The sequence below is a fragment of the Capnocytophaga genosp. AHN8471 genome (genome assembly GCF_016806945.1).
Classification (GTDB): domain Bacteria; phylum Bacteroidota; class Bacteroidia; order Flavobacteriales; family Flavobacteriaceae; genus Capnocytophaga; species Capnocytophaga periodontitidis.
The window spans coordinates 57672-99037 of sequence record NZ_JAESPJ010000020.1; the positions used below are offsets into that span (position 1 = coordinate 57672).

At 38.9% G+C, this 41366-nt stretch carries 48 protein-coding genes, 1 tRNA gene and 1 other RNA gene (1 of these 50 only partly in view); 17 read left to right on the top strand and 33 right to left on the bottom strand.

The features are described 5' to 3' along the window. Window positions 1-760, top strand: the 3' end of a protein-coding gene (locus tag JMN12_RS09285) for a RagB/SusD family nutrient uptake outer membrane protein (RefSeq protein WP_198475022.1). Its footprint begins 773 nt before the window's first position; 760 of the gene's 1533 nt are visible here — the last part of the coding sequence; its start codon lies off the left edge, out of view; the stop codon is at window positions 758-760. Window positions 761-881: 121 nt separating this feature from the next. On the opposite strand, the gene JMN12_RS09290 is transcribed toward JMN12_RS09285, so the two are convergent. From JMN12_RS09290 to JMN12_RS09320, 7 genes are all read right to left on the bottom strand, one after another. Next, window positions 882-2627, bottom strand: a complete 1746-nt coding sequence (locus JMN12_RS09290; RefSeq protein WP_203081590.1) for a thiamine pyrophosphate-dependent enzyme — start codon at window positions 2625-2627, stop codon at window positions 882-884. 542 nt (window positions 2628-3169) lie between these two features. Then, window positions 3170-4828: a DUF6909 family protein gene (locus JMN12_RS09295; protein WP_009412586.1), complete on the bottom strand. Its 1659-nt coding sequence runs from the start codon at window positions 4826-4828 to the stop codon at window positions 3170-3172. Window position 4829: 1 nt separating this feature from the next. After that, window positions 4830-5300 (bottom strand): regulatory protein RecX, encoded by a 471-nt coding sequence (locus JMN12_RS09300; protein ID WP_009412587.1) that lies wholly within the window; start codon window positions 5298-5300, stop codon window positions 4830-4832. 108 nt (window positions 5301-5408) lie between these two features. Continuing rightward, window positions 5409-5789 carry a hypothetical protein gene (locus tag JMN12_RS09305; RefSeq protein ID WP_009412588.1) on the bottom strand — a complete coding sequence of 127 codons (381 nt, stop codon included), beginning with the start codon at window positions 5787-5789 and terminating at the stop codon, window positions 5409-5411. A 54-nt stretch (window positions 5790-5843) separates the two neighbouring features. Beyond that, window positions 5844-5914: transfer RNA gene (locus JMN12_RS09310), tRNA-Cys, on the bottom strand. Between the two features lie 37 nt (window positions 5915-5951). After that, window positions 5952-6317 carry a dihydroneopterin aldolase gene (gene folB / locus JMN12_RS09315; RefSeq protein WP_009412589.1) on the bottom strand — a complete coding sequence of 122 codons (366 nt, stop codon included), beginning with the start codon at window positions 6315-6317 and terminating at the stop codon, window positions 5952-5954. A gap of 2 nt (window positions 6318-6319) precedes the next feature. Beyond that, window positions 6320-7276 (bottom strand): type IX secretion system membrane protein PorP/SprF, encoded by a 957-nt coding sequence (locus JMN12_RS09320; protein WP_203081592.1) that lies wholly within the window; start codon window positions 7274-7276, stop codon window positions 6320-6322. A gap of 655 nt (window positions 7277-7931) precedes the next feature. On the opposite strand from JMN12_RS09320, the gene JMN12_RS09325 reads away from it, so the two are divergent. After that, the gene (locus JMN12_RS09325; RefSeq protein ID WP_203138775.1) at window positions 7932-8753 is read left to right on the top strand and encodes a hypothetical protein; all 822 of its coding nucleotides are present in this window, start codon (window positions 7932-7934) and stop codon (window positions 8751-8753) included. A gap of 24 nt (window positions 8754-8777) precedes the next feature. On the opposite strand, the gene JMN12_RS09330 is transcribed toward JMN12_RS09325, so the two are convergent. Continuing rightward, window positions 8778-9290, bottom strand: coding sequence for a nitroreductase (locus JMN12_RS09330; protein WP_203138776.1), 513 nt, complete (start codon window positions 9288-9290; stop codon window positions 8778-8780). 144 nt (window positions 9291-9434) lie between these two features. Here JMN12_RS09330 and JMN12_RS09335 point away from each other — a divergent pair, with 144 nt between their 5' ends. From JMN12_RS09335 to JMN12_RS09375, 9 genes are all read left to right on the top strand, one after another. Continuing rightward, complete coding sequence (locus JMN12_RS09335; protein ID WP_203138778.1) at window positions 9435-11675, top strand: GH92 family glycosyl hydrolase; 2241 nt, start codon at window positions 9435-9437, stop codon at window positions 11673-11675. Between the two features lie 201 nt (window positions 11676-11876). Next, complete coding sequence (locus tag JMN12_RS09340) at window positions 11877-12656, top strand: hypothetical protein (RefSeq protein WP_178977424.1); 780 nt, start codon at window positions 11877-11879, stop codon at window positions 12654-12656. Window positions 12657-12723: 67 nt separating this feature from the next. Further along, entirely contained in the window at window positions 12724-14070 is a 1347-nt protein-coding gene (locus JMN12_RS09345) for a WG repeat-containing protein (protein ID WP_203138779.1), read from the top strand. Between the two features lie 65 nt (window positions 14071-14135). Next, window positions 14136-16292 (top strand): PepSY domain-containing protein, encoded by a 2157-nt coding sequence (locus tag JMN12_RS09350; RefSeq protein WP_203138780.1) that lies wholly within the window; start codon window positions 14136-14138, stop codon window positions 16290-16292. Window positions 16293-16311: 19 nt separating this feature from the next. Continuing rightward, on the top strand, window positions 16312-16959 hold the full coding sequence (locus JMN12_RS09355; RefSeq protein ID WP_203138784.1) for a CBS domain-containing protein: 648 nt from the start codon (window positions 16312-16314) through the stop codon (window positions 16957-16959). Window positions 16960-16992: 33 nt separating this feature from the next. Beyond that, window positions 16993-17775, top strand: coding sequence for a porin family protein (locus JMN12_RS09360; RefSeq protein WP_203138785.1), 783 nt, complete (start codon window positions 16993-16995; stop codon window positions 17773-17775). Window positions 17776-17793: 18 nt separating this feature from the next. Next, the gene (locus JMN12_RS09365; protein ID WP_203138786.1) at window positions 17794-18510 is read left to right on the top strand and encodes a porin family protein; all 717 of its coding nucleotides are present in this window, start codon (window positions 17794-17796) and stop codon (window positions 18508-18510) included. An 18-nt stretch (window positions 18511-18528) separates the two neighbouring features. After that, complete coding sequence (locus JMN12_RS09370) at window positions 18529-19317, top strand: porin family protein (RefSeq protein ID WP_203094070.1); 789 nt, start codon at window positions 18529-18531, stop codon at window positions 19315-19317. Between the two features lie 19 nt (window positions 19318-19336). Then, the gene (locus JMN12_RS09375) at window positions 19337-20110 is read left to right on the top strand and encodes a porin family protein (protein ID WP_203094069.1); all 774 of its coding nucleotides are present in this window, start codon (window positions 19337-19339) and stop codon (window positions 20108-20110) included. A gap of 6 nt (window positions 20111-20116) precedes the next feature. Here the strand turns inward: JMN12_RS09375 and JMN12_RS09380 are convergent, their stop codons facing one another. The 7 genes from JMN12_RS09380 to JMN12_RS09410 form a co-directional block, all read right to left on the bottom strand. Further along, window positions 20117-20836 (bottom strand): 3'-5' exonuclease, encoded by a 720-nt coding sequence (locus JMN12_RS09380; RefSeq protein ID WP_009412604.1) that lies wholly within the window; start codon window positions 20834-20836, stop codon window positions 20117-20119. Beyond that, entirely contained in the window at window positions 20836-21516 is a 681-nt protein-coding gene (gene trmB, locus JMN12_RS09385; protein WP_203138787.1) for a tRNA (guanosine(46)-N7)-methyltransferase TrmB, read from the bottom strand. The genes JMN12_RS09380 and trmB overlap by 1 nt, the downstream gene beginning before the upstream one ends. Before the next feature lie 58 nt (window positions 21517-21574). Further along, a complete protein-coding gene (locus JMN12_RS09390; RefSeq protein WP_203138788.1) occupies window positions 21575-22504 on the bottom strand; it encodes a cation diffusion facilitator family transporter in 930 nt (309 codons plus the stop codon). A gap of 185 nt (window positions 22505-22689) precedes the next feature. Further along, on the bottom strand, window positions 22690-23133 hold the full coding sequence (locus JMN12_RS09395) for a hypothetical protein (protein WP_203138789.1): 444 nt from the start codon (window positions 23131-23133) through the stop codon (window positions 22690-22692). Continuing rightward, window positions 23130-23663, bottom strand: coding sequence for a glycoside hydrolase family 73 protein (locus JMN12_RS09400; RefSeq protein WP_203094066.1), 534 nt, complete (start codon window positions 23661-23663; stop codon window positions 23130-23132). The genes JMN12_RS09395 and JMN12_RS09400 overlap by 4 nt, the downstream gene beginning before the upstream one ends. After that, the gene (locus JMN12_RS09405) at window positions 23660-23929 is read right to left on the bottom strand and encodes a hypothetical protein (protein WP_034555243.1); all 270 of its coding nucleotides are present in this window, start codon (window positions 23927-23929) and stop codon (window positions 23660-23662) included. Before JMN12_RS09405 ends, JMN12_RS09400 begins: the two co-directional genes overlap by 4 nt. A gap of 162 nt (window positions 23930-24091) precedes the next feature. Further along, window positions 24092-24661 carry a DUF502 domain-containing protein gene (locus tag JMN12_RS09410; protein WP_203084686.1) on the bottom strand — a complete coding sequence of 190 codons (570 nt, stop codon included), beginning with the start codon at window positions 24659-24661 and terminating at the stop codon, window positions 24092-24094. Between the two features lie 336 nt (window positions 24662-24997). Between JMN12_RS09410 and JMN12_RS09415 the strand changes: the two genes are divergently transcribed. From JMN12_RS09415 to JMN12_RS09440, 6 genes are all read left to right on the top strand, one after another. Then, window positions 24998-25291, top strand: a complete 294-nt coding sequence (locus JMN12_RS09415) for a hypothetical protein (protein WP_198474970.1) — start codon at window positions 24998-25000, stop codon at window positions 25289-25291. Window positions 25292-25293: 2 nt separating this feature from the next. Beyond that, entirely contained in the window at window positions 25294-25584 is a 291-nt protein-coding gene (locus JMN12_RS09420; RefSeq protein WP_198467190.1) for a cell division protein ZapA, read from the top strand. 57 nt (window positions 25585-25641) lie between these two features. Beyond that, a non-coding RNA gene (gene ssrS, locus JMN12_RS09425) (6S RNA) lies at window positions 25642-25754 on the top strand. Between the two features lie 68 nt (window positions 25755-25822). Beyond that, window positions 25823-27391 (top strand): ribonuclease Y, encoded by a 1569-nt coding sequence (gene rny / locus JMN12_RS09430; protein ID WP_088593567.1) that lies wholly within the window; start codon window positions 25823-25825, stop codon window positions 27389-27391. 3 nt (window positions 27392-27394) lie between these two features. Beyond that, entirely contained in the window at window positions 27395-27925 is a 531-nt protein-coding gene (locus tag JMN12_RS09435; RefSeq protein WP_203138790.1) for a mechanosensitive ion channel domain-containing protein, read from the top strand. A gap of 32 nt (window positions 27926-27957) precedes the next feature. After that, a complete protein-coding gene (locus tag JMN12_RS09440) occupies window positions 27958-29334 on the top strand; it encodes an SLC13 family permease (protein ID WP_088593569.1) in 1377 nt (458 codons plus the stop codon). 56 nt (window positions 29335-29390) lie between these two features. Here JMN12_RS09440 and JMN12_RS09445 read toward each other — a convergent pair whose 3' ends face one another. From JMN12_RS09445 to JMN12_RS09525, 18 genes are all read right to left on the bottom strand, one after another. Next, complete coding sequence (locus JMN12_RS09445; protein WP_203081608.1) at window positions 29391-30578, bottom strand: ABC transporter permease; 1188 nt, start codon at window positions 30576-30578, stop codon at window positions 29391-29393. Further along, entirely contained in the window at window positions 30565-31716 is a 1152-nt protein-coding gene (locus JMN12_RS09450; RefSeq protein ID WP_203138791.1) for an ABC transporter permease, read from the bottom strand. Before JMN12_RS09450 ends, JMN12_RS09445 begins: the two co-directional genes overlap by 14 nt. Before the next feature lie 15 nt (window positions 31717-31731). Next, window positions 31732-32343: a DJ-1/PfpI family protein gene (locus tag JMN12_RS09455; RefSeq protein WP_203138794.1), complete on the bottom strand. Its 612-nt coding sequence runs from the start codon at window positions 32341-32343 to the stop codon at window positions 31732-31734. Window positions 32344-32553: 210 nt separating this feature from the next. Further along, window positions 32554-33036 carry a hypothetical protein gene (locus JMN12_RS09460; protein ID WP_203138796.1) on the bottom strand — a complete coding sequence of 161 codons (483 nt, stop codon included), beginning with the start codon at window positions 33034-33036 and terminating at the stop codon, window positions 32554-32556. Next, window positions 33033-33443 (bottom strand): hypothetical protein, encoded by a 411-nt coding sequence (locus tag JMN12_RS09465; protein ID WP_203138798.1) that lies wholly within the window; start codon window positions 33441-33443, stop codon window positions 33033-33035. The genes JMN12_RS09460 and JMN12_RS09465 overlap by 4 nt, the downstream gene beginning before the upstream one ends. Before the next feature lie 116 nt (window positions 33444-33559). Beyond that, window positions 33560-33952, bottom strand: coding sequence for a DUF4279 domain-containing protein (locus tag JMN12_RS09470; RefSeq protein ID WP_203138807.1), 393 nt, complete (start codon window positions 33950-33952; stop codon window positions 33560-33562). Window position 33953: 1 nt separating this feature from the next. After that, on the bottom strand, window positions 33954-35021 hold the full coding sequence (locus JMN12_RS09475; RefSeq protein WP_203138810.1) for a YhcG family protein: 1068 nt from the start codon (window positions 35019-35021) through the stop codon (window positions 33954-33956). Between the two features lie 10 nt (window positions 35022-35031). After that, window positions 35032-35541, bottom strand: a complete 510-nt coding sequence (locus tag JMN12_RS09480) for a hypothetical protein (RefSeq protein ID WP_203138812.1) — start codon at window positions 35539-35541, stop codon at window positions 35032-35034. 69 nt (window positions 35542-35610) lie between these two features. After that, complete coding sequence (locus tag JMN12_RS09485; RefSeq protein ID WP_203138814.1) at window positions 35611-35964, bottom strand: MmcQ/YjbR family DNA-binding protein; 354 nt, start codon at window positions 35962-35964, stop codon at window positions 35611-35613. A 112-nt stretch (window positions 35965-36076) separates the two neighbouring features. Continuing rightward, on the bottom strand, window positions 36077-36481 hold the full coding sequence (locus tag JMN12_RS15270) for a hypothetical protein (RefSeq protein WP_238423867.1): 405 nt from the start codon (window positions 36479-36481) through the stop codon (window positions 36077-36079). Then, window positions 36478-36939 carry a hypothetical protein gene (locus tag JMN12_RS15275; protein WP_238423868.1) on the bottom strand — a complete coding sequence of 154 codons (462 nt, stop codon included), beginning with the start codon at window positions 36937-36939 and terminating at the stop codon, window positions 36478-36480. Before JMN12_RS15275 ends, JMN12_RS15270 begins: the two co-directional genes overlap by 4 nt. Window positions 36940-36953: 14 nt before the next feature. Further along, complete coding sequence (locus tag JMN12_RS09495; protein ID WP_203138816.1) at window positions 36954-37715, bottom strand: hypothetical protein; 762 nt, start codon at window positions 37713-37715, stop codon at window positions 36954-36956. Between the two features lie 25 nt (window positions 37716-37740). Beyond that, the gene (locus tag JMN12_RS09500; protein WP_203138817.1) at window positions 37741-37953 is read right to left on the bottom strand and encodes a hypothetical protein; all 213 of its coding nucleotides are present in this window, start codon (window positions 37951-37953) and stop codon (window positions 37741-37743) included. Between the two features lie 35 nt (window positions 37954-37988). Further along, window positions 37989-38705: an SMI1/KNR4 family protein gene (locus tag JMN12_RS09505; protein WP_203138818.1), complete on the bottom strand. Its 717-nt coding sequence runs from the start codon at window positions 38703-38705 to the stop codon at window positions 37989-37991. An 18-nt stretch (window positions 38706-38723) separates the two neighbouring features. Beyond that, window positions 38724-39746 carry a YhcG family protein gene (locus JMN12_RS09510; protein WP_203138820.1) on the bottom strand — a complete coding sequence of 341 codons (1023 nt, stop codon included), beginning with the start codon at window positions 39744-39746 and terminating at the stop codon, window positions 38724-38726. Between the two features lie 24 nt (window positions 39747-39770). Continuing rightward, window positions 39771-40265 carry a hypothetical protein gene (locus JMN12_RS09515; RefSeq protein WP_203138821.1) on the bottom strand — a complete coding sequence of 165 codons (495 nt, stop codon included), beginning with the start codon at window positions 40263-40265 and terminating at the stop codon, window positions 39771-39773. Between the two features lie 26 nt (window positions 40266-40291). Next, window positions 40292-41119 carry a hypothetical protein gene (locus JMN12_RS09520; RefSeq protein ID WP_203138822.1) on the bottom strand — a complete coding sequence of 276 codons (828 nt, stop codon included), beginning with the start codon at window positions 41117-41119 and terminating at the stop codon, window positions 40292-40294. Between the two features lie 10 nt (window positions 41120-41129). Beyond that, on the bottom strand, window positions 41130-41366 hold a 237-nt coding region (locus JMN12_RS09525; protein WP_410494245.1), incomplete at its 5' end, for a Fic family protein.

Below are 41366 nucleotides of genomic sequence, written 5' to 3' on the forward strand. Positions count from 1 at the left end.
TACTACTTCTCCTACTTTGCAAAATGCATGGGAGAAAGATGGTACTGCTGAAACAATAACACAGCTATACGCACGTTATGATAAAGGGAATACAGCCGAATTACCTAATGGTAACGATGTGTACTTAGGCGAAGAGAAAAGCTATTATACACAAAAAGTACTCTATTATTATCCTAAGCTAATCCCTACTCAATCATTTGTAGATTTATTTGATGATTCGGATTTTAGAAAAAGTATATACATCAAAAAATTATTTGCTAACTATGCAAGTACTAAATACGAAAATATCTATTTAGTATATAAATATCCTGATAACGACGTTCTAAAGAACAGCACTAGAGATGATCCTACCTATCTCCACCGTCCTAAAGTATTCCGGATTGCCGAAATATACCTTATTGCCGCCGAAGCTGCCTATAAAAACGGCGATCAAGCCAATGCTAAAATCTATTTAGATAGATTGCGTACCGCTCGCGGAATTGGTAGTGTAACCTATACCGACCTTTGGACTGAAATACAAAACGAACGCAACCGCGAACTTGCTTTCGAGGGCTTCCGTATGGCAGATATCAAGCGTTGGAATTTAGGCGTAGTACGTGGTACTCCTCAGAACCTCAGTGCTATTGTTTCAGATCCTGCTGACCAGTATTACCAACTTAATATCCCTGCGGGAAATTATAAAATGACTTGGCCAATCCCTCCTAGTGATATTCGCTATGAACAAGGTAGAGCCAATTGGCAACAAAATCCAGGTTGGTAATCTTTTGAAAATTATAATTAAATGAGGTTGTTCTATTTTTTAGGACAGAACAAATAACCTTATTAACAAAAAAGTCGCTAAGCATCTCGCTAAGCGACTTTTTTATTATCAAAATTAACATCTAAAAAACGTCCTTGATGTGTTTCATACTGTTGGCAATACTGCCTTTAGCTTCTGCAAAGTCACCTTGACCTATCTTCTTGATGATATTGGTTGCAAAACCTTTCATCTGTTCAAAAGTGATATGAGGAGGCATCGCTAAGGTATCGCGATTGGTGTAGATATTCACCAAAGTAGGTCCGTCGTGCTCGAAAGCTGCTTTTACGGTGGCTTCGAGATCTTCGGTTTTGCGCACTTCATAGCCTTTGATGTTCATCAGGTCGGCGAGTTTGTCGAAAGGTGGGTTTACCATATTGGTTTGCCAATCGAGGTAGCCCGATACTTCCATTTCGAGTTTCACCATTGCGAGCGAACGGTTGTTGAACACAAATATCTTCACAGGGTATTGGTATTGCATTAGGGTAGCCAAATCGCCCAAGAGCATTGATAGACCGCCATCGCCACACATTGCTACCACTTGTCTGCCTTTGGAGGAAGCTGCTGCCCCAATTGCCATTGGGAGGGCGTTTGCCATAGAACCGTGGTTGAACGAACCGGTGAGGTAACGTTTGCCCGTACCTTTGATGAAACGCGCTGCCCACACTACATTCATACCTGTATCGACAGTGAAAATAGCATCGTTGGCGGCGTATTTATCCAAAAGTTTAGCTGCATATTCAGGGTCTATTTGGTTCTCTTCGGTTTTCTTTTTGGTGTAATCGTCCAATGATTTTTCGAGATCCAAATACTCTTTGTGAATGTCTTTGAGGAAACTATCGTCGGTGCGAGGGGTGAGTTTAGGCAATAAGGCGGTAATGGTATCTTTCACATCGCCAGCAAAACCGTAATCTACTTTGGCACGACGCCCAATGATATCGGGGCGTTCATCTATTTGGATAATAGTGTTTTTCTTAGGTAAGAACTCCGCATAAGGGAAATCGGTGCCGAGCATTACGAGCACATCGGCTTTGGCGCAAGCATCATAACCTGAACGATGCCCGAGCAAGCCGTTCATTCCCGCTATATAAGGGCTATCGGCGCGGTCGAAGAATATTTTGCCACGGAAAGAAGCGACGATAGGCGCTTTAAGGGTTTCGGCAAGCTGTTCTACTTCTTTCACCGCATACTGGCAACCGTGACCGCAGTAAAGGGCTATTTTCTTGTTTTTAGCGTCGTTTAGTACGGCTGATAATTTGTCGAGTTCACTATCGGAAGGACGTACTACGGGTTTTGCTAAGAAGGTTTGTGTAGCAGTAGGTACCTCTTCGAGGTCGGCGCCTGCTACATCACCTGGGAGTCCCAACACCGCCACGCCTTTCTCGTTGATAGCCGTTTGTATGGCGCGTTGCATCATTGTGGTGAACTGTTTTGGGGTATTGGCTACATATACGTATTTACTGCAATCTTGAAACAGTAAGAAGGGGTTGGTTTCTTGGAACCAGTGGGTACCGAATTTATGGGTGGCGCAGGTACTGGCAATGGCAATCACAGGGTTGCCTGAGCGGTTGGCGTCGTAGAGTCCGTTGATAAGGTGCACGTGTCCAGGACCTGAACTTCCCATACAACAGCCTATGCCGTTTAGTTCGGCGTCCATAGAGGCTGCATAAGCTGCTGATTCCTCGTGGCGGACGTGTATCCACTCAAGGCGACCATCGCGACGGATGGCGTCGTTTACAGGGTTGAGGCTATCGCCGGTAATGGCATATACTCTTTTTACGCCTGCTTGTACTAACATTTCGACCAATTGGTCGGATACATTTTTGCTCATATATTTTATTATTAATGGTTTTTTATATGCAAAAATAATACCAATATATCATTTGTGAATAGAGATTAGAAGGTAGGAATTAGAATTTATGAGTCAAGAGTTGAAAAATGATTTTCTGAGCTAAAATTGGTATCTTTTTCTATAAAAGTACGTCAAGTGTTTTACAGTATCAGTGTAGATCCTAAAAATGCCAATCAATGGGGTAATTTTGAAGACTTAGGTGCGTATGAACCTTTATATGTCAGCAGTTTAGATGTACTTTAAAAGATAATCGTGAAGTAGAAGTACGCACTATGTATACTGACCAAGAATTTAGCTACAAATAATTTTTACTAATTGTTTTCATCTAAAAAAGAGGCTGTCCTAAAAGTTTTTCTTGAGAGGGCGTTTGCAGCACATACCCAGCTATCGCTGGCTTTCCTACATAACATACTCTAAAAGTAATTGATCAGGTTTATAGACTTTGTCAAAGTCCCAAAACTTTGACAAAGTTTATGATGTAAAAGCGATTTTTAGACTTTTCGGACAGCTCCTTTTTTTGGTTAATTAAAAATTTGTTCTAATATTTTAAAGGTGATGAGGTAGGTAGGTTTTACGCCTGTAGTACCTAAGCCACCAGAAGCGAGGGTACTCCCCGTTTCGAGGGGGTTATCGGAAGCGTAGTAAGCATAACGCACTTTTACATCTTCGCGTATACTCTTGCGTATTTTAGAAGCCGATTGTATCGCTTTTTGATAATGAACTCCTTCCATTTCCAAACCGACGGCATTCCACGTAGAGTGGAGGAAGAATTTTAGGATGTCCTTATTTTGGAGAGAAGTTCCGAGCACTGTAATCATCGAGCCTTCAAATACTTTGAGCCCGTTACCTTCAAAATCGGCTTTAGAAAATTCGTTGTGGAAAGGATAGTTATCGGCAGTACCTTCAAAGATATGCGCGGTAGGAATCATCAAGTCTCCTTTTTCGCCTTCCAAGATGCCCGCCTTGCCCATAATGGAAATGGAAAGTACATCGAGAAAATAAGTTTTGCCAGCTTTGTGATAAGGTTTTAGCAGTTCGTCGATAGTTTCATAGGCTTGTTCGCCAAAGGCGTAGTCCATCACAAAGATTATAGGTTTTTGGTTTTCATCAAGGTGATGCACTTTATAAGGAGTATCGGAAAAATCGATTTTAGCAGTATCGAAAAGTTGTACATCGATATTGGTACCTGAGGTATCGTCTACTGAAATCATTCCGTGTTTGTGTGCATAGGCTTTTACTTTTTTGCGCAGAGGTTCACTCTCGGGCAAGCTGAGGAGTTCAAAAAGTTCTATACGGGAACTCACTTTTACTTCGTTTGCAAGAGCTTTTTCGGCAAATAAGCTATTCATCACACTGTGCATATTGGCACTGATGATGTGGAGAGGGCGGTCTAAAAGTCCGTTTTTGAGGAGGATATGTTTGATGTGTTCAGCCCAGATTTCGCCGTGAAGGTGATGCCCGATGCGTTCGCGCAGTACGGTACTGAAGGTAATTACGCGTTTATCGTCGTTCACACGTTCGTTGAACGCTAATTTACCCAACCAGTAGATGATATGGATAAAGCGATCGGGGAAGGCGGGGGTAGCCAAAGCTTTGTAGGCAGTGAGAACTTCTTCAAAGGTGCGCCCTAATAAGTTACCGATGTGTATAAAAGTAGCTTCACGCTCAGCAAGAGTAAGTTTGTTCTTTTGGATATTAGCCTCGAGTTTAGCCCAATCGTGTGAGATTTTATTATCGTCTAAGAAAATGCGGTCGGCGATTTTGTGAGATTCTATAAATAGGAAAGTGAGGTGAGTGAGCACGTCGTAGATATCGGAACGGCCACGAGTAATTTCGATATTCATTTGCTCAGGGTCGATGCGATAGCAATTGCGGCGGCGTTTAGGGGGGATAATAGGTTTGAAGTGCGATTGGCGGTAGCCTTCATCGGCGATGAGGTTGATGTATTTACATTGCTCAATACCTTCGGGGAGGCGATCAAGCACATAGATGAGTCCGCTGAGTTCAGATTTACTTTCAGCGATAGTGCCGTAGATTTCGGGTCGGAGTACGAGTAGAGACTCGCGGAGTGCCTCGCCTGAGATGCCCATAGGTTTATAGAAGCCTCTTGAGAAGAGGTGTCGCATTGTTACGTACATACGCTCGATGGCGTTTGTGGATTCTTGTGCTCTGCTTTTCATATTATTCGTCGTATAATTCGTCTACTTTTTCGTAGACGAGGTCGGGTTCAAATCCTCGGTAGAGGAGGAAGTTGGCTAATTTAGCTTTGGCTTTATAAGGATTTTTTTCTTTGATAGTTGTTTGTTTTTTTTCGGCTAATAGGTCAAGAGTATCGGCATAATCATCATCGGTAATTTCGCTCAAGCCAGCTTCGATATTATAATCGGTAAGCCCTCGTGCTTTGAGTTCACGCTGGATGCGGAGTCGCCCCCATTTTTTGCCATAGAATTTACCGCGAGTGAAGCTTCGGGCATATCGTTCTTCGTTGAGGAATCCGTTGTGGATAAGGTGAACAAGGATATCGTCGATAGCCAAAGGGATCATCCCCATAGTGCGGAGTTTAGTAACCACCTCGCGATGGCAGCGTTCCTGATAGGCACAATAGGCTTCGAGGCGGGCTTTAGCTTCTTGGACGGTGTAAGTTTTCTTCAATTAATAATTAATTAAGAATTAGCAATTAACAGGTAATAATTTGCAAAAAAACCATCCTTTAGAGGATGGTTCTTAAGCATTATAATTTAAATCTTATCAGCTACTTTATTAGAAGATAGCTGCTAAGTCTTTTTTGTACTTAGCAAGTAAAGCTTTTGTCATACCATAGTTTGCTTTGGTTGAGTCTACTACTAAATAAATGAAATAACTACCATTTGCTGCCACATCAAGAATGTGATTTTGATCTGTTAGAACGATTATAATTTCATCTATTTTTTCCTTAGAAGCCAAACCGAGTACTTGAAGGGCATTTTGTTTAGCTTTTATTACCTCTAAGTTATAAGCAGAAGCTAAGTTAGGATCAAAACTAGGATCTACTGATTCTGCGCCGTAAGAAACCCCTGAACGTACTTCAGTTACTGAAACGGCAACGAATCCAGGAATGTTGTTTTTTACATCCTGAATAAATTTGTCTAAAACGTTTGTCATCTTGTAAGTTCTTTTAAAATTATTATTATTATTATTGAATAAAAAAATTAAGTGAGGCATCGAGCGGATTTGAACCGCTGTATAAGGTTTTGCAGACCTCCGCCTAACCCCTCGGCCACGATGCCTTTTACTGTTCAGGGTGCAAAAGTAGATTTATTTTTTTTAACTTCCAAATCTTTTTCGTTTTATTTTTACGATTACTTGTGCTACATCGCCTCCTATAGGAGGATTAATTTTGGCTATTTTAATCTTTAGTTTCTGAACCTGAGGGAGTTCTATAAAAATTTTATCGATGATGCGACCTGCTACATTTTCTAATAATTTAGCACGGATAGCCATTTCCTCTTTTACAATTTTATTTAGGTGCACATAATCCACAGTATCGATGAGTTCATCGGTTTGGATTGCTTTTTTTAAGTTGGCATAGATTTTTAAGTCGACACGATAATCACTACCGATAGCACCTTCTTCAGCAAGGCAACCATGATAGGCATAGACACGTATATTCTTTAGGATAATTTCTTCCATTTTTATCGTTGTGCACACTTACAGTTACTAACTCCTTGGAAGAGATCAAGGCCTAAGGTTAACATGTGGGTACCAGAGTTATAGCCTATGAGTTCGTTGAGGGTAATTTGATAAGAATAAGCGGCGTAGAACATACCGAGTTTAGCTCCTGCCATAGGGCCTATGTTGAGAGGGCGGAAGATTTGATCGTTGAGGGAGCGGTAGTTTAAACCTACCCAATAGTAATCTTCGATATCGAGCCAACGGAATTTGATATTGAAGTCGGTTGTGGAACGACCGTCGCTTTCGTAGTGTTGGAAGAGTACAGAGGGTTCGATTTCGAATTTACTATTTTTATCTCGTTTGTAGCGGTAGCCTCCATACACCATATAGTTGCGAAGCGCTTTAGGTTCTTCTTTATAGAAACGTTCGATATCTTTGTTGAGGATATTGAGGGCGGTGAGGTTTATCCACCATCTTTTATAACGATAAAGGACAGCGACATCGAAGTTGTGGTTCACGGTAAAGCGGTCGTTTGTAATTGCTTGGTCATTACCAGATATATTTTTATCGAATTTATCGATTTCTATTTTAAAGGTGTTCAAAGCGTAGGAGATACCGAAAGAGACGAAGTGGTTGTCATAACGGTCGAGAGTAAGGTGGTGGGCGAAAGTAGCTTTACCCCCCATTTGCCTAGTAAAACCATTGCGGTCGTTATAGAGCATCACCCCTGCCCCACTGCGTTCACCGAGACGCATATCACCTGCGAGTGATTGATAGTCGGGAGCGCCTTTTACACCTACCCACTGAGTAACCGCAGAGAGGCGGATGCGCACGAAGTCACCAATACCAGCGTAAGTAGGAGCGATAAGAAATTCGCTATCTGCTAAGTACTGATTTTGTTGTGGTAAATTTAGCTCTTGAGAGAAGGCTTTCGGAAAAGCACATACTGCTAAAACAAACAAAACTATTTTTTTCATTGTTGATAAAATTAAACTATTAGATTGCTATAATACTCAATTTTGATTTTGTGAAACATACCTATTAATATATAGGTACAACTCGCAAAATTTTCAGCAAAGATATTTATTTTTTTTGTGTTACACTACTATTTGAGTAAAAAAAAACGAATATTTAACGTATTTAGTTTTTTTTTAACATTTTTAAAGTGTGTTTTTCATTGTCTATTTTTCAATGAAAAATGTTTTTTATTGATGATATTTTAAATTTTATTGTATTTTATTGAATAATATTTATGTTTTAATTGATTTTATTGTATTTTTATTTTATTGAGAAAAGAATACCCTTTTCTGTGAGGTATGATGAATATTTTAACACTAAAGTAGACGGTGAAAAGTAAGAGATAAGAGATTTAAAATTTACTAATTTGCTAATTAGCTAATTTTCGCATACTTTTGTCGAAATTATTCATTGAAATAAAAAAATATGAGAAGATTCTCTTTTGTATAGGCGCTTTGGCTATTAAACCTATCAAACCTTGAGACCTATCGTATATAACAATTTTGTAGACTAACTACTTGGATAAAATTAGTATTCTGAAAAGATGTTGAAGTTCTCGAATTTTTCATACTACTCATCAATAAAGATTTTGATATTTTTACAAAACTATAAAAAATGGCAACAACGGCTTTTAAAAACAATTATCGCAATATTCGCATTGTAGTTCTCTGCTTTGTGGGGTATATTTTACTGAATTGGTTTTCTCCTTTTTTGATGCTACTCAACTATGATTTTGTGCGATTATTCATAACTTTTATCACTTCGGTTATCGTGATGATTCCTATTGTAATAGGATACAAATTATTGGATGATAAGGGAAATTACCTTCAAGTTTTTGGTGTAGAAGGTAATATTAAAGAAGGATTGATTGCAGGAGGTGTTCTATTTTTAGCCGCTTGGATATTTTCAATTTTTTCTTTGGATTTTTTACGCAATTTGGTTTATGTAAAAAGGCTTTTTTATATTTTTATAGAGGTTTTTGTCATTGATTTGTGTGTACAAGCATTCTTCTTTAGGAAAATCACCACCTACACTGGATGGAGCTTCTTTCGCATAATTTTGTTTTACGTGGCTATCTATTCGGCTGTAGCCCTTGTAACAGCATTCGTAAGTTTGTTATTTAACAGTGAAATCTTATCGAAAATAGGTGATGACCTGAAATTATTAAATATGATTCCTATGGACTTGTTATTAAAAGGAATTTTAAGCCTTCTGAGGTTTATTCTAACGGCTAGTTTTCTTTATTGGCTTTATGTAGAATGGAATTTCAATCTTTGGGTGGTAGTATTTGTGCATTTAGTATTGAACTTAGCCAATGGATTGACTTTTCTTAAAATTCCCATTTTTATACTGCTAATTGTCACAGGTGTGATAGGGACTATTCTATACAAGCGTGAGAAAGGCTTACCTTTAGCCATAAAGCGATTTTGGTCGTAGTACGACAAGTAATCGTAGCACGATTTACTTCTTCATTCCCATAAAAAAGAGTCCGTAGCAGCGTTCGTTTTCTTCTAATTGTAGAAAATCTTTCAGTTGAAACATAAAACCAGGGGTGCCCCAATAGCACCCTACAGCGTGGGCAGTGCAGGTGAGGTACATATTCTGTACTGCCATCGCTGTAGCAGCAATTTCTTCCCATTCGGCTACTTTACCACTAAAATGAACACTGATAGTTACAATGGCGTAAGATTTAGCCACTTTCCTTGCAATTTCATTCATTTTTATTTCGGAAAAACTCTCTGCTGGTACATTTTCTTTATATAAACGCACTAATTCTTCTCCCAAACGCACTTTTTCATCACCTTTATGCACTTTTAATCGCCAAGGTTCAGTGCGTTTGTGGTTAGGTGCCTCGTTAGCCGAGCTGATAATCTCTTGTAACACTTCTTCGGGTATAGGGGTATCGCTATATTCGGGTGGATACACACTTTTGCGAGAGGTAATGATATGCTTGAGTGTTTGGGCTTGTGTCATAATATTAAAAAAATAATGTTTAACGGGGCAAAGATAATAAATAAAGACGAATTATGAATTACGAAAAAAGGAGGTAACAAGGTTGTAACTTCAAAAAAAAATCGTACATTTGTAGCCTGATTAACCATTTAGAGTTCTGAACGAATGAAGAAACTTCTTTCTTTTGCCACTCTGTGGGTGGCTTTATCACTACACGCACAACAACAACCGGTGGATTATATCAATCCGTTGATTGGCACTTCTAATTTTGGCGCTACCCATCCTGGCGCAATTGCTCCCCGTGGTATGCTTAGCATTTCACCTTTCAACGTGGCATTCGATACTACTGGCGTAAAAGCTCCGCTTGAAAAAGACAGTCGCTGGCTTTCAAACCCTTATGTAAATGAAAATAAATTCTTCACGGGACTTACTCACGTGAACCTCAGTGGGGTGGGCTGTCCTGAATTAGGGGTGATTATCGCAATGCCTACCACTGGTAAATTGGAAATCAATCACCTAAAATACGGCTCTACTTACCAAAAAGAAGTCGCCAAAGCGGGTTATTACAGCAATTTCCTCACTAAATACAATATCAAAACCGAAGCTACTGCCACCACCCGCGCAGGTATCACTCGTTATCACTTCCCTAAAGGCGAAGCTAATTTGCTCATCAATCTCGGACTCGGACTCACCAACGAAAAGGGCGCGATGCTCAAATTCGTATCGCCTACCGAGGTGGAAGGAATGCGTATGGTAGGGACTTTCTGTTATAACAGTCCGGAGCTAGCTTATCCGGTGTATTTCGTAGCTAAAGTGAACAAAGTAGCCCCTTCTTATGGCGTTTGGCATCAGCCAGAAAAACACCAAGGTGTCGAAGCTCAATGGATGTGGTACAACGGCGAAACTCGCTTCAAAGAACAATTTGCCCGCGAGGTAGTAGGCGATACTATAGGGGCGTATTTCCGCTATAAATTTGATAAAGATGAAGTCGTGGAACTCAAAGTGGGTATTTCTTACGTGAGCATAGCCAACGCCCGTGAAAACCTTGAAAAAGAGATAGGCAACCGCACTTTCGACGAGGTGTATGCCGCTACCCGCCAAACGTGGAACGATGCCCTCCGTGCTACCGTAGAAGGCGGTACCGACGACCAAAAAACGATATTCTACACAGCGCTCTATCACGCGCTTATTCACCCGAATCTCCTAAACGATGTGAATGGCGATTACCCTGAGAGCAAAACTAACAAAATAGGCAAAAATCACGAGCGTTATACGGTGTTCTCATTGTGGGATACCTATCGCAATTACCACCAATTGCTTACCCTGCTCTACCCCGAACAGCAACTGCAAATGGTGCGCACGATGCTCGACATCTACAAAGAAAGTGGTTGGCTGCCCAAATGGGAACTCAATTCTACCGAAACCTTTACGATGGTGGGTGACCCTGCCAGCATAGTATTAGCGGACACTTATTTGCGCGGTCTTACCGATTTTGATATACAAACAGCTTATGAGGCGATGCTCAAAGGGGCGAATACCCTTGAAAACAACCCTATACGCCCAGGGGTGAAAGAGTATTGGAAATTGGGTTACCTAAGTGTAGATGGGGGTGTGAAAGGTCCTGTATCTACCACTCAAGAGTACAATGCTGCCGACTTTGCTATTGCGCAAATCGCTAAGAAGTTAGGCAAAAAAGCCGATTACGAGAAGTTTAACAAACAAGCCTATTCATATAGAAAACTATTCGACAAAGAAACCCATTTATTGCGTCCGCGTCACGCTGATGGCAAGTGGTATGCGCCTTTCAATCCCGAAAGTGGGGCTAACTTTGAAGAGAATGTGGGCTATATCGAGGGCAATGCGTGGCAGTACGTATATATGGTAACGCACGATGTAAACGGAATGATCAAACTAATGGGCGGTGAAAAACCTTTTGAAAAGCAACTCGACCATATTTTCGACAGTAAGCAGTACGATATGGCAAACGAACCCGATATTGCCTATCCGTATCTCTACAACTTCCTTAAAGGTAAAGAGTGGAAAACCCAACAGAAAGTAGACCAACTCATCAATGAGTATTTCCAAAACAAACCTGCGGGACTCCCAGGTAATGAAGATACAGGGGTAATGTCGGCTTGGCTCATTTATGGAATGGCAGGTTTTTATCCTATTACCCCTGCCGAACCTAACTATACTTTCACCTCGCCTAAGTTTACTAAAATCACCCTCAAACGCAATCCGCAGTATTATCCTGCTGGTGATTTGGTAATAGAAAGTAATGCTTCGCCTGAAAATATTTACATTAAGAATATTTACATCGACGACAAGCCTTACAAATCCTATTTTATCAGCCACGAGGCTTTGAAAAATGCAAAGAAAATACGATTTGAGTTAGGTAAGAGATAAGAGGTAAGAGGTAAGAAAAGCGTCACTACACTTTGCCAAAGTCTGAAACTTTGGCAAAGTTAAAAATGAAGAATTGTACAAAAATAGGTTTAAGATTGAACAAGCCAATGATTGGCTTGACGGATATAAAAGTTTGATAATGAGATGTAGGGTTTATCTCCAAGTTCCTCAAAAAAGTTTAAACACGTTTTGATAATAATAATGATCATACAAAAATTCCTTTATAGATATGTTATATACCTACTTTTGGTTTTTATTATATCTTGCAATAGCCAAAATAAGAATACTCACACAAATAATCAAAATAATTCTTTACAAAAGCTGAAAGATACTATCATATTAGATGGCTCAACAGAAGGAGAACAAATCTATTTATATGTCAATAAAATCACTCTTGATTCTATTATAGAGAGTGAAATTTTAGGTGAAACAGGAAAGGAGAGGTATTCATTTACCTTCAATGATCAACTAAAAAAAGCTAATCATATTCTTTATTCTTATGAAAAACCTATATACCTTTCAAAGAATGTAAAACTTAAGGTGAGTAAAGAAGAAGATTTATATTCTTCTAAAGAAGTAAAACAAAAATTAAATGAAAAATTTATGTTATATCATAACATCCTTTTCCGAAAAAAGATAGATTGTAAATGGTTTGGAAAATACACTTTAACACTCAATCAAAATAATGATGATTGGAGAGAAATTTATGATATTAAGATTGATATCTCAAAAGATTCTATAGTTTATGAAGCAAAAGGATACCAATTATATCAGAGATTTCTATTATCTGGAATCTCGAAAAAAGATACTTTATTTTTGTATATTAGCAATATAGAGGACAATATAGGAGGTGTTAATTTTGACGAAGAATCCAAAATTATAATGAAAGGAGAACAATTCTTTATAAAAAATGCGTATATTAATTCCTTATCAAAAAAAACTAATTCATCTTATAAATTAGAAAAAGAGAGACATAAGTAATTCACCGCTGACGCGAGCTTGTAGCTCGTGCCTAACAAATTAATAAATCAGTAAATTAAAAAACACAATGAAAAAAATCCATTTTTTATTAAAATTAACCTTGCTGTTATGCAGTTTTACGGGGTTGGCACAACCTAAATACTTTATCTTTGAAGAAAAGGGTAAGTTAGGATTAGTAGATTTGCAGGGAAAAACAGTGTTAGCCCTAGTAGACCGCTTAGGAGAATATAACGATTTTTTTATCACCTTTAATCAAGGGATTAGCACTATCTATAACCAAAATTTAAAGGTTGTATTTAGAGGAAAATACGATGATGTAGATTTCGGTCTTCAAGGAAACTATATCGTTAAGAAAAATCAGAAATACGGAGTGGTTACAGCAAATAACCAAATAGTTATTCCTTTCAAATATGATGAAATATATAACTTAGCAAACGGCTATAAAGTTACACTCAACGAAAAAAAAGGAGTAGTTAATAATAAAGGAAAACTAATTATACCTTTAAAATATGAGGATATCAGCCAACGACACAATTGTTATAAGGCAACTCTTGATGGAAAAGAAGGTATCCTTTCCCTTGATAACAAAACGCTTATCCCTTTTATGTATCAACAACTCCAGTTAGATAATTTCAACACTGAAACTTTGATTGTAGCTAAAAATGAAGAAGATAAAGTAGGCTTCATTAATACTAAAAATGAATGGGTAATTTCTCCTATCTATAGACTTGCCTCTCCTTTTCAAAACGGACTTGCTTTTGTACGTAATGAACAGAAAAAATCTATGCTTATCAACACAAAAGGTGAAGTAGTAATAAAAGGATTTGACGGGTTAGAATACTACAATTCAAATATAATTGTAGTACGAGATTATCAATGGAATTATAGTGTATATAATTATAAAGGAGAGCTTTTAGATGTTTACAATAGCTTTTATGAAAATCATTATGGCGAGCAAGTACATAGAGTCTCTAAACAAGATAAATATGGTTTTATTGATAGTAATGGCAAGGTGATAATTCCTTTAGAATACCAAGGAGCTAATGAACTTAGGGAAGGATTAATTCCTGTAATAAAAAATGATAAATGGGGCTGTATCAACCTTAAGAATGAAGTAGTCATCCCTTTCCAATTTATAGGAAGTTTAGGCGTTTTTGAGAATGGTGTTGCAGTTTATAGCAAAGGACCAGAATCAAAAATGGGGTATTCTTGGTCTCAATGTGGACTCATCAATAACAAAGGAGAAGTGATAGTTGAGCCTAAATACAAACGAATAGAATATCTTGCAGGAAATATCGCTATTATAACTATTGGAAATGACAAATATCTATACGATTTTGTAAAAGATAAGAAACTTAAGCGCCTCACACCTGATGACCTCATAAATTCTGTTGAAATAGGGGCTTCAGATTAAAGATAATAATTAACACATCAACAAATCGCCTTTGCGTAATTTGTCACTCGTAATTCGTAATTATTATGCGTAAACTTCATTTAATATTTTCCCTGATAGCAGGGGTATTCATACTGCTGGGGGCTCTCACGGGAGGTATCCTAGCTGGTGAATCGGTGTATAACCAGACGTTGCCTTACAAAAGTGCAGCGTTTGAAAGCACTACCCTTGCCCAAACAATTGCCGTTTTGAAGGAAAAGAATATAGATGCCCTTAAACTCACTATCGACCGCAATCATTTTGTGCAAATAGAGACGGCTGAGGGTGAAAAACTCTTTATCCATCCGCAATCGGGGGAGGTTATCAAAGGGGATTACAAACCCTCGAAGTTTATACAGTTCGTCAAAACGCTACACCGCTCGCTCTATATGGGCAAAACGGGACGGGTGATTATGGGGCTTACAGCCTTGTGTTTGTGTGTAGTAGCCTTGTCGGGTATATGGCTCATCGCCCGCAAACAGCAACGCTGGGGCAGGTTCTTCCACAAACTTCCTCAAGAAAAATTCTACAATCATTACCACAGTGCTCTGGGGCGCTGGGCGCTCGTGCCTATCTTTATCATTGCCCTCACGGGGGTGTATATGATGCTCGAAACAGTGGAAGTGTTTCCTAAGTTCAAAGCCGAACACAATTACGATGTTAGCACACTACAAGAAACACCCGCAAAACCCGCTAAAGACTTCCCCGTTTTCCAAGTGCCTCTCGCCGAAGTGCGTCAAGTAGAATTCCCTGCTTTTGAAGATGTAGAAGAGGTTTATAAAGTAGATTTTATCGATAAAAATATAGTAGTCAATCAGTTTACGGGCGAGGTGATTAGCACCTCCACTTCTCCTTACAAAGGCTTGGCGTATTTGGTGCGCACCCTGCACATCGGCAAAGGGCATTACCTCTGGGCGACCGTGTTGTTGCTCTCGTGTGTGGTGCTGTTATTCTTTCTCTACTCTGGCTTTGCGATGACCCTCAGAAAACGAAAGAAAGGCATCAACAATCCGTTTGATAAAAGCGAATGTGAATACATAGTGTTAGTAGGCACTGAAGGGGGCTCCACCCGCAAGTTTGCTATCCTTTTCCATAACGAACTCCTCCGTTTGGGCAAGCGTTCCTACCTCACCGATATGGATGCCTACACTCGTTTTGCTAAAGCAGAGCAACTCATTGTATTTACTTGCACTTATGGCGATGGTGAGGCGCCTATCAATGCGACTCACTTTGCGCACTTATGGGCGAAATATCCCCCCACACAACCTTTGGCGTATAGCGTACTCGGTTTTGGCTCTGACTCTTACCCCGATTTCTGCAAATATGCCAAAGAAGTAGATCAACTATTGTCGGCTACTGCACAAGCAGAGTGTGCACTGTCTTTGCATACCGTAAACGACCAAGACTTTGGTCAGTTTAAAGCGTGGGCAACGGCTTGGGCTATGGCGCAAAAGCTCTCTTTGGCTTTGCCTGATGATTTCAGTGTACAACCTCAGCGCAAACCGCTCTCTTTCACCGTAACAGAGAAAACGCCTGTAATGGACGACGATATTTTCCTAATAGCCCTCCACCCTTCCGAAAAAAGTAGTTTTACCTCTGGCGACCTTTTGGGCATTACCCCTGAAGACGGACGCGAACGACTTTATTCGGTTGCCAAATACCAAGGAGATGTGTGGTTGAGCGTGAAGCTACACTCACAAGGGGTGGTGTCTAACCTGCTGAACAATTTGCAAATAGGCGATACGTTGCAAGCTGCTTTGGTAGCCAACAAACATTTCCATTTCCCTAAAAAAGCGCCCCAAGTGGTCTGTATTGCCAATGGTTCGGGGATGGCGCCTTTTATGGGAATGATAGCCGAAAATACCCAAAAGAAACCTATCACCCTGATATGGGGTTGTCGCCGTGAAGCCTCTTTGGAAATCTACCGCCCTTATATAGAACAGTTTACTCGCGAAGGAAAGATAGCCAACTATTGGCAAGCCCTCTCGCGTGAAGGTGATAAATTCTATGTGCAAGACATCTTGCAAAGAGAAGCTCTTTTCTTTGCTGAACTCCTTAAAAACAAAGGAATTATAATGATATGCGGGTCGGTTGCAATGGAAAAAGCGGTGACCGAAGTCTTAGAGGCGATTTGTAGAGAGCATTTAGAAAAACCGCTGAGCTACTACCAAAATAAAGGACAAATCAAAACGGATTGTTATTGATTAGATAAGAGGAAAGAATATGACAACACATTTTTTATACATAGAACCTAATACTTCAATAGAGGAAGTAAAGTTGCTTTTTGAGGCGCATTTGCTTTCAGCTTTGCCCGTGTGCGAAGGCAATACTTTTATAGGGGTACTCCGCAAAGAAACAGTAGATGAGGAGGATAAAGAAGCTACAGTAGCCGATTATCAATATGCGTTAGAACGCTTTTTTGTACCGCTAACCGCAACGTGGGATGTTGTGGTAGAGGCTTTTGGACGCTATCACACCGATATGCTGCCCGTTATCAACAAAGAAGAACACTTTATAGGCTACTATCACTTAGATGAGTTTGTGCTACAACTCACCCAAACCCCTTTTATACAAGAAGCAGGACAGGTGCTTATCTTACAGAAAGATGCGCTGAGCTATTCGTTTGCTGAAATTAGCAGAATTGTAGAGGAAAACGGGGGGATACTTTTAGGACTTTATCTCTCCAATCGCACGGAAGACAACGTGCATATCACACTCAAACTCGCAAGCGAACGATTTTCGGATATACTACAGGACTTCCGTCGTTATGGCTATGGTATCCTCACCGAAAAAGACGACGATCACTACCGCCAAGAACTCAAAGACATCGCTGATTATTTTGAAAAATACTTAGACTTAGGTAACAGATAAGAGATAAGAATAATCTTTAACTAAATATATACTATGAAACGTTTTTTAACTACAATTTTATGGTTTTGTGCTGCTTATGTTGGCTTTGCGCAAACTGCGATAGGGGTGAAAGTGAATACACCATTGCATACTTTTAATTTTTTCAACGATCTCACCTCTAACGAAAGTTATGATATTGAGATTTATCCGCGAATTGCTGCTTTTAATTCAGGTGTATTTGCGCATTTCCAACTCGCCAAACGTTGGGCATTACAAACTGAAGCGCTTTATCGCCGAGAAACATTGTCATTTCGTCCTAAAGATAGTAGTTGGGATACCGAAGAACGCCCTTATTATGAGTTTGATTACTTAGAAATCCCTCTTATGATGCAATTCGAGGGCAAAAAACCCGTTAGAGGATTTACACAGTTAGGTTTTTCACCCAAAATCAGTACAAGAGCAGCTTTTAGAGATAAAGGAAGTAATGAGGTGCAAGATATGGAATACTATTTTGGCACAGGACAACTACACATCAACTTCAATATAGGAGGAGGGTTGCTCGTAGAACGCTCCAGATGGTTGTTGTTCGCCGAAGCGCGTTATTCAGTTAATCTCACCAAAATGGCAACGAATAGCGGTTCGCCTTATTTAAATTTCATAGAAGCGAGAAATCATACCTTTACATTTTCGTTAGGCGCAGGCTATAAATTCTCTAAAAAGAAAAATAATACTCCTCCTTCTGAAGAGGTGGTAACTCCTACTGAAGAAGTCATCACTCCTACTGAAGAAGTCGTAACTCCTACTGAAGAGGTAAATAAAGAACCTATAACCGAATAATCATTCACTAAATATATTATGAAACGTTTTTTTATTACCATTGCTTTTTTGAGTGTTACTACATTCAGTTTTGCACAAACCGCGATAGGGGTGAAAGTAACCGACCCTCTATCAGCTGTTAGCTTAATAACTCCTTTATATACAGCTACCAATGTTGATATAAAAACCTACAATGCCTTTGTTAGCCTTGGAGGATTCGTTCGTATTCCTTTAAAAGAGCGTTGGGTATTACAAAGTGAATTGCTTTTTAAGCACGAAGCTGTGCGTTTTAGAATAGAGAATAGCAGTAAAGATTCTTATTATAGATTTGAATACTTGGACGTGCCTTTCTTAGTACAATACGAAGGTAAGAAAGCGTTTAGAGGTTTTGGTTTTGTAGGTTTTTCACCTAAAATTCTCTTCTCTTCTGCTTTTTATGATGCCTCTAAAAATGTTACTTACAGAGGGAGTTCGCAATTCAATACAGTGATGTTGATGGGACATATTGGAGGAGGTGTGCTATTTGAGCGCCCTAAATGGATTTATACAGTTGATGCTCGTCTTTCTACCAATATAACGAACTTAGCATCGGGAAGCCGTACAGAATATATCAATTTTGATAAAGCGAGAACATTTGTGTTTGGCATTTCGTTAGGTGCGGGCTATAAATTCTCTAAAAAGAAAAATAATACTCCTCCTACTGAAGAGGTAGTAACTCCTACTGAAGAGGTAAATAAAGAACCCATAACCGAATAATCTTTCACTAAAGATATTATGAAACGTTTTTTAATTACTGCTATGCTTTTAAGTATTTCGGCATTTAGCTATAGCCAAATAGCCGTAGGGGTGAAAGTTGCTAATCCGTTTGTAGCAGTTAATGTAATGAAACATCAAATTGCAAATACACCTAAGGGGATTAGAAACGGAGGAGGTATTTTTGGTGAGTTTTATATAGGGGCTTTTAATATAGGAGCTTTTATGCGAATACCTCTAAAAACACATTGGGCACTACAAACCGAAGTGTTGTTCAAGCGTGAAGGGGTTTGGTTTTTTCATCAAGAGGAAACAATAGAAGAACTTCTCTCTGATCGCGGGGTATATAAATTTTGGTATGCTGAGGTTCCTATCCTGTTACAATGGGAGGGAAAACGCACCGTAAGAGGGTTTGCTCAATTAGGAGTCTCTCCTAAATTCTTAACTTTAGCAAAGTATTCTGCTGTTTTAGAAAAAGGCGACCATAATGTTACGAGCTCTTTTAATAGGGTTGTTCTCAATTTAAATATTGGGGGAGGTGTTTTATGGAACAGAAGAGATTGGGTTTTTACTGCTGATGGAAGACTCGCTACCAACCTTACACCACTTACCTCTAAAAAGAACACCCCTGATATTGATTTCAGTAAGGCACAAAGCTATTATTTTGCGTTTTCTTTAGGAGCAGGTTACAAACCTTTTAAAAAGAAAGCATTGCCTTTAGAAAAGGCTATTCCTCAGGAAGAGCTCCCAACAATTACTAATGACAGTATTCCTGCTGAGGTGAATACATCACAAGAACAAGAATTTTAGTTTTTTAACTCAATATATTATGAAACGTTTTTTAATCATCATCATCATTTTTTTGAGTGTTACTACATTTAGCTTTGCGCAAACTGCGATAGGGGTGAAAATCAATAGCCCTGCAAGTACTTTTACGATTATTACACCCATACAATCTATGGAAGGGTATAATGTGGAGTATTTTGGAAAAACAGGCGTAGTGAACTCAGGTTTTTTCTTGCGAATACCCTTCAAAACTCATTTCGCTTCACAAATAGAGTTGATGTATAAGCGCGAGGCGATTCCGTATCGCCCTGAAGGCTCTGATTTAAAATTGCAAGACCGCCGTCACATTCGTTTTGATTACTTAGAAATGCCTTTCTTATTACAATTTGAGGGTAAAAAGTGGTTTAGAGGTTTTGGACAAATAGGATTAGCTCCTAAAATCTTGCTTTTGGCATCGTATTCTGAAAAACAGAACAGTGAGAAGTTTAATATGACACAATATTTCAACCAAGCCTCTCTTAGTTTCCACGTAGGTGGAGGAGTGATGTGGGAGATTCCTAAATGGATTTTCACCGTTGATGCTCGTTTTTCTACGAACCTTACCCCCCTTACCAATCAAGAATACATTCCTCATCTTTATTTTAAAGATGCTAAAAGTTACTACTTTGCAATTTCTATAGGTGCAGGTTTAAAACTCTCTAAAAACAAGAATGAACAACCTAATGTTCAAGAACCGGTATATCCTTCAAGTGAAGAACCAGTATACCAAGAGGTAAAAGAAGAGCCTGCACCCCAAGAAGTAAAAGAAGGGGAATAACGCTTATCAGTGTCCTAAAATCAGGATTTCATCATCGTTTAAAAGGGTATCGTTGCGGAAGCGCAGAAGAATTTGCGCAACCGTAATGGTATCTTTTTCGCAATAGGTAGCTATACGATCGATATCACCTTCGTTGTAGAACACATTGCGCACTTCGCTGCCATCGATATCGTCTTTAGGAGAGGGTATGCCCAAAATATGAGCTAAGAGTTTCAGTGAAGTATAGTGTTTGTAATCGCCGAATTTCCACATTTCCATCGTATCGAGATGAGGGATTTCCCAAGGTTTTTTGCCAAAGAGCTGTAGCTTTTGCGGAATTTCTATCCCGTTGATAATCATACGGCGGGAGATATATGGAAAATCGAATTCCTTGCCGTTATGGGCACAAAACAATTTATTAGGACGTGAAAAATGTTCGTTTACTAATCTGCTGAAATCTTCTAACAAATTCTTTTCTTCACCTGTGAACGAGGTTACTCTAAAGGTGCGTTGCTGATGCCTGAATGAAAAATAGCCTACTGATATGCACACAATTTTCCCGAACTCAGCCCAAATACCTGCGCGGTCGTAGAACTCTTCAGCAGAGAACTCTTCCTTGCGTTGGTAACGCGTTTTTTCTTCCCAAAGCATTTGAGTTTCAGCCGACAATTCGCTGTACTGTTCGTGTAATGGTACAGTTTCTATATCCAAAAAAAGTATGTCGTTTAAATTGAGTTTGTGAAGCATTACTGTTTTTTTATCTGAAAGCGAATATAGGTAATGGGTTTGCCTTGTTCTAAATAGAACTGTTCGTAGAAGGTTTTAATTTCGGTTACTTCTGGGGGTACGCCATCGCTGTTGTAGATATTGTGATTGGCATAAAGCACTTTATGTCCTGCTCCGTGTAACAAGCCCAAGGTATAACCGTGCATAAACTCACTATCGGTTTTGAGGTGCACATAGCCATCGGGGGCGAGGATACGCTCGTAACGTGCGAGAAAATCGGCGTTTGTGAGGCGGTGTTTGGTACGTTTATATTTTATTTGCGGATCGGGGAAAGTAATCCATATTTCACTCACTTCACCAAGGGCAAAGCATTTTTCGATGAGTTCTATTTGAGTGCGGAGGAAAGCTACATTGGCGATATTTTCTTCTATAGCAGTTTTAGCTCCTCGCCAAAAGCGCGCTCCTTTGATATCTATTCCTATAAAATTCTTCTCGGGATGACGTTTTGCTAACCCTACTGAATACTCGCCTTTGCCACAGCCCAATTCTAAAACTATAGGGTGGTTGTTTTTGAAATAGAGCTCATTCCAACGTCCTTTATAGGCAAAAGCATCGGTGAGGAGTTCGTCGCGTGAGGGCTGAATTACATTAGCAAAGGTTTTATTTTCTTCGAATCGTTTGAGTTTATTTTTGCTTCCCATAGGTAAGTGAAAAGTGAATAGTGAAAAGTGTTAGGGCGGCAAAGATAGCAATATTTTTTTAATTACAGTTTTCTTCTTTGCAGTGGCAATTTTCGGTATCTATTTCAAAAGTGCTGTGGGTAATTCCTTCGTGAGAGAGTGAGTGTTTCAGTTCAGCTTTGATGGTCATAAATTCTTTTAGAGTAATACATTCTTTGAGTACCAAATGGGCTGTTAAGGCATTTTGAGCACTGCTCAGTGCCCATATATGGAGGTGATGCACGCTTTCGACCATTGGATGTTGTTCTATCAATTGTTGTATGTGAGCTTGGTTTATATTCTGAGGAACGCCGTCTAAAATGAGTTTTACGCTTTCTTTTAAGAGTCCCCAAGTAGAGAAGAGAATGACGATACCCACCATAAAACTACTGATAGGGTCGGCGATATACCAACCGGTAAAGTACATAATTGCACCTGAGATAATCACCCCTACCGATACTAAAGCATCGAGGAGGAGGTGTAGGAAAGCCCCTTTGATATTGATGTCGTTTTTTTGACCTTTATAGAAGAGGAAAGCCGATAGCCCGTTGATAATCACCCCTATAAAAGCTGTAATCACAATAGCAACTCCAGCCATTTCGGGAGGATTGGAAAGGCGTTCAAAGGCTTCGATAAAGATTTTTATCACGATGTACATCAGCAATACCGCATTGATAAGTGAAGCGAGGATAGATGCTTTTTTGTAGCCATAGGTATATAGCTGGGTAGCAGCGCGGTGAGCGAGTTTCATTCCGATGAGTGAAATCACTAAACTAGCAACATCGCTCAGATTATGACTTGCATCGGAAATAAGCGCTAATGAATTGACTTTAAAACCCACTACAAATTCGATAAGGGTATAGAGCAAATTGAGCCCAATACCTATGTAGAAAGCGCGATTGAGAGCACTTAGATCGGTTACTGTATGGTGGTGATGGTGATCGTGGTCGTGGTTGTGTGAATGTTCCATAATACTTCTTTTTTAGGTAAGAGATAAGAATTGGGGCAAAGGTACAAATTTATTTAGAAATAATCTTTATTTAGAGATGTTTTTTCAAAGCCTAACCCCCGCTGGAGGTGTTTTGGAGAGTCTCAGAGAAACTTGGAAAATCTTGGAAAATCTCGGAGGTGGGAGGGGTGGTGTAAATAGTTTCTTTATTTTTTTAGAATACGTTTTTTATATTGGTAATAAGCAATCGCTACCAAAACGAGTACAATAAGCCAATAGTTATTAGGAGATAACTCAAATTTGTGTTCTTTTTGTTTAAACGATTGGTGTTTGTGGAAATGCAGGGTTCTTTGTTGTAGATGAAGTACCTCATTTTGTTGCAAACTATCGGTGTATTCACGCAGGCGTTTTAGACGGGTAGTGCTGTGGAGTTGTACTTGGGTACGCCCTGTGCTATCCTTAAACGATTCAAGAGTGAGATGCACTTCTTGCAGGCTGTTGAGCCATTCGATGCTGTGTAATACGGCGTGTTGTTGCTGGTAGAGGCTATCAAGTTGCTCACGCATTTGGAGAGTTTCAGTTTGTTTGATTTTGTGCGTTTTACAAGATAGCAGAAGTGAAAAAAGCGATAAAAAGAGGATTTGTTTCATTTTGATAGTTGTTTTATGATTTTTTTGAGTTGGGTAGCATAATCGGGGGCGGTAGCATAACCAGCACGAGCGATGGCTTCGGCAAATAAGTAAGGGTCGGTTTTGACCTTTAGAGCCTCTGCGTAGCGAGGATTGTGCAGGAAAAACAGGGCGTGATCGGTGAAAGAGGCTTCGGGAGAGGGGTATTTTTTGAACCAGTCTTTTACTTTATAGGTGTATTTGCCATCAGGACGCTTGGTAACGCTTAGTACTTCGGGGAATTTTTGTAATGCAGGGTTGCGCTGATAAGTTTGCCAATCGCAAGAGAGGATTTCGGTAGTTAGCAAGAGTTGTCGTTCCTCGGTGGGCGTATTAGGTTTAGCTTTTATGCCAAAGAACATATTACCGGGAGCGTGTGTTCCCCAAGCACTTTCTAAGGCTGCTTGTGCTAAAATAAAGAGGTGTGAAATGCCCGTTTTTCGTTCGGTTTCTAAAGCATAGGGTTTGTAGGTAGTTACAAAATGTGCGATTTGTTGTTCGTTGTTTGTCATTTTCTAAGTTGTTTTAAAAGGTTATCGATAGAAGACTCAAGTTCTTTGATGCGTTGGTTAGCCTCATTGAGGTCGGCAATGGCTTTGGCGTATTTTACACCTAAGTCGTCAATCATTTCGCGGTAGATGTGAATTGCCTTATCAACATTGTCTAATTCGTTAGATTGGAGTTCGACGCGTTGTTTTGGTCGGCCGAAGAGCCAGCCTACCCAGCCAGAGAGCAAGAGCCCTATAAAGGTAATGAATTGTTCTTTGAGGAGTTCCATTTTCTTTTTGATTTGTGGTGCAAAATTGGGGAGTTCTGAAGAAGTGGGCAAATAGTTGTAACCGGGGGTTACAGGGTTGTAACAGTAGAGGAATGGGGGGATAAAAAAGGCGCGAGCTATGAGCTCGCGCCTTTAATTGTTAATTATTGTTTTATTAGTTAATCACTTATTAATTGTTGTGATTCCGCCACTTAGAGCAAATTCCATCGCTTTTTGGGCAGTAAAGCCTTCGGCGGGTTTTACATTCTCGGCAGAAGTAACAATTACCCAACCCGAAATAGCGTATGAATGGGGCAAATATACACTTACCATCCCCTCAAGATTAGCAAAATCCATTGAGGGTTGAGTAAGGAAGCCTATGCGCCACACTTCAGGAGTTTCGTTTACACGAACCCATACGGGATTGGAAAACTTGCGTTTATCACCAACAAACGATGCTAATACCTCTTTGATAGAAGAATAGATAACTTTTACGCCAGGGATATGCGCTACCAGATAGTCCAACAAACTGACTAAGAGTTTTCCTAAGATGAGTCGGCTACCTATAAATCCGATGATTGCTGTACCTAATAACACTAATACGAACACTAAACCTGGGTAAGCCTTAGAGAGGTCGGGGACGAGGTTATCAACGCTCCTGAATATTGACCAAATAATCCAAATAGTAGCACTCAAGGGACCGATAATAAGGATTCCTTGGAAAAAATATTTGATAAAAGTACTAAATTTCATTAATTGTAAGTGTTAGAGTGCAAAAGTAGTACTAATTTTCTAAACAGAGAAATTTTTATTGAGAGGGGATATGGCTAATAATAGAATTAAATTTCGTAAAATTATTTTATCACTACACTTTGCCAAAGTTGAATAAACTGATAATTAAAGATTATCTGTATCAAAGCCCGTATAATCTGTAAGCCCCTTCAAAAATAGTAAAACTATCTATTTGTTTGACTTACATTATTTTAGGTGTATTTTTATCAAGTTGAACTTACGTTCTTTACTAAAAAAATTGCTTTTTTAAAAAAACTATTGTATTTTTGCCCCAAATATACAAAGTTTGCTATTCCGATGAGTGATTTAAAACAATTGGTAGCCTTATTAAACGAAAAAGCCATTGCCCTACAAGCCCAATTTCAAAGTCTTAGAGAGGAAAATGGCAAATTAAAGCAAACCATTGAACAACTTCGCAGTGAAAAAACATCGCTTCAGAGCACAATCACTTCACTGAAAGAAAAAAACGAAACACTCGCTGTTGCTAACCGTATATTAGGCAGTAAAGAACACAAGAGAGAAACTAAACTGAAAATCAATACCCTTATACGCGAAATCGACGCGTGTATCGTTCAGCTTACAAAACAATAACAATGGAACAGGACGAATTGAAAATCAAACTTTCTGTAGCCGATAGGCTATACCCCCTTACCATTGTACCTACCCAAGAAGAGGGTTTTAGAAAAGCCGCAAAAAAAATAAATGATATGATTCAAGAGTTTGAAACCATTTATCAATTGCGCGATAAACAAGACGGGTTGGCTATGTGCGCTATCACCTTAGCACGACAAATAGAACAAACTCGCCTCAATGAAGACCAAGAAGATGAAACCCTCAAAAATACCCTGCAAAAGGTATACAACACCCTAAATCAAATAGGGTAAAAGCACGTACATTTACATACAAAAACTTACTGCCTATATTGATTGTCCTTTCGGTAAACTCAACATTAACATTTCACAAAAGGGTGAGTTACAGTAGCTAAAGCGCGCCGGTCTTTCAGTTGCCGGATACTTGACCTACTGAGTATCCCTAAACCTGTTTTTCAGAGTTTTACGTGAAACACATTAATCAATATAGGCATTTTTTTATATTAATATTTTATTTTTTTAAATCAACAAGATGGATAGTACAGTTATTATAAGTATTGCAGTTTTTATTATCGCCCTTGCCATAGGGTTTGCTATCGCCAAAGTGCTGGAAAAGAAGAACGCCTCTAAAATTATTCTCAACGCTCAGAATGAAGCCGACGTTCTTCTAAAAAATGCTAAAGTTGAAGGCGAAAACATTAAAAAAGACAAAATCTTCCAAGCTAAAGAAAAGTTCCTCGAACTAAAAGCCGAACACGAAAAAACAATCGCTGCCAAAGATAAAAAAATGGCAGAGGCTGAAAAACGTATCCGTGATAAAGAATCACAAGTATCCAATGAGTTAGCTCAAAACAAACGCCTGAAAGACGAGTTGGAAAAGAAAACTGAAGAAGTTGATTTCCGCCTCCAAACTCTCGACAAAAAACAAGAAGAAATCGAACGTTTACACAAAAGCCAAGTGCAACAACTCGAAGTTATCTCCGGACTCTCCGCCGAAGAAGCTAAAAAACAACTCACCGACTCTCTTCGCAGTGAGGCTCAAGCCGATGCAATGGCATATATCCAAAATACCATTGAGGAAGCTAAACTCACCGCTCATCAAGAAGCACGAAAAATCATCATTAATACTATACAGCGTATAGGCACTGAGGAAGCAGTAGACAACTGTGTATCAGTATTCAACCTCGAATCCGATGAAGTGAAAGGTCGCATCATCGGTCGTGAAGGTCGCAACATCCGCGCCCTTGAAGCCGCTACCGGGGTCGAAATTATTGTAGATGATACCCCCGAAGCGATTATCCTCTCTTGCTTCGATTCAGTACGCCGCGAAATTGCACGCCTCTCATTGCACAAACTCGTAACCGATGGTCGTATCCACCCTGCACGTATTGAGGAAGTGGTTGAAAAAACTACCAAACAAATAGAAGAAGAAATCGTTGAAATAGGAAAACGCACCGTAATCGACCTCGGTATCCACGGATTACACCCCGAATTGGTGAAATGTGTGGGACGTATGAAATACCGTTCTTCTTATGGTCAAAACCTCTTACAACACTCACGTGAGGTAGCCAAACTTTGCGGGGTAATGGCAGCCGAATTAGGCTTAAACCCTAAACTCGCTAAACGTGCCGGACTTTTGCACGACATAGGTAAAGTGCCACAAGTGGAAACCGAAACCCCTCACGCGCTCCTCGGTATGGAATGGGCAGAGAAATATGGTGAAAAACCCGAAGTGTGCAACGCTATTGGGGCTCACCACGACGAAATAGAAATGACTTCATTGCTTTCACCTATCGTACAAGTATGCGATGCTATTAGTGGAGCACGTCCAGGAGCACGTCGCCAAGTACTCGATTCGTACATTCAACGTCTCAAAGACCTCGAAGATGCAGCCTTCACTTTCCAAGGTGTGAAAAAAGCTTATGCTATTCAAGCAGGTCGTGAGTTGCGCGTAATTGTAGAAAGCGAAAAAGTAACTGATGATAAAGCCGCAGAACTATCATTCAACTTATCACAAAAAATCCAAACTGATATGACCTACCCAGGTCAAGTGAAAGTAACGGTAATCCGTGAAACTCGTGCTGTGAATATCGCAAAATAGCGTATGACCTATATACAAAGTTACATATACCAAATCGTCGCTACTGCCATTGCATTGGTGGTTTTCACTGCCTTGCGCTATTTGGTGAACTCTATCATCGAAAAGTTTGCCAAAGGAGCGGGCTTAGGGGTGAGTCGTACGAGTTTGGTTAAAAAATATATAGATTATTTTATCTATGCGTTGGCTATTCTTACTATTGTCTCTATTTGGGGAATAAAAACCGAACAACTCTTCTTGTTCGTTACTTCAGTCCTTACTGTAATAGGGGTAGCATTTTTTGCTCAGTGGTCTATACTCAGCAATATTACAGCAGGCATTATTGTGTTTTTCTCTTCTCCGTTTAGAATAGGCGATACTATCAAGATTTTAGATAAAGATTATCCTATTGAAGCTAAAATCATAGATATCAAATCGTTTTATACGCTATTGAAAACTGCCGAAGGTGAACAGATAAGTTTGCCAAACAATCTTTTGTTACAAAAAGGAATTGTAATTGTCTCGGAAGAGGAATACGCAGTAAAACTAAAACCCTAATACCACCTGTAAATAACTAAACCCTAATTGATATGCTAACCAAATACATCAAACGTTCTGTTATTATAGCCATCGCATTAGCGATAGGGCTCTTGCTCTATTGGTTTCTTCCTTATGAAGAACCTACTAAAAAAGGTTTGGCTTTACTTGCCTTTGTAGCAATTTTATGGCTTACTGAAGCCTTACATATTACTGTCACGGCACTTTTAGTGCCTGTATTGGCAATACTTTTAGGATTAGAGAATACTAAAAGTGCGCTACAGGCTTTTGCAAACCCTACAATCTTCTTGTTTTTTGGTGGTTTTGCTATTGCTACAGCCTTAAGTGTTCAAAAACTCGACCAATATATCGCTCATAAGGTGATTTCTTTGGCAAAAGGAAATTTTATGGTAGCAGTATTCCTTTTGTTATTGGTTACCGCTGTCCTCTCTATGGGGATTAGCAATACCGCTACAGCAGCGATGATTATCCCTTTGGCTATGGGAATGCTCAAAAACATTGACTATGAAACTAATAAAGGTACCTATGCCTTTGTGATATTGGGGATTGCTTACAGCGCGAGTATAGGTGGTATGGGTACTTTGGTAGGTAGCCCACCTAATGCGATTGTAGCTTCTCAATTGGACATCACTTTTGCCCAATGGTTGCGCTATGGTATGCCTACAGTTTTAGGTTTGTTCCCTCTGATGATTGGAGCAATGTATGTGGTATTTCGCCCTAAGCTGAATATCAAGATAGAGAGTGAAGCAATGACTGAAAAGCTGAATACTAAACAGTATCTCACTATTCTCATCTTTTTAATTACAGCCCTTTGCTGGATATTTGGCGATGTAATCAATGAGGTGATTACTTCTTTCTTACATATCGAAAAAATAAAAGATTTTGATGCTGTGGTAGCAATGATTGCTGCCGTGTTTGTGTGTTTGTTTGGCGTTGCCGAATGGAAACAAATACAAGAAAACACCGATTGGGGTGTGCTAATGCTCTTCGGTGGCGGACTTTCATTAAGTGTAATCCTCACTCAATCGGGAGCGAGCAAGGCACTCGTAGAGTCGGTGCAGTTCCTTATTTCTGATAGTAGTTACTTTGTCATTGGAGTTGTGGTGGCTACTTTTATCATCTTTCTCACCGAGTTCACCAGCAATACCGCCAGTGCAGCACTATTGGTACCTATCTTCATTTCGGTAGCCGAAAATATGGGGCTCAATCCGTTAGGGCTTTCACTCATCATAGGTTTAGGAGCATCTTGTGCCTTTATGTTGCCCGTTGCGACTCCGCCTAATGCCATTGCTTATGGTACCGGTAAAGTGCGTCAGAAGGATATGGTGAAAGCTGGTTTTGTACTGAATATACTTTGTATTATCTTTATATCGGTAGTAGCTTTTTTCTTTTGGAATGACAAATTATAGGAGATACTAAAAAAGCTGTCTGAACATTGTGCTCAGGCAGCTTTTTCTTTTATCTCTTACTTATTCAAAACCTTCTTTAGGGTGAAAGTCGCTAATACTAAATACACTAAACAGAGTCCCCACATTCCCAGCCAATAAGGCATAATGGTAGTAAGGTGAGCCCCCATTTGGGTGATGGAAATAAATCCTTTTGCCCCTAAGGTGGTAGGCACGATATACGAAAAGATATTTAGCCATTGTGGCATTGCTACTGAGGGCCACGAAAAGCCAGTGAGCATTACCGATGGCAACGAGGTGTACATAATGAGCATAATCGCATCTTCACGGCGGCGTACAAAGTTGAGCAGACAAAGCCCCATAAACACTATCGAAAGGATAAAAGGTATCATAAATACCAAGGTGCTGAGCATTGAACTGCGTACTGGAATGCCAAACAATGGCATTATAATTCCTAAGATAATGAGCAAAATTACGGTTGAAAATCCTAAATAGGTAGTAGCTTTACCCATTACAATAGGTAGTGCTCCCCAGAAGTTATGCGAATTAGGGTATATTTTGCGTAGCTTGTTACCTTCGCGCATTGTACCTCCTAAAATGCCTACTGCTGTGAGAATGGTAGTTTGGAAAATAATCACCAACACTATGGGAATCAAGAAAGTAGCATAACCCGATGAAGGGTTGTACAAACTCACTACTTTAGCACTCACAGGCATTGCTTCCTCACGTGCTTGGGTAGGGAGCTTGCCTTGTGCCGAAGAGCGTTTCATTTCCACGCCCGCATTGAGGTAGGCAGCCGAGAGTTTCGCTGCAGTGAGTATTTGCTTGTAATAGAGCATATACGAGGCATCGGCGTAGACTGATATGGCGGGTTGTTCCCCGCGTTGTAGGTCGCGTGCAAAACCGTTAGGAATGGTTACGATACCGCGTATTTGCTCGCGCTGAAAAGCCTTTTCTGCTTCGCTGAGGTTGAGATAGCTGCTGTAGATAGCCACGCCACTATTGGCATCTATCATACGCAATAGCTGACGACTTTGCGCTGTATTATCTTCATCAACTACTCCAATAGGGAGCTTTTGTAGCGTTTCTTCGGAATAGAGGTAGGTGTACAAGAAAGAGACTACTACCGCTACGATAACAAACGAAAAGAACACCGCTTTGTCGCGGAATATGTATTTGGCTTCCCAAAGCATTGCACGGGTGAAGTCGGCTGAACTTTGATATATATAACTTCTAAATTGTTTCATATCCTCCTGATTTTATTTTCTTTACAAACATAGGGTAGGCAACTATCAGCAATAAGCCGAAGAGCAATAAGGCTAAAAGGGGTTGCCACGTCATCTCTACAGGTATCCCTTTGATCGCACGATTTACGTAGTATTTCATAAAATGAGCATAGGGGAAAATTTGTGCTAAATACTGCATACTCTTTGGCAATCCTTCCATCGGAAAAGTATAAGCGGCAAATGAGAAAGCTATCGCTGTGAAACCACTGCCTATGGTGAGTGCTGACCTAAAATTAGGCAGGAGAGAGACGAGTGTAATCGCGATAATTTGATAAATGATGACTAAAGCAAAAGTGATAAGCACTACGTTGAACATCGGGATGTGGAGGGGTGCGCCTATAAGCCCAAAAAGGAGATAGTTCATCCACCACGCGACAAAGAGGAGCACTAAAGTATAAGGCAAGAGTTTGCCTATCAAGGCTTTTAGCGGACTGCCGCCTGCCTTTTTGAGCCACTGTTTCCCTTGGCGGTAACGGAATTCTATTCCTAATACATACACCGTTACCATCATCACAATCATTTGGAGCATCATCGGCAAGAGTGCTGTGAGCAGGTAATAGGCATAGTTAGCATAAGGGTTAAATAATCCGTGGTCGTCTACCTTTACGGTTTGAGCTTCGGCACGTACCTTCTCGGTTTGTTGCCCTTTTTGCATTTTCTTTTTCATCACCAAGCCTGCTGAGAACATCCCTATGGTAGTTTGGAAATCCTTTTGGATAAGACTTGCCCCCAGCATAAACTGACTATTGGTATAGCAAATCACCGATTGGTTTTCACCTTTGAATAGTTTCTGCTGAAAATCGGCAGGGATAACGATAAAGCCCATTATCTGCTGTTGCTGGATAAGTCGTTGGGCTTCTTGTTCATCGGTGAGTTTGATTTTCAGGTCGATGTTTGGGGTAGCATCGAGCATACGCAAGAGGTTTTCGGACAGCTGACTTTGGTCGTAATTGATATATGCCATAGGCAGGTCGCGGGGTACTCCTTTGTAGAAAATAGCCGCAAAGAACCCAAAGATAACCAAGGGGAACACCAAAACGTAAAACAGCCGTTTGGGTGATAGGAAAAGGTTTTTGCATTCGGTTTTAAAATATTTCATAGTATAATTAGCAAATTAGTTCATTTGTATAGCTTTGAGAAAGCCTTTGGTGTGTAGGGTATAGAAAAACTGTATATTCTCTTCGGGGACATCGCCTAAAGCACGCAGTACACTTACCGCAAAATGCAATGCACTATCCCCCTTGGCAGTTACTACCTTGTGATCAGTTACGGCTTCATTGGCGGTAAGTACGAAATTCTCGCCATTGGTATAAAGCGCGGCATCTTTTATCTCATCAAAAGTATTAGCGGTATGTTTCACATCATTCAGCAAACCATTCACAGCACAAAAGCGTGCGCTATCACAAATAGCTCCTAATACTTTGCCATTAGATTTTACCTTCTCAGCAAGGGTTACCAGCTGAGAGGTTTGCTCCTTAGAAAGATTATGCCACGAACCTTCTGCCCCAATAAATACAAGAGCCGAAATATCTTCGGGAATTTCGCAGATACTAAGGTCGGGTAAGGCTTTGAGATTGCCGATGGAGGTTTTTACCTCTTTATCGATTGAAGCATACAAAACAGAGTATTGTGCTGTCTCTAATTGTTTTTCACCAAGGGCAGCAGAAAGATAAGCCAGTTCCCAATTGGCAAACTTGTCTAAAATGATGAATACGATTTTTTTCATACGATGTTATATGTGTTTCTAAAAAAGCTGTCCTAAAAGTTTCATTTTGTGGGGGTGTTTGCAAAACGCCCTTACAATGTGACTAAAAGTGATTGATTATCAGATTTATAGGATTTGTCAAAGTTTTGGGACTTTGACAAAGTTTATGATGCAAAAGCGATTTTTAGACTTTTCGGACAGCCTCTTTGTAAGTTTTTAATTGTAAGTTGATTATATTTCTTCAGCGTCTTCTAAGTTTTCTATTAGGATAGGTTCTTCATCTTTAAAATGAAAAGAAACGCCATAAGGTTCGCAAAAGCTGAAACCACCTTCGGCAAAATGCAATATCCATTCTTTGTTGTCATAAAATAGAAACTGCGGGCGTTCAAAAGGAACTTCTTGCAAGGGAACGCTTAGCAATCGCTTTTCTTCTTCTGAAAGATGAAAGCCATCTGAGCATATCAGCAGTTGTTCTTGAAAATAAGAAAGTGCCTTGGCTACCAACTTATCTGCACTGATAAGGATTTGTTCAATAAAAGCAATAGTATCAGGTGCGATGGTTTTACTTTTGCTAAACACAGAAAAAGGCAGCTGTAAAGTTTCTTTGTAGAAATCACTTTTCCACTGATATGAAGCCTCCCAAAAATACTCGTCTCCCACTTTTTGTGAGAAAGCAAGAGTGCCAAACTTGGTGGTATAATTAGATGTGTTCATTGCTTTAACCAATTAATTTCTTCTTTACTAAGGAGAAAATATTTATATACAAAGTTTTCGCAGGCTTCTTGTTCGCTATCAAAAGACTGTTCATCACAGAAGCAACGAGTATCGGCAAGGCATACCACCCATTGGTTTTCTCGTTGCAGAAAGCAAGTGTTGCCCACAACTACATTTCCTTGCTCAAAAGTATTTGTTTTAAAATAACACTGAGCAGGGTTATAGTTCAAGGCTTCTAAAGCTTGTAACAACTCTTTGAATGTGGGAATAGGGAGTTGTTCTTTTATCTGGGCTAAAAGTTGTTGCCTTTTCATCCTTTCTTGTTTGTTTTTCTTGGAAAACCAAATGAGTATAAACGCCCAAGCCAAAACAGTTATTAATAGAGGGGCAAGTATATTGTAATTCACAAGAGCAAAATTATATTTTTAAATTTTAAACATTTGTTAATTGTTCTATGTTTATAAGGTTTTAAGTTTGTAGCAGTTTTATACATTCTTTCATTTTCTGTAATTGGTGACTTATATCAATCATAGATGTACAAATCTAAATCAATAGAACTGTTTAGTTTGCTTAGCAAATTGATAGTATTGTTTTCAAAAACTATTGCTGGTGCTGGTTCTTTATTTGTTTCAACTTTAAAACGCATTATAGATTTTAAATTGTTTTTCTGTATAAATGAAGATATCTCCTCAATTCTTTGGGTTATAATTTTTTTAAGAGGCTTTAAACTATCTTCTACATAAAGAGATATAATATCTTTAAATGAATATTCCCAAAATGTTTCTGTACTTATCCTAAATTTTAGTTTATCACCTTTGTAAGCAAATTCAGTAGGGGATATATTTATGATTTTGGAAAACTCATCTATATCAAACATATCGCCATAAACGATAAAAGTTAATTTAATTCTTGTCATTCTATTTGTAAGAGGTTTTAAGTTTGTTTTTTTCAAATTCAGCGATAGTGTTATCGATGATTTCTTTGATCTGATAAGAGGCGATGCCTAAAGGTTTGTTTACATCGGTGAGTGACCATTCTACTAATAATTCGTCTTTATCTTTACAGATGAGTAGTCCAATGGTAGGATTGTCACCTTCTCCGCGCAAGAGTTTATCAACGGCAGTTACATAGAAATTTAATTTTCCGATGTATTCAGGGATGAAAAGCGTGACTTTAAGTTCTACTACTACATAGCATTTCATTGGGATATGGTAAAAAATAAGGTCGGGGAAAAAACTCTGTCCTTCGGGCATACGCAATTCCATTTGTCTCCCTACAAAGGCGAAACCTTGTCCTAATTCCAATAAAAAGCGGGTAATATTTTGCATTAAAGCCTCTTCGAGTTCTCGTTCGGTATAGTCTTTGGCAAGAGAGAGAAAATCGAAATTATAAGGGTCTTTGAGGAGTTCGGTAGCTAAATTAGCTTGAGGGATAGGCAATTGAGTATCGAAATTGCTAATAGCTTTTCCTTGTCGCTCAAAGAGGTTACTCTCAATAGTATGCACTAATTGTACCCTGCTCCAATTATGACTGATCGTCTGCTTGATATAGAATAGAGCCTTTTCAACAGTCTTACATTTCCATATAATTTCCATATGATGTTTCCAAGGGATTAAACCAAAGTTTTTAGGCATCTCTAAAAAGCCCCCAAGTTGGGGGCTTTTTATAATCCCTTGATAATAAAATGAATACCAATGCCTTATATTTTTGATATTAGTAACTGAAAAGCCAGTAGCTTCAGGGAAGGCTTCTCTCAAATCCAAACTCAGTTGGTTGATAAAGCCACTACCCCAAGCCTTTTCGGTTTGCATTTTTACTATATCACTACCCAAGCTCCAATAGAACTCTAAAAGGGCAGTATTCACCTTTATGGCTGTTTTGATTTGCGATTGTTGAAATCGCTGTTTGATTTCTATCAGCCATTGGTGGTATTCTTTATCGGGGAGGTTTTGTACTCCAAAAGTAAAAGTTGGGGTTTCTTTCATTGCGGTTGTTTTATTGTTTTCTTGTTTTTATGAATGTTGTAATTCCTAATACAAAAAATAATACCAAAGAAAGTACCACAAAGATACATTTCATAAGAGAAAAATAGGGCGCTAAGGTCTCTATCCATAAGTTTTCAGGATAGTGTGTGAGCATTGTAATGGTACTAAAATTTTCTGAATAATCAGAAATACCTCCTATTATTGGGAAATATGATAAGAAAAGGAGCTTTCTTTGGTTGAGTTTTTCTAAAAAGAAACGTATCAGTTGATAGTAGGTAATAGCAAACAGACCGGGATATATCATATCCACAGGAATTTGTCGGTATAAATAGAAATGGCGACCTTCTTCACCTAAACGCCTAAATAGCTCTTGAATGTAAGTAGCATCATAAAATGGAGGCACATCTAAAATATCCATTCCTCCAGCCATTACTTTAAGGGCCGGTATGGTTACTAACATCAAGTAGGCATATAGCGAAGTGGTAATGATAAAAAGTATCCAAAGTTTTTTCTTTTTCATTTCTAATTAATTTTTGTTGTTTTTCTAAATTATCACGGATATTCCCAATCCTAAGAAAGATTACGGAGTTTACACCCCTAACGCTTCTCTTTCCTTCTTTGGTACTTTGGCAAGTACTTGGTCGTAAGAGTGCTGTATCATCTCCTTGATAAGGGTAGGGGGTAAGCCTTCTAAAAGTACAGTATTCCAATGTTTTTTGTTGAGGTGGTAGCCTGCTACAATCTTATCGGGGTACTGCTCGCGGAGTTCTATCGCGCGCTCGGGGTCGCACTTGAGACTCACCCGCAAAGGTACTGATTCTAAACTTGTAAGCACAAAAATACGATTACAAATCCGAAATACTAAAATATCCTCGCCAAAAGGCATATCCTCAGTAACGTGGGGCAAGGAAAGGCAATATTCTCTAAGTTCTTCTAAGTTCATTTTGTTTAGGTAAGAGATAAGAGGTAAGAGGGGGCTCATTCCTCATTATCAATTCAGCACACACGTGTGCCAAATTTTTAATATCAGTATTTTTTTGTTGTTGATTTACTTTTTATATATTGATACACACCACCGATAGGTCTTTTTTCTTATTGCAAACAATGCCATAAAAACGATTTTTATACCAAAGCATTTGTTGCTCGTAATCAATAGTGTATTTGCCAATATCTAATGAATGAATTATCTCTCCAGTTAAGGCATTTATAAGTATAGGTTTTTGTTTTTTATCACTTATGATAATATGTTCACCACTCCGTACAAAGCGTACTGTTTGTCCCGTATTATAACTAAATACCGTCTGTCCGTTATTCAGTGAAATTCCATAAAAATAACCTCCTTTGCCTGCCGTACCAAAATATAAGATATCGTTATAATTCTCTACTTCGGTGTAAAGATAAGCAGAGAGTTTGTATTTCCAAAGTATTTTTTGGTTCTGTTTATCTCGGCAGGTCATCATAAAGGGAGATTGCATAAAAACTTCTTTATCTCCAAAAGAATAGACTTTAGCATCATTGAGAATTCTCGGTTTTGAGGGATAACGCAGAAAGATTGTTCTATCACTTCATTTTCAGTAATTTCAAATACTTTATTGGTTACAAAAATGTTGCCGAGTTTATAGTATTCAATGAGCATAAAAAGTCGTTCGTCTTCCCAATAATAGTATACATCACTACTATAGCAAGTTTCTTCTTCCTCAAAAAAGAAAGAAAGTCGTTTTTGTGATGTAAAATCTTCTGAAAAGATGTCTACAAGAATATAACGATCTACATACACTCCGTTTTTCACCATTTTTTTAGAGACATCGGCTGAGGCAAATTGCAATACAGCTATTTTCTCCTGAAAAGGGACAATATCTACCACCCTATAATAGCGAAAAGGGTTGTTAAAAGTATTTAAGGTATGGTATTTTGTCATATATTACTCAAAAACTAAAGGGTTTTCAATAAAATGGTTTCTTTTGGCAGTGGGTTATACTTATTTAGTAACGTTTCTTCCTCTCCTTCGCGTAGCAAGGTAAGAAATGTATAACAGCCTCCAGATGTAAGTTTTTTAGTATATTCTCTAATCTCTCTTTTGTAAATTTCCTCTAACACCTTCGCTTGTTCTTCTGTTAAATAAGGGCGATGGGAGCGAAGTGTCTGACGCAGATTTTCATAAAAATCACCATAACAGATAAAACTGATTTCGTGAAAATGTGCTACCAGCCTTTTTATTAATTGGTAAAAGATAAAGTTCTGCAAATTGGCTGAAAGGATATCCACCTCTCCATCTTCTCTAATAAATACTACACTTGGCTCTTGCGTTGGTTTTTCTTTGTCATAACAAAAACAATAAACCATATAGTCATCCACTACAGCTCTTCCAAAGGGAGCGAAGAAGAACTTTTGGTTCTGAGGATATTGTGTTAAATGTTGGTTTAAAAACTCAAACTCTTTTGCGAGTTGTGAGGGGGTGAGTACCTGAAACCAATCTACATACAGAAACAAAGGCGGGTTCTCTTTTAGTTTAGGATACTCCTGTTCTAACCACTCCTTATTAGGCAATCTATCACCATTTTTGTATTCTATAGGACAATAAGAATGATATGGATATTTTGCGCCCATATTCAGCATTCCATTCTCATAAAGCTGATGATATAGTTTCGGGTACTGAAAGTTATAAGTCTGTTCTATATGTTGTAATGGGTTCATATTGCTGAGGTTTGATGTTAATTTCTCACATATCTTCCCCTATATCTTTTAAGAAGCTATCTATTGCTTCAAAAGAGCTTTTAGAAGAAGAAGCATATATTAATTGACTGCCTTTGTCTAATATAGCAATACTATCTGTAGCATCCCCATAAAAGTCGGCTCCTTCTAACCAATGATGGAGGGCAAAAGGTTTTTTGGGGAAACGCTCTTTTATAGCTATCAATTTTTCTTTGTTCAAAAATGTTGCTTTCTTCTATTATATTAGCTTTCTTTTTAGTCATTGCTATATTCAAATTGTTTTTCTTCTTTTGGAATGGGAATAAACTTGTTACACAAAGTATCAAACTCTTCTCGCGAAAGTAATCCTATATATTTTTCGGTGTATTCCCTATCATTAAATGTATAGACGTAGGTAGAAGCAAAAGTTTTTCTTTTATAAATATCTTCTACTATTTTTGCTTGCTCCTCACTTAAATAAGGACGGTGCGTACGGAACATATTGGCTATTTCGGTATAAAAAGAATCGTCATCAGCAAGTAGTTCATCTATACATAATACGCATTCTAACAATCCATAGAAGATAAAGTTTTGAAAGCTATCGGCTAAGACATCTACATTAATCCAATCGTGAGCAAATACTACCACCCAAGGTTCAGGGAGAGGATTTTCTTTATTGTAAAATAAACAATAATAGTCGCCTGCTCCATTCTTTCCAAAAGGGATGAAGAGGTACTCAGGTTTAATTTTATAAAAACTTTTGGTACCATGTAAGAATTCTATTTCTTCTGATATTTCAGAGAGTTCTAAAATTTCAAAATCCATACGCCCTTCTAAAAGTAATGGTGGATTATCTTTGATTTTAGGGTACTCAAGTTCACGCCAACGAGGACCAAATTGTCCCCAATTGAGCATACCATCCTCATAAAGCTGGTGATATAGTTTGGGGTACTGAAAGTTATAAGTCTGTTCTATTTGTTGTAATAGGTTCATATTGGATGTTTTTTTATGCTACAAATAAACTTTATGCTCTGTTACTATTTTCTGTAATTGCTGGTGCAAAAGGGCTCGTGAGGGGAGTTCAGTCATATACTGAGCTACACGAATACCTGTTTGGTCTAATTGCAATAGTTCTATTTGTTCTTCGCTCCCTTCAGTACATAATAATAAACCAATAGGACTCTCTTCGCCTGCTTCCATTTCGTGTTTTTCAAGCCAACGGAGGTATAATTCCATTTGCCCTTTGTAAGCAGCTTTGAACTTTCCTAATTTAAGTTCAATAGCTACCAATCTTCGGAGTTTTCGGTGGTAGAAAAGTAAATCAAGATAAAAATCTTCCCCGTCTATAATCATACGTTTTTGGCGTTCTACAAAGGTAAAACCAACACCTAATTCTAGGATAAAGTGCTCTATATGTACTAACAAGCTGTCCTCTAATGACTTTTCACTATATACTCCTTTAAGTCCTGTAAATTCCAAAAAGTAAGGGCTTTTGAAAACCAAGTCGGGTGAGAGTATCTCATTATCGCGCAGGTTAGCCAATTCTGTTTTGATAACCTCCTCAGGTTTACTACTGATAGCGGTACGCTCGTAAAGCATACTATCTATTTTATTGCGCAAAGTTCTGATACTCCAGTTTTCAGAAGCAGCCATCGTAAGATAAAATTCTCGTGCAAGCTCGTCCTTTGTATAGAGTATTTCTGCAAAATGAGACCAACTCAATTGTCTCGACAGTGTCGAGACAATTTGAAAATCGGGGAAAAGTTCTGCAAAAAGCATCATTCGGCGAAGGCTTTTCTCATTAAAACCTTTGCCGTACTCTTCTGTCAATTGTGTAGACACTGTCGACATAATTTGTTTTCCGTACTCAGCGCGCTGATTTCCAAGCACTTCTTCGTTGATACGTTTACCGATATGCCAATATAGTAGCGTGATTTCGGTATTTACAATTAGGGCTACTTTGTTGCGTGCCTCATTGATAAGGGTACGCAAATCAGTAATCAAGGATTCTTGTAGGGTTACTTCTTTTTTCATAGTATTAGTTTGTTAATTGGCTCATTATTCATAATACCTTCCTAAATCTAATAAATGTCCTAAAAAATGCCAATTGTTAGGGATGGTTTCATCTTCACCTATATAATCACATAAGCCTCGTGCGCCACACTCCAAGAGGTCTAAAGGGTTGAAATTATACCAATCATAGCCCGTTTCGGAGGTGATGCCAAAGGAACGCATTTCGTTATTAAGTTCTTTGTCTTTCATACGGTGGAGTTCAGCTATCTGAAAGAGAATAACTGCTTGGGTATAAGCAAAGTCGGAAAGATGTTCAGTCTCTTCGGGCATTGAGCGAATGCTTGTCCACTGCTCCTCATAAGTGGCAGTCTTTGCACTAAATGCCTCCTTAAGCAGTTCAAGGCAAAGAGTAGGGGAGAAGGGTGTGTTTTCGTGTGGAGTTACAATCCTATATAAAGCCGAAAGATAGGCTTCCAAATCTCTGTTGGTTACTTCTTTAGGAAGCTGTTCTATACAGTTGTAAAATTCGTCGTAGGTCATATAGATAATTAGCAAATGGGTATTTCTTATTCATTAGCGTATTCAATGGTTCGTTCTACAATCAGGTTGGTATAACGTTTGGAGTATTCGATGCGTTTCTCTATCCAATTGCCGTGATTATCATAGCGATAGGTGTATTTGCGAGTATAGACTTCGCCTTCTTTGTTGATAATTCGCTCGAAAATTTCGTTGTTATGCTCATCGAAAGTAGTTTCAGTTATTGAATAAGGTTTGGGGTCACCTATATCCTGATGGGCAACATAAATTACATTGCCTTTTTCATCAAAACGAGTTATGGTAAACATAAAAGGCTTGCCATTGGCTGAAAGATTGGTATTGACTTTTTCGGTATCGCTACGAAATTCAATAGAGTCGTGAAGAATCTTTTCTCCTGTAGATATGTTTGTATGACAACGATCTATACATCTGCCTTGTGTATCATATTGGAGTTGTAAGAGATATTCGGCATCGGCTGTGCGGGAGTGCTGACTTATGTTATTGCCGTGCGCATCGTATTCGAAAGTAACAGTTTTTTTCCATTTGCCATCTTCGTAAATAACACACTCTACTTGCTGATGTAGGTCGTTATAGCGGTATTGTTTTTCCTCCCAGCAGTCGGTTAGCTCTTCATCTTCAGGGTCGTAGAGGTGAGAGCTCAGGAGGTTGCCGTGAGAGTCGTAGGTAAAGAGGAAGTGGTATTCCTCGCCATAACAAGCGTCTATAAGTTTACCTTGCTCATTGTAAATGAGGGTTTCGGTATAGTCTTCTAAGAAGTATTCTTCGCCTTTTTGCCACTGACCATCTTCGGTGATGACAGCAGCATAACAACGCGATTCATCTCGTTTTATCTTCATTTTTTAAGGGTTATTTTAATGTTTTTAAAAATTCCTTGCCTTTATCAGTAAGGTAGTATTGTTGCTTGCTACTTGTGGGTTTATCAGGAATGGTAAGAGCTACAAAACCTTGTTCTATGGCAGGGTTGAGATAGTTCACTCTAAAATATTTCCTATCAGCCAATTCTAAACGATTTTGAATTTCTTCTCTGTTATGTAAACCCTCAAATACCTTTAAAAGTTCTTTGACTTGCGGGGTAACTTGCGG

Excerpts from the sequence above, each read along its gene's own strand:
- JMN12_RS09290 (WP_203081590.1), bottom strand. The coding sequence starts at position 2,627 with ATGAGCAAAAATGTATCCGACCAATTGGTCGAAATGTTAGTACAAGCA.
- JMN12_RS09295 (WP_009412586.1), bottom strand. The coding sequence starts at position 4,828 with ATGAAAAGCAGAGCACAAGAATCCACAAACGCCATCGAGCGTATGTAC.
- JMN12_RS09305 (WP_009412588.1), bottom strand. The coding sequence starts at position 5,789 with ATGACAAACGTTTTAGACAAATTTATTCAGGATGTAAAAAACAACATT.
- folB (WP_009412589.1), bottom strand. The coding sequence starts at position 6,317 with ATGGAAGAAATTATCCTAAAGAATATACGTGTCTATGCCTATCATGGT.
- JMN12_RS09320 (WP_203081592.1), bottom strand. The coding sequence starts at position 7,276 with ATGAAAAAAATAGTTTTGTTTGTTTTAGCAGTATGTGCTTTTCCGAAA.
- JMN12_RS09325 (WP_203138775.1), top strand. The coding sequence starts at position 7,932 with ATGGCAACAACGGCTTTTAAAAACAATTATCGCAATATTCGCATTGTA.
- JMN12_RS09330 (WP_203138776.1), bottom strand. The coding sequence starts at position 9,290 with ATGACACAAGCCCAAACACTCAAGCATATCATTACCTCTCGCAAAAGT.
- JMN12_RS09335 (WP_203138778.1), top strand. The coding sequence starts at position 9,435 with ATGAAGAAACTTCTTTCTTTTGCCACTCTGTGGGTGGCTTTATCACTA.
- JMN12_RS09340 (WP_178977424.1), top strand. The coding sequence starts at position 11,877 with ATGATCATACAAAAATTCCTTTATAGATATGTTATATACCTACTTTTG.
- JMN12_RS09345 (WP_203138779.1), top strand. The coding sequence starts at position 12,724 with ATGAAAAAAATCCATTTTTTATTAAAATTAACCTTGCTGTTATGCAGT.
- JMN12_RS09350 (WP_203138780.1), top strand. The coding sequence starts at position 14,136 with ATGCGTAAACTTCATTTAATATTTTCCCTGATAGCAGGGGTATTCATA.
- JMN12_RS09355 (WP_203138784.1), top strand. The coding sequence starts at position 16,312 with ATGACAACACATTTTTTATACATAGAACCTAATACTTCAATAGAGGAA.
- JMN12_RS09360 (WP_203138785.1), top strand. The coding sequence starts at position 16,993 with ATGAAACGTTTTTTAACTACAATTTTATGGTTTTGTGCTGCTTATGTT.
- JMN12_RS09365 (WP_203138786.1), top strand. The coding sequence starts at position 17,794 with ATGAAACGTTTTTTTATTACCATTGCTTTTTTGAGTGTTACTACATTC.
- JMN12_RS09370 (WP_203094070.1), top strand. The coding sequence starts at position 18,529 with ATGAAACGTTTTTTAATTACTGCTATGCTTTTAAGTATTTCGGCATTT.
- JMN12_RS09375 (WP_203094069.1), top strand. The coding sequence starts at position 19,337 with ATGAAACGTTTTTTAATCATCATCATCATTTTTTTGAGTGTTACTACA.
- JMN12_RS09380 (WP_009412604.1), bottom strand. The coding sequence starts at position 20,836 with ATGCTTCACAAACTCAATTTAAACGACATACTTTTTTTGGATATAGAA.
- trmB (WP_203138787.1), bottom strand. The coding sequence starts at position 21,516 with ATGGGAAGCAAAAATAAACTCAAACGATTCGAAGAAAATAAAACCTTT.
- JMN12_RS09390 (WP_203138788.1), bottom strand. The coding sequence starts at position 22,504 with ATGGAACATTCACACAACCACGACCACGATCACCATCACCACCATACA.
- JMN12_RS09395 (WP_203138789.1), bottom strand. The coding sequence starts at position 23,133 with ATGAAACAAATCCTCTTTTTATCGCTTTTTTCACTTCTGCTATCTTGT.
- JMN12_RS09400 (WP_203094066.1), bottom strand. The coding sequence starts at position 23,663 with ATGACAAACAACGAACAACAAATCGCACATTTTGTAACTACCTACAAA.
- JMN12_RS09405 (WP_034555243.1), bottom strand. The coding sequence starts at position 23,929 with ATGGAACTCCTCAAAGAACAATTCATTACCTTTATAGGGCTCTTGCTC.
- JMN12_RS09410 (WP_203084686.1), bottom strand. The coding sequence starts at position 24,661 with ATGAAATTTAGTACTTTTATCAAATATTTTTTCCAAGGAATCCTTATT.
- JMN12_RS09415 (WP_198474970.1), top strand. The coding sequence starts at position 24,998 with ATGAGTGATTTAAAACAATTGGTAGCCTTATTAAACGAAAAAGCCATT.
- JMN12_RS09420 (WP_198467190.1), top strand. The coding sequence starts at position 25,294 with ATGGAACAGGACGAATTGAAAATCAAACTTTCTGTAGCCGATAGGCTA.
- rny (WP_088593567.1), top strand. The coding sequence starts at position 25,823 with ATGGATAGTACAGTTATTATAAGTATTGCAGTTTTTATTATCGCCCTT.
- JMN12_RS09435 (WP_203138790.1), top strand. The coding sequence starts at position 27,395 with ATGACCTATATACAAAGTTACATATACCAAATCGTCGCTACTGCCATT.
- JMN12_RS09440 (WP_088593569.1), top strand. The coding sequence starts at position 27,958 with ATGCTAACCAAATACATCAAACGTTCTGTTATTATAGCCATCGCATTA.
- JMN12_RS09445 (WP_203081608.1), bottom strand. The coding sequence starts at position 30,578 with ATGAAACAATTTAGAAGTTATATATATCAAAGTTCAGCCGACTTCACC.
- JMN12_RS09450 (WP_203138791.1), bottom strand. The coding sequence starts at position 31,716 with ATGAAATATTTTAAAACCGAATGCAAAAACCTTTTCCTATCACCCAAA.
- JMN12_RS09455 (WP_203138794.1), bottom strand. The coding sequence starts at position 32,343 with ATGAAAAAAATCGTATTCATCATTTTAGACAAGTTTGCCAATTGGGAA.
- JMN12_RS09460 (WP_203138796.1), bottom strand. The coding sequence starts at position 33,036 with ATGAACACATCTAATTATACCACCAAGTTTGGCACTCTTGCTTTCTCA.
- JMN12_RS09470 (WP_203138807.1), bottom strand. The coding sequence starts at position 33,952 with ATGACAAGAATTAAATTAACTTTTATCGTTTATGGCGATATGTTTGAT.
- JMN12_RS09475 (WP_203138810.1), bottom strand. The coding sequence starts at position 35,021 with ATGAAAGAAACCCCAACTTTTACTTTTGGAGTACAAAACCTCCCCGAT.
- JMN12_RS09480 (WP_203138812.1), bottom strand. The coding sequence starts at position 35,541 with ATGAAAAAGAAAAAACTTTGGATACTTTTTATCATTACCACTTCGCTA.
- JMN12_RS09485 (WP_203138814.1), bottom strand. The coding sequence starts at position 35,964 with ATGAACTTAGAAGAACTTAGAGAATATTGCCTTTCCTTGCCCCACGTT.
- JMN12_RS15270 (WP_238423867.1), bottom strand. The coding sequence starts at position 36,481 with ATGATGACCTGCCGAGATAAACAGAACCAAAAAATACTTTGGAAATAC.
- JMN12_RS15275 (WP_238423868.1), bottom strand. The coding sequence starts at position 36,939 with ATGACAAAATACCATACCTTAAATACTTTTAACAACCCTTTTCGCTAT.
- JMN12_RS09495 (WP_203138816.1), bottom strand. The coding sequence starts at position 37,715 with ATGAACCCATTACAACATATAGAACAGACTTATAACTTTCAGTACCCG.
- JMN12_RS09505 (WP_203138818.1), bottom strand. The coding sequence starts at position 38,705 with ATGAACCTATTACAACAAATAGAACAGACTTATAACTTTCAGTACCCC.
- JMN12_RS09510 (WP_203138820.1), bottom strand. The coding sequence starts at position 39,746 with ATGAAAAAAGAAGTAACCCTACAAGAATCCTTGATTACTGATTTGCGT.
- JMN12_RS09515 (WP_203138821.1), bottom strand. The coding sequence starts at position 40,265 with ATGACCTACGACGAATTTTACAACTGTATAGAACAGCTTCCTAAAGAA.
- JMN12_RS09520 (WP_203138822.1), bottom strand. The coding sequence starts at position 41,119 with ATGAAGATAAAACGAGATGAATCGCGTTGTTATGCTGCTGTCATCACC.